This is a genomic window from Gracilibacillus timonensis, from assembly GCF_900086715.1.
Lineage (GTDB): Bacteria > Bacillota > Bacilli > Bacillales > Amphibacillaceae > Gracilibacillus > Gracilibacillus timonensis.
In genome coordinates this window covers 1-57671 of sequence record NZ_FLKH01000008.1, presented here as the reverse complement: position 1 = coordinate 57671, position 57671 = coordinate 1, and the positions used below count along the sequence as shown (strand labels likewise).

Sequence of the window (57671 nt, the reverse complement as noted above, 5' to 3'; positions counted from 1 at the left end):
GTGGTTGCTGCTCTACTTGAAAATTGGATAAGTTGCTTTCTTCAATAGAAATATCGCCTTTAGAAGAGCCTTCGCCAGCGCTTGCAAACACACTATCTCCTAAAAATGGAGTTAATGCTATAGAAGTAGCAAGTGCACTTGAAAGTACATATTTTTTCACTCTAAGATTGGGTGTTGCCATAAGTGTTCCTCCTTTTAATGTTAGAAATTCTAGTTATTTTGTAGTTAAGTTTGAAATTCTATGTAATAGATTTTTCGCTCTTAAATAGATTTTAGCATGTGCATATCACAATAGAAATCATAAAAAAATTACATAAAGATTACAAAATGTGATCATATGTTACAGTATTGTATAAAGATTATAACAATAATCGACAGTATTTTATTTTTATGAAGCCTCTTTCGTGTACCTCGTAAAGTTCTAAAAAATTGATAGAAGAAGGAAACGTTTTGAAAACAACTGTCTTTAGCTTGACGATTGAATTGCCTATCTCATGATTGTTTTCTCAACAAAACGATTTGCTTCTCTCTATTAAGGTATAGGCTAAAAATGTCGCCTATTTCCAAATTGAGAAATTTAATAAATTCTTTTGGTACTCTAAATGAGCCTCTTTCATTTAATATCATTATATTTTCTATTGAATTTCCACTAAATTTTTGCACTATTAATTCATTAGATTTATGTTTTGAACTAATTATCACCTCATCTCCAGGGCTTAAGTTTAAAATATCTCTAATGGGTTTTGGAATAGTAACAGAATAACTACTGGTTATCATACAATGTAATCCAGTTGGATTTATTTGGGGATTTTTTTCATTTATAGGACATGAATCGTACATAAATTTAACACTCCATTTGAATATATTTTTTTAATAGTAATGGGAAGTTATGCAGATTCTTTGCAGAATAAAAAATTATAGAAATAATTTTCTTGTCAAATATCAAATCCTTTTATCGTATTCAATAAAAGAAGACAAAAAATTACAGAAGATATCTTTTATAGAAGATTTCTTCTGTAATTTGCTTATAACCCTTCAAAAGGAGGGGACATCTTCCTTCTCTTGAATATATTTTTAAATGGGATTGTATTGTTTACAAAAAGGTGAGTTAGAAATTATATGCTAGTTAATTCTAATTTCATTCTACTGAGGATAATTCACTTTCTGTTACCCATTTGTGGTTTGTGACTTCTTCTCCATTTGTAGTTAAAACAAAATCTACCATATATACCGTGGTTTCTTCTGCTGAATCAATTTCAGCTGTTGCCCCATTCATGCCTTCCATATGATCAGCATTTATAATAGCTTCATCACCAGATTCTAACGGTGTTTCACTAGGGTCTTCTAATTCTTCATGAATGACCCACTTATGATTGGTTATTTTCTCACCACCTGTTGTGGGTATATAAGAAACTGTATAAACTGTGGTATCGTAGGCTCCTACTATTGTTGCCTCAGCACCTTTCATACCTTCCATGTGATCCGATTCAATTATAGCTTGACTGCCAACTTCATAAGTTGGATTGTTTGCTTCCTTTAAACCTTCGGGTACATCTCCAGAGCCAGACATATGCATTTCGGAATGGTCCATGCCTTCCATATCGTCCTGTGTACTTTCCTCGGAGTTTTGTTCCGTGTTATTTTCATTATTTGTATCTTCCGTTTCCGTTTCTCCCGCACATGCGGATAGTACGGAGATTGTAAATAAAGATACTAACCCTATTATAATTTTTTTAATTGCCATTTAATGTTGCTCCTTTCATTATTTTGAATTCATTGTTACAGTACCCTATTATTTTGCAGTTTATGTGCAGATTGTCTAAAGTTCTAAAGATTATTTAATATTTATCTGATATAAAGTAAAGATTCAGCTTTGTAAAACAGGGGAATTCATTTTTCTTGGCAGGCCTGCATATTTTCTTGATAAATAAAAGCTATAATAAATGATAATAGACCAAATGAGAAGGTGATGTAAATTGCATATGATGAATGGGTATGGATCATTTTGGACAGTGATTCTAATGATTATTTTCTGGATAGGATTAATTAGTTTTGGTATTTTTTTAATAGCAAGTTTTATTAAAGGAGATAAAAAGAGAACACCATTACAAATAATTAAAGAACGCTTAGCTAAAGGTGAAATTAACGAGTTGGAATATGAACGACTAAAATCAATAATAAAGGAAAAAAAGAGTAATGATTTGAAAGTGAACAGTAGTATAAGTGAAGGTGATGTAGATAGTTAGCTTTACCATCCTAACAAATATACTTTTTCTTAAACATGTCTTTGCAACGGTATATTATCAAGATAGCCTCATTCTCATTTTTTCGGAGCGACACATATATCAAGAAGTTAAAGAAAAAATCATTTAATTATTACCAAGGTCAAGTGATAAAATTATTATATAGTGAGTTGAATATATATGTTTGAACTATTTAACCAGATAAGTAACACATTAATGGAACCAATAATAGATCTCGCTAATGGTTTAGAACATTTACCATTATTATTTGCCTTTTTTCTTGGGGTGATTGGAGCTCTTGCACCTTGTCAGCTTACAAGTAACCTCAGTGCAATTACGATTTATGGTAATAAATCATTAGTTGATAAAGTTCCATGGTTGCATGTATTGTTATTTGTCTTAGGGAAGGTCGTAGTTTATTCTATACTAGGGATTATTGTTTGGTTGTTAGGTAGAGAGGTATATAGCACGCTTTCACAAATTCTACCCATTATACGTAAAGCAATAGGTCCAATGCTAATTATAGTAGGGTTATTTATGATTGGGATATTTCAATGGAAGAAAACATGGCGTATTTTTCATTTTCCCACAAAGGTACTTAAAGATAGTTATTTAGGCAGCTTTTTAATGGGAGTAAGTTTTACATTAGCTTTTTGCCCAACCATGTTTGTGCTCTTTCTTTTAACATTAATGCCAATTGTATTGATAACTTCGTATGGTGCAGTCCTTCCAGCTGTGTTTGGAATTGGCACTTCTCTTCCGCTATTGATTGTTATATTTTTAATTTGGTATTTTGGTGCAAGTGGTGCCATATTAAAAAGAAGTAGAAAAATAGGAGCTGTCACCCAAAAGATTGCTGGTTTGTTACTTTTAATTCTTGGTGTGTTGGATACACTTACTTATTGGTTATAGAGGTGTAGTATGTTTAATAAATTATCTTTTAAAATTGGATTACTGTTTTTTGTATTTATTCTGGTTATTGAATCTTTTTTGTTTTTTATTTTATATACGAACCTAGTAAATGATCGTATTGATGAAGTTATGAATAGTCTGCTGGCACGCGGGAACACACATCGTGACGTTTTAGAAGATCATTTCGATCAACCTACATTAGAACATGTCGGTATTATGGAATCAGCGTCTGAATTTATCGTTATCATTACAAATGAGAAAGGTGAGATTATTATTTCATCTGACCCTGTAAAACAAGAAATGATTAATGTGGTAGAACATACTAATGATGAAGAAATACCTACAGAAGGTAAAATAGTTGAAGATAGGTGGAGTGAAGGAAATTATATCGTGACAGATAGTCCGATTACAATAAGCGGGGAACATAAGGGGCATGTGTTTATGTTTGCCGATACAAGTTATGTAAAAAGAACAGTTGATCAGCTTAGCAATCAGTTTTTGATAATTAGCTTTATCACTGTGTTGTTAACAATTATGACTATATTTATTTTGTCTCGATTTATTACACAACCGTTAATTAAAATGAAAGAAGAGACAGAACAATTAAGTAAGGGAAGACACAATATAGCACTACATACAAAAAGGAAAGATGAATTAGGTGAATTAGCTAATTCCATCACCAAGCTATCACAGGAGTTGAAAGAACTAAAACAGGCTAGAAATGAGTTCCTGGCCAGTGTGTCACATGAGCTGCGGACGCCATTAACATATATCAAAGGATATGCAGATATCATTAATCGTCAAGGTACGTCTGAAGAACAAGTTAAAGAATATGTTGAAATAATTCGAGAAGAAACAGAGCAATTAACGGTATTAATTAAGAACTTATTTGAATTAGCTAAAATAGATCAAAATAATTTTCGGATTAGACGCGAACGAGTGAATTTATGTGAGCTTATTCAAAGAATAATTGAACGTATTCGACCAGCGTTAGCTGAGAAAAAAATATTACTTCATGTGAATTGCCTTGATGAAATAAAAGCTTATATTGATCCAGAACGTTTTCAACAAGTGTTAATAAATATCCTAGATAATGCGAAAAAGCATTCTAAGGAAGGTTCAAAAATCTTAATAGAGGTAAAGCAGACTGATCAGTATATCATTATTACAACTACAGATGATGGAGAAGGAATTCCTGCACAAGATCTTCCATATATATTTGACCGGTTATACCGTGTGGAAAAATCACGTTCAAGACAAAGTGGAGGAACTGGGCTAGGTCTAGCTATTTCAAAAGAAATTATTGAATCCCATGGTGGTAGTATTGAAGCAAAAAGCGAAATAGGACTGGGCACAAGTATCATTATCAAGTTGGCAAGGGGGAAAAGAAATGAATAAAGTTCTTATCGTTGATGATGAGAAGCGAATGTTAGATTTAATTGCGTTGTATTTACAACCTCATAAATATGTTTGTAAAGAAGCATTAGGTGCTACTGAAGCATTGTCCTATATAAATCAAGAAACATTTGACATTGTTTTACTAGATATTATGATGCCTGAGATGGATGGATGGGAATTATGCCAAGAAATTAGAGGCATTTCTGATGTACCAATTATAATGTTAACTGCCCATGACCAACATGAGGATATTGTAAAAGGATTGCGGTTAGGTGCAGACGATTATATCACAAAGCCATTTAACGAAGAAGAATTATTGGCTAGGATGTCAGCTATATTACGTAGAAGAGAACCAAAGAGTTATATTGAGGTGAATGGTTTAATTTGGAATAGGGATCAGTTTGAATTATCCTATAAAACTAACCCAATCAAGGTAACGCCTAAAGAATTTATTATGATTGGACACTTTATGAAGAATCCGAATCAAGTATTTGCTAGGGAACATTTGATTGATTTGATTTGGGGGTTTGATTCTGAAACAGGGGGAAGAACAGTTGATTCACACGTGCGGAATATGAGAGAGAAAATCCGTCAAACAGGATTTCCAATAGATGACTATTTTAAAACTGTGTGGGGTGTAGGATATAAGTGGGTTAATAACCCTTGACAGGGGAATTTGTATGATGTCTTAGTAATAAGAAAATTACCTATTGCACACTATATAGAAAATGATCTTAACATAATTATTCACTAGGAGGATTGATAGCATGGCAAATCACGATAGTAAGAAGAATAACCAAAGCCATAGTGAACACGATGGGCACAAGCACCATAATCACGAACATCATAACCACGAGCATCATGATCATGAACACCATAGCCATGATCACCGTGAGCATCATAATCATAATGGTCATGACCATTCGGGACACGGACATGGAGGAGGACATGCCGGTCATCATGAGCATATGATAGATGATTTTAAAAAGCGTTTCTGGGTATCTTTAGTGTTAGCGATACCGATTACTTATCTGTCACCGATGATCCAAATGTTATTCAACTATGAAGTAAACTTTACGGGTAACACGATAGTACTTTTCTTACTTTCTACCATAGTGTTTTTCTATGGTGGAAAACCGTTTTTACTTGGTGCATGGGATGAAATAAAAACAAAAACACCAGGGATGATGTTGTTAATTTCACTTGCCATTGTAACAGCCTATATTTATAGCACCTTAACAGCCTTCTTGATTGATGGCAGTGACTTTTATTTTGAGGTAGCTACGTTAATTGTCATTATGTTGTTAGGTCACTGGGTAGAAATGAGGTCCATAATGGGTGCTTCAAAAGCACTCGAAGAATTAATTAAACTAATGCCAAAAGAGGCACATAAAATTGACGCGTCCGGAAATATTGTAGAAGTGTCTGTTGAAGAATTACACCCTGGAGATGAGATTCTAGTTAAATCAGGAGAAAAAATACCCATTGATGGGGAAATTTTTGAAGGAGAATCTACCGTCGACGAATCTATGTTAACAGGTGAATCCGTTCCTGTGGAAAAAGGACCTGGAATGAAAGCAATAGGTGGGGCCGTTAATGGTGAAGGTGTATTAAAAATTAAGGTAAATAAAATTGGAAATGACACGTATTTATCTCAAGTTATTCAATTAGTAAGCGAGGCGGAAAATACCAAATCAAAAGCACAGGGGTTTGCTAATATTGCAGCAAAATGGCTATTTTATGTGGCGGTGGTTGCTGGAATCATCACGATTGCTTACTGGAGTACGACAGGGGATTTTGAATTTGCGCTAGAAAGAATGGTTACCGTTCTGATTATAGCTTGCCCGCATGCACTTGGTCTGGCTATGCCTTTAGTTACTTCAAGATCAACGTCTATTGCTGCTAAGAATGGTTTGTTGATTCGTAATCGTACCCCATTTGAAAATGCTCGAAAGCTAGATCGGGTTGTATTCGATAAGACAGGCACCCTTACTGAGGGAAACTTCGGGGTTACTGATATTCATCCAAGTAACAATGTAAGTAAAGATGAATTAGTGAAGTTAGCTTATTCAGTTGAGACCCAATCCGATCATCCAATTGCAAAAGGAATTGTGAAGGAAGGAAAAAATCGTAATTTAGAGCTATATGAGGTAACGAATTATAGAAATTTAACTGGTAAAGGATTAACTGCTGATGTGAAAGGAACTGAAATCGCAGTCATTAGCCCTGGAGCGATGAAAGCGAATAATATAGATTTCGATGAAGAAACGTATGAAAAGCTAGCCCAACAAGGGAAAACAGTTGTTTTTGTATTAAGAGACAATGTATTGCAAGGAATGATTGCTTTAGCGGATATCATTCGTGAATCCTCTTATGAAGTTATCAAGCAATTAAAAGATAGTGGCATTGAAACAGTTATGATGACAGGTGATAATAATCGTGTTGCAAATTATGTAGGTGAAAAACTTGGACTATCAAAAGTTATTTCAGAGGTTCTACCACATGATAAATCGGATAATGTGAAAAAACTGAAGGAAGGTGGCAAAAAGGTTGCCATGATTGGTGACGGAATCAATGATGCGCCTGCCTTAGCTGAAGCTGATTTGGGTATTGCGATTGGTGCTGGTACAGACGTTGCAATTGAGACAGCGGATGTTGTTTTAGTAAATAGTGATCCTGTTGATATCTTAAATATTTTGAAGTTATCGAAAGCTAGTTATAGAAAAATGATACAAAACTTAGGATGGGCAGCAGGTTACAACGTGATAGCCATCCCACTAGCAGCAGGTGTATTATATAATGTCGGTATCGTTATTACACCAGCTATTGGTGCTGCTGTCATGTCATTAAGTACAATTATTTGTGCAATTAATGCCCAATTGTTGAAGATTGATTAAAATTTAGTATGAAAATGAAATATAGGTTAAGTGTTAATAGTATAATGCTATTATTATACTCGGAAAAAGCTCAATCTGTAAAGAAAAACTTTAGATGTAAAGGTTCAAAAGTTTCATTGTAAAATTTGAAAGAAGTTGTTTAAGATTAAGGTTATGAATTTAGTGTCTAAATATAAAAATGAAAAAGCTGGTTTTCCGTTAGGTGAAAATCAGTTTTTTCTAGTTGAAAGATTAAAGTAATGTGAGAAAAAGCTGACTTGGGTAAAGGTGACCGCTGCAATAGCTGATTTCGTTTTAATGGATAATGTAAATGAGTAAAATACAATCGACGAATCACTTCTGATCCACAAAGTATATTAACGCCTTTATGGAAAAAGGTTGATTGTTAATAACTTTTAACGTTCTAGTTGATTTCCGGAATAGATAAAGAAATGTACATCTATGTTTTGCATAATATTTGTAGTCCCCATATATGATTAAAGATTTATCATTAAGGTGAAGGGTTTAAAACTGTAAATGATTCTCCATTTAGATATTTTATGATTATATTTAATTATGTAATTCATCAAACATTAACTTTTTCTTGATAAATTCTCGATAGTTTTAAAATATAGTTACGTCATAAGGATAATGAATCATTAACATAAATTGGTATCAAGTATCTAATGAAAGGAGAAAAGTTAACATCTATAATCGTAATTTAAGTGATGAAACAATAATCAAATATAATTCTTGAATCAAGTAAATTGGCTAATAGTCAAGTGTTATTGAATGTTAGCCTTTAAAGATGGATTAATATGTAAAATTTTCTTAATGGGAGTTATGGTATATGAAAAGAAAATCATTATTAATAAGTTTAATTTTTTTATTGACAATACTTGTCTTATCGGCTTGTGCAGGGAATGTTGAATCACCACCTGAAGAAAACTCAGATATGGAACAAGAGTCTGATTCCATGGAAGAAGGAATGGATCATTCATCTATGGATGATGATGCAATTGAGAATGGTCATATGAGTCATGATGAGGTGGTAAGTTTAAATGGTTCAACAGGGGAAAATGAATTGAAAATACCTCCTTTGCTTGAAAGCGATAATGAAGAAGAAGTTGTATACACTGTTCGAGCACAAGAAGGAGAGACTGAAATATTCGATGGTACTAATACGAAAACATATGGATACAATGGGTCATTTTTAGGACCAGTGCTTCAATTTGAAGAAGGCGATACGGTGAAAATTAGAACGATAAATGAGTTAGATGAGGAGACAACTTTTCATTGGCACGGGCTGGAAGTATCAGGTGAAGAAGACGGTGGGCCACATAATTCATTAAAGCCAGGAGAAGAAGAGCTGATCGAATTTGAAGTGACACAAGAAGCCTCGACGTTATGGTTCCATCCCCATCCAGAAGGGAAAACCTCTGAACAGGTTTACAATGGACTTGCAGGATTGATTTATATAGAAGATGACAACTCTAAGAGTCTTGGATTGCCAAATGAGTATGGAAAGAATGATATTCCCTTGATTTTCCAAGATAAAACATTTGATGATCAGAAACAATTGAATTACAGTGCTGCTATGAATGATGATGGAACAATCGGTGATACGTCATTGGTAAACGGGACGTTAAATCCGAAGTTGACCGTAGGGAAAGAAAAGGTTCGTCTTCGTCTCTTAAATGGGTCCAATGCGAGGAATTACACTTTTAAATTGAATACAGGGGATTCCTTTGTGCAAGTTGCAACGGATGGAGGTTTCCTGAATAAACCAGTGACACTAGATGAAATTACACTGACCCCATCAGAACGGGCGGAAATAATTATTGATTTTTCGCAGCTTAACTCTGAAGATGGGTTGGCGTTAATAAATGAGGAGGATGGTTCGATCCTTTTACCATTTGAAGTTTCTGGTCAAAGTGGAGAGGATAGCAGTATTCCAGAAGAGATGAATGATATTTCAATTACAGAAGAAGAGATGAACTTACCAGTAACAAAAAACGTGGAACTCTTTGGAATGATGGATATGGTAACGATAAATGGAAAGAAATTTGATCCGGAAAGAATTGATTTCACACAAGATCAAGGGGTCACTGAAGTGTGGGAAATTTACAATAAACCTGACATGATGGGCGGAATGATTCATCCATTTCACATTCACGGAGCTCAATTTAAAATACTTTCTCGAAATGGAGAAGAACCACCAGAAAATGAGCGGGGATGGAAAGACAGTATTTCTATTGAACCAGATGAAACAGTTAAAATAGCTATACAATTCAAGCAAAAAGGCGTGTATATGTTCCATTGTCATATTCTTGAACATGAAGACAACGGCATGATGGGACAGGTGAAGGTAGAATAGAGTATGGTCCATAATATAGCGTTAGACATGTAAAAAAGAATTATTAAGCTGCCAGTGTGATTAGTTCATACTGGCAATTTTAAAATTCATTAATCGATGAAAAAGGGGTATTTTACTTTTTTCCATGTTACATGATATCTATCAAGTCTGATGTTCAATTTATGCCCAACTTTTTACTCGCTCCATTGTAAAAAAGACGTGATATTTATAAAATATTTGAGTAATTTTCCCCATTTGGATTTTGATTTAAACGGATGTTCCTTATAAAGGACTTACTTAATCAAACAGTTAATTGTATACTGAATTTATCAAAAATTACATATATTATTTTTATAAATGTACTTAAACTAATTGGTAGGATACTTTAAAAAAAATTTAATAATATACTTGACTGTGTATCTAGATACACGGTTTATTATTTTTATAGGAGGTGAAATATGTGAGTTATCGTATTAGTGCATTTGCAGAAAAATGTGGAGTGAATAAAGAGACAATTAGATATTACGAACAAAAATCATTATTAAAGGAACCTTCTCGAACAAATGCTGGTTATCGGGTATACTCAGATAATGATGTTAGGCGAGTAGGTTTTATTAAACATATTCAAGAGCTTGGTTTCTCTTTAAATGAAATTTATAAATTACTTGGGATTGTAGATAAAGATGAAGTTCGCTGTGAAAATATGTTTGAATTTGTTTCCAAAAAAGAAAAGGAAGTACAAAAAAAAATAGAAGATTTAAAGCGAATTGAAGTCATGCTAAAAGATTTAAAACAACGGTGCCCAGATGAAAAACAACTACATGAATGTCCAATAATTGAAACACTGATTGGGGAACAATAAAAGGAATAAGAAAAAATATAGAACAGGATGATGAGTAAATGAATAAATTTAAGATAAACATTCACGGAATGACTTGTACAGGTTGTGAAGAGCATGTAGCATTAGCACTTCAAAATATAGGAGCTAATAATGTTGAAGCTAGTTTTCGTCGTGGTGAAGCAGTATTTGAGTTACCTGAGAATATTGGAGTTAAAACTGCAAACAAGGCGATTAAAGAAGCAAAATATCAACCTGGAGAAATAGAAGAAGTACCATCACAAGAAAATATGGTGCTAGGTAATGAAGGGGATTATGACTTACTTATCATTGGTTCTGGTGGTGCAGCTTTTTCGGCTGCGATTAAAGCAATTGAATATGGGGCGAAAGTAGTCATGATTGAACGTGAAACCATTGGAGGAACATGCGTGAATACAGGTTGTGTTCCATCAAAGACACTTCTTAGAGCTGGGAAAATCAATCATTTGGCTAAGGTGAATCCATTTAAAGGATTGCAAATTTCCGCGGGAGATGTAGAATTAGCACCTTTAATCAGGCAAAAAAATGAATTGGTTAATAGGCTTAGGCACCAAAAATACATTGATTTAATTAATGAATATGGCTTTGATTTAATTAAGGGTGAAGCTAAATTTATTGATAAAAATACAATTGAAGTCAACGGAGAGAAACTTTCTGCAAAGCACTTTTTAATTGCAACAGGTGCTTCTCCTTCTTTACCGGAAATTTCAGGACTTAAAGAAGTGGATTATCTAACAAGTACAACACTACTTGAATTAAAAAAGGTGCCTGAACGCTTAACGGTTATTGGTTCAGGATATATCGGAATGGAGCTTGGGCAACTATTTCATAATTTAGGTTCAGAAGTAACGCTTATGCAAAGAAGTGAACGTCTTTTAAAAGAATATGACCCAGAGATTTCAGAAGCTGTAGAAAAGGCTTTAGTTGAACAGGGTATAAATCTTGTGAAAGGGGCAACCTTTGAGTGGGTAGAACAAGTTGGAGGAAACAAAAAGATTTACGTAACGGTAAATGGTAAGAAAAAAGTTGTGGAATCAGAGCAGTTACTTGTGGCAACAGGGAGAAAACCAAATACGGATTCTTTAAATTTAAGTGCAGCAGGTATTGAAGTTGGAAAACGAAAAGAAATCGTGATAAATGATTATGCTAGGACAAGTAATGAGAAGGTTTATGCAGCAGGAGATGTAACATTGGGACCTCAATTTGTTTATGTAGCAGCCTATGAAGGTGGAATTGTTGCTGACAATGCGATTCGTGGGTTAAATAAAAAATTAAATTTGTCTGTTGTTCCTGGCATAACGTTTATAAATCCGGCAATTGCAACAGTTGGTTTAACAGAAAAACAAGCAAAAGAAAAGGGATATGAAGTCAAAACATCTGTGTTGCCTTTAGACACCATTCCAAGAGCGTTAGTAAATCATGAAACAACAGGGGTTTTTAAGCTTGTTGCTGATTCAAAAACATTGAAAGTGCTTGGAGTTCATATTGTATCTGAAAATGCAGGAGATGTGATTTATGCAGCTACATTAGTCGTTAAGTTTGGATTAACCGTAGAGGATTTAAAAGAAAGTCTTGCACCGTATTTAACAATGGCAGAGGGTTTAAAATTAGCTGCTCTTACATTTGATAAAGATGTATCAAAATTATCATGCTGTGCCGGGTAAAAACTCCTTATTGATAATAGCTTCAATTAATTGAATAAGTATAACTTCACTATTTTATGCTTTACTCGAACTATAGAATCCATTTTGATTAATCTTTTTCCAAAATGGATTCTTTTATTTAACGTAAAACACGAGTTTACATGGTATTTTTAATCAAACCTTATTTAAAAGCCACAAAGGGTGAGGTAGAAGCTATAAACGCAGTGCTTAAACATTATGAACCTTATATAAATAAACTATCGTTACGGTTAGTACAAGATGATTTTGGTGCTTCTCAAATGGTAGTAGATGATTATACACGTAGACGCTTAGAAACAAAATTAATTACAGCTATATTAAGATTTGAATTGACTTAGGGTTTTTATTCTTAAGCATTTTAATCCTCGTTCTTCCTAGTTGATATTTGATAAAGAAAGCTTTGAGAAAATTCAATGTTGTATCAGGAACAAATCAGAAATGTTTTAAATAAGAAAAGAGACAATTTGGAGGATTACAAGACAAATGATTATTATTAGCTAAAACTATCACCACTTTGTAAAGGTGATTAAAGGAAGTGGTGATAGTTTTGCAGGCCATGATGATTATAAGTTAATATTTAGCTTTTTCATTGTAACAAGTTTGCTAGGTTTATTGAGATCGTGGGCTCCTTTGCTGACTCTCTAAACATAAGTAAGATTTCATTTTTAGAATTAATTTGTTCTTCTAAACTATTTAGAAGATGATCATTTGTCATTAGTTGATTATACCTTTCTTTATTCACATTTATTGCTAAAAAGATTCCTTTTTTGTAGTTGTATCTATTAATGAATTGATCAATTTTCTTAATATCATTTAGCATATCTGTTGTAGAAAGTTTAGGGTTAGCTTTGACTTCAATAATTAAGTCTTGATTTTCATATGTACCCGGTTCATGTATTAAAAAGTCAGGGTAATATACTCCGTCTGTACTATTTACTCCAAATAATTGTGTGATTTCATCACTTACTTGAGCCTTGCGAAGTTCAGCTTGTAAAATCACTTTTTCATTCAACCTATTTTCTTCCATAATTTTACGCAATTGATGATAAAGCTCATAACAGAAAACTCGCTCATTATGCATACTCAAATATGGCATTAGCTTTTCACGCTTTTTATCCTGAGATTTAATATTATGAACATTTAACATAGAATCAATCCAATTTTGGTTTCCAAAATACACTTCTTCCACATTATTGATTGCTCTGCGAAGAAATTTAATGTATTCATGAATGTTCAAGTTTTATTCCTCCAATCCTACTTATTCTTTCCTTTAAATACATAATATCATAAACACGTTATAGCCAATTAGTATTAAATTCTTAATCGTAACAGCTTAACAAATGTAGAACATTTACCAAACACATGCAAGTTCAATTCATGATTTCTTTTTTTGGTTTTTACTCGTTTTTGGCAAAATGGTTCTTTCTATTTGTAGTAATAGCAAAGGAAGGAGAGAAAGGAAAGTCAGCATTTCTTATTTTAAAAAATAGATGTGTGGCATATGGAACTTTCCTTTTTCTTTTAGCAGTCACTTAAAGTGGGAGAATGATTTTTAACGTTCTTTGATAAAGAAAGCATGATTAATCTCATGCATTATAAATTGGAAAATCAGATACGTTCTGCTGATGAAGAGCTACTTGATTCTTGCGCCATGACTTTCTGCTGAAACGAGCGATAAACAAAGAATCTAATGTAATCGTGGTGGATTACTGGCGATGACTCATTAGCAGGATAATGATACTCCCCTACCGTCATGGTTCGAGCGTTTGGAGCGTCGCAAGCTATGAGTAGGGCTGGAAGAAATACTTGCAGGGGTGAAATTCCCGTGGAGCTGTACCAACAGCCGTCTGATTTTTTATTTTGAAATTCTTTGAGGAGGTAGGTTTTTATGAAAAAGAATTTGATTAAATACAGTATGCAAATTTCTATGTTAAAACAATTACTGACTTATAAGTTAATTTCAGAGGAAGAATATAAAATGGCAAAAAGTAAATTAATGAAAGATTATCATATTATCTCTGATATTACAGGCTGACTTTTATTTTAAATCGCCGTAGAATATTGGTAATAAAATCCAAGGAGGGATTTGTAATGTCAGAGGTTGAAATTATAAAAGGAAACAATTCCCGTTTTAGCCATCGGCGAGGCAAAGCTATTGAACAGCGTCGAGTAGCTGCATATTGTCGGGTTAGTACAGATGATGAGGATCAATTAAGTAGTTATAAGTCACAAGTTACCTATTATAAGGATTTAATTAATAACAATCCGGAATGGGTATTTGCTGGTATTTATGCTGATGAAGCGATTACAGGAACACAAACGGTTAAGCGGGAAGATTTTCAAAGAATGATAAATGACTGTATGAATGGAGATATTGATATGGTTATTACCAAATCAATATCTCGTTTTGCAAGAAATACTTTAGACACGCTTAAATACGTTCGAATGTTTAAAGAAAAAGATATTGCAGTCTTCTTTGAAGATGAAAAAATTAATACGCTTACGATGGATGGAGAATTGTTACTTGTAGTATTGAGTTCGGTTGCTCAACAGGAAGTTGAAAATATCTCTGCTAATGTAAAAAAAGGCTTAAAAATGAAAATGAGCAGAGGGGAGCTGATAGGTTTTCAAGGTTGCATTGGTTATGATTATAACCCGGAAGATAAAACGCTTACTATAAATGAAAAAGAAGCAGAAATAGTACGATATATATTTGAAAGATATGTGCAGGGTGCAGGAGGAAAGATGATAGCAAAAGAGTTGGAAGCTTTAGGCCATAAAACAAAAAAAGGCAATACAAAATGGCAAGACGCAACTATACTTCGTATTATTAAGAATGAGAAATATAAAGGTGATCTTTTAATGGGGAAAACCTTTACAGTTGATCCTATTACAAAACGTAGATTAAGTAATTTTGGAGAAGAAGATCAATACTATATAAAAAATAACCATGAACCAATTGTCAGTGCTGAAATTTTTGAAAAAGCAGAAGAGATTAGAACACGCAGGAATCGGAACAAACTTAGAGTAGACAGAAATGGTGGCAAGAGGGAAAAGTATAGTCGTAAGTACGCTTTTAGCAGTTTGCTTGAATGTCCTTATTGTGGAAGCATATTGTCGAGACGAAGTTGGCATGGTGGCAGTTCATATCATAAAATAATATGGCATTGTATGACTAGTACAAAAAAAGGAAAACAATATTGCCCAGAGAGTAAAGGGATACAGGAAGAAATAATTGAAAAAGCATTTTTAGAAAGTTATCGTCTTATGTGTAATAATAATCAAGATGTCTTAGAAGAATTTTTGGAAAGAATGGAAGAGAGTTTAAGTGTAAATATAGCATATGAGAAGGTTTCTAAAATTGAGATAGAAATTGAAGCTTTAGAGAAAAAGAAAAATAAGTTGATTGATATGCATATAGAGGGTAGGCTAGATAAAGAAACATATGAAGATAAATATAATAAGACAATCAAAAAACTCGATGACAAGAAACGAAGAAAAGCCTATTTACAATCAAGTCTTGATGATGAAAAAGATATTAAAGAACGATTGTTAGAATTTAGAAAATTACTAGAAAAAGAAAATGGTCTAAATACTTTTGATCGATATGTTTTTGAAAGTATAATAGAGAAAGTAATAGTTGGTGGTGTGGATAATGAAGGAAATGACAATCCATATAAGTTAACATTTATTTACAAAATTGGAACAGTCGATTCATTAGATGGAAATAGTTTTAAACCTCCGAGAAAAAATAAAAAAAAGGAATCTTTTAATGAATTGTATTCCAATACTGAAAACGAGGAAAACGAATTGCGTTCCAATAGCAATTACCACACATTGTGAAGTAGTCGTTTCGGTAGAACGGAAAATAATGTAGAAATCTTTAGTTTCAAGATGTTATCAATGTTTACTACATGGTGAAAATGGACGTAAAAAAGTGATAAAAAGCAGATTAATGTTTCAGTATGAGTCAATCTGGTATGAGGGAACATAATAAAATTAAAAGATCAATCTTGAGTTGGTAGGTGTAAAATGACTAAAGAGAAGTTCGAAGTGCCACTTAGATGTAAAGGGATTGCAGTGGTTTTGTTGAAAAAAATTGAACATGAGTATAAAGTGCTTCTATTAAAACGAGCAACTCCTGTTTTGCAAGATATGTGGTGTTATATTGGAGGGGGCATTGAAGAAGAAGAAAAGGCTTGGCAATCTGCATTAAGGGAAGTTGAAGAGGAAACTGCAATCACGAAGATTTCATTATACACTTCAAATAAATTCGATCAATTTTACTCACCTAATGAGAACTATATCTATATTGCACCAGTATTTGTAGGATATGTGTCTGACGAACAGGATGTAATATTAAACCATGAACATAGTGAATATAAATGGTTGAGTGTTAATGAGGCGATTGAACATGTCACCTTGCCTGGAAACGATGAAGTCCTTACTTTTATAGAAAAGCATTTTATAAAAAGTATTCCGATAGAATCGTTGCGTGTTGGGAGATAGAATAAAAATTTATTTATAAAGTAAAAGAATAATCATTATTACGGCGATGAGTCAGAACCATTATGACAATACGTGTGTCGAATTGTAATCAAAGAGAAATTATTTTTTTATAAACGTAAAAACCGTATTTCCGTGAAAAAGCTAGAGGATGAAGAAGAGCCAGAAAAGAATTTAATAAAGGTTTATGAGTAATTTGATTTTCTTCCTATGTCTAGAAATATACATGTTAGGATTATACAAAACATAAATATATAAATAAAAAAAGTAGTTAAATCTGTAGCGATTCCAACAGAGATAACAAGTATTATTTGGATTAACATGTGTAAAGGCAACTTCCCTTTAGGCTTTTCCATCATTTTAATTGATACATTATTAGCATCTCTCATTTTACCTGCTGTATTGTATTTTTTTGTGGGTGAAACAATATCAATTGATACCTTTTCAATCGTTATTGATTTACTGTGGATGATTGTTTTGCCATCCATACTAGCCATATTTATTGCTTAACGAATTCAAAAAAGGAAATATACAAACGTTCAGCAAAAAGCTTGCTCCATTTTCTAAGTTAAGCTTGTTCGCGGTTGTAATTATCAATAGTAGTGCAGTTGCCCTTTATTTGAAAGAATTTACTTGGGAACTGCTTGCTATTATTGCAGCTATGGTGTGGCTCTGTTTCTACCTTATATTCATCTGGTGTCCAATTAGCTTGATGTGATTCATTTCCTCAACTTGATATATGTAGTTACTCGCCTACTGTTGTTCCATTTTCAATATCATCTTCGTAAATTTTAAAAAATCATTGATATGTTTTTCTAAAATGGATTGTAGAATATCGAGTTCTAATGCCTGATAATCATGAACGGCAATATTCCTAAATCCGACCATATTCATTAATGTTGTAGCTAAGCTGCTATCAATTATGCCTTCCTCTTGCAAAATTTTAAATGCCGCGCGACTTGTTTTTGGAATACCGAGTTTACGTTCACTAATTAGATGCATCGCAAGGTCAATACTTGTCTCACAGGCACGTTGAATGTTTAATATAATACTATCTTGCTTGGTGAAATCGGACAAGTTTTCCGGATTATCTTCATACACTTCTTCTATACGAATTACGCATCGTTCAATCGTTGTAATTTTATTTAAAATGATATCATTCATGGCCAAACACACTCCCTCTCTCCTTAATCGCCTCAATAATCGGTGCACGTTGCTCATTTAAATTTGCATACATACTATATGCGCACATCTTCTGTCGAATATATTCATTTTCGTCTGTTATAAAAATCGGGTTACCTTGTGAAAAAATTTGCATCGTAAATACTGTATCAATTTGTTTAATATCTATTAAATCTACTTCACAGTTAGCAATTAAAGCAAGTTCATTCGTCAATATAAATCGTTCATATGAAGATAACTTTTTATCACTGAAATAAGCTAAGTCGATATCGCTTTTTTCATGATTTGTTCCTTTTGCAAACGAACCGAAAAGAAGAATAAAAGCTGGATTTAATTCCTGTTCGAGTTTCTCAATAAGTTGTTCTTTCACTGCATTTGACAGCATACATAGATCACCTACCCCTAGTCATTGAACTAACTGCTATCTTCTAATCATTTTAAAATAATAGATGTCTTACAAAAAATGGTCAAAACGTTTTTCATTCATTTGATGTCAAAGCCACCTGTTTGAACCATTATTATATAGACTTTTTAATAGTAGTATATACGAATATTATACTACTTTAAAACCTTTAAATCGATTTATTTATATATTCTAATGACTTTGTTTATGCATCTGAATGAATATGCATAAACAAAAAATTACGGGAATATATAAATGATTATACAATTTAAATGGAGGATAATAGAGGTGACACAAGAATAAGATTTTGCAAGTATAGTCTCGTCTTAATTACCGGTGCTGCCACAGGAATTGGACAAGTAATTGCTCTAAAATATGCTGAATGTAGGGCGAAAATCGCGATTGGTGACATTAATGAGGATAGTGATAAAGTTGTTCAGCAGATTAAAAATAATGAGTTTTTTGCTAGGTATGGCGCTATCACTCTTGACCATGATTAGTGTTGTTTCCGTCGTTTCTCTGTTATTCGTTTTGACCAAACATACCAGTGCTTCTTTAGGGATTATCCTTGTCTTAATGTTTGTTGCTCCAACTGTCGTGTATATGATGACCAACTTTGATCATGCATTTTTACATCTGTGGCCAGTACATTGGGATATGATATCAACCGGAATGGAATATATACTTTATCACTGGATAGGTAGGAATTTTCAACTAAATAGCCATAAAATGTTCCTAGCTTAGAATAGTACAAAGGGTATATCATATGTCAACAATTATACCGTTCTACTATTCATTTTGTAATCAGATAAGCCTTTGCGCATAAAAGGTTAGTGTACAGTAATAAAAAAGGATGTAAAATAGATGGTCACAAAAATACATCCAATAAATTTGAAGCCTCCTGCATATTCAGTCACAGATTGCAAAAGGTAACATTAGAATTTTCTTTTAGTTATTTTAGCTCGGTCCTAAAAACTTTACAGAATCTTCATGTTTTATTTAATCATGGTTAATATTCAAAATCTATAGTTAAGTTTGAATGCAAATTTAATTATGGAGGGGGAAGAGCATGGAGAGAACTTTTGCACTAATCATGGTCATTATGCTTTTATTTACGACATTCTTGCATGGAGTGGTACCCATTTCTGCAGCAACGATGAAAATGTCAGATGTAAAAGCAGGCGAACAGGATACCGAACCAGAGAAAGAACAAAAGGATTTACCCATTCAGCATGAACAGCCAAAACAGTTGACACTAAATAAGAGTTTCCAAGTAGAAGTTAGCATGCAAGAGGCAGAGGAAATTGTTTTGTTGTATAAGCAAGACGTGGATTCTGAAGAAATAGAACTGCCAATGGAACCTTCAGAGAATACAGACCGATATACAGCAGTCATTCCAGGAGAGGCTATCTCAGGTTCTAACTTAGAATATTGGTTTGAGGTCACAAATGAGGAAGAAAGTATTACTTCTTTACCGTATATTGTTGATGTAATAGAGGAAAAGCAGGAAACACAAAAAGAAGAAGATCAAGATGCTAAGTCTGTTAAAGAGTTGGCGATAGAGCACGAAGCGGTAACAAATATGGATGGCGAGGCGAATGTCACACTCAAAGCGAAGGTTAAAAATGCAGAGAATGTGATATTACAATTTGAAACAGGAGAACAGATGGCTGTGCAGGAGCTGTCGTTCACAAAAGATGAAGGAACGAATAACTATACGGTGGCAGTTCCAACAGAGTATATTTGGTCCGATCAATTTCAGTATAACATTATTGCTCAAGGTGAAGATGGGCAAGAACTGACATACCCTGAAGAAGGCTACATAGAAGCAACCGTACAAACAGAAGAACCAGAAACACAGGGACTCCCCCCTGTACTTATTACAGAAATTGCATCACAACCTGATGGTTACGGGTTTATCGAAATTTACAATAATAGTGATCATTCAATAAATGTTAAGGATTATCAACTGTCTTATCAAGAGGCAAACAACGAAACAGATCAGGTGATGGACCTGACGGAGGACAAAGTTATCCCATCCAAAGAAACATTTATCATCTGGACCCAAGATAAAGCAAGAACAATAGATGAGTTTAATACAAATTTTGATGCTGCATTAACAGAAGACCGTTTGACAATAATCGAAAGCAGCCTGGCAAATAATCATGAACAAACCATAGCGATTCGTAATGATGCAGGTGAAGAAATCGTGAGTGCTGCTTATCATAAACAGGATCAAGATAACCAGACAAGTGTTTTTCAATATCCATCTGAACAACATCATATGCGGTATGTTGGGCTTGGGGAGACAGCTACACCATTAGCGCTTATCCATGGACAAGTGCCAAGTAAACCAGTTGAGATAGAGACAGCCGATAATGAAGAAGAACAGACCACAAACACAGAAGTAGATAAGGAAATAAATACGGAAACAGACAGGGAAACAAATGCACCGTCGAACATAGAAACGGATAAGAAAGCGAATGCAGAGCTTCCTATTATGGGTGAACCTTCCATCTCTTTAACAGATGAAGTAGTTACGGTAGAAATGGAAGTAACCTCTGACGATGAATTGAAGGAAGTGCTCGTTCATGTTAGCCAAAGTAGTGCCCTTACAGAACAAGTTTTACCCATGGAATTAGCAGAAGATTCTATTTATAAACTTACCATTCCGCGCAGTCAGATTTGGAATGAGCAGATTCAGTATCATTTTACTGCGTCTATTGACAGTGATACGGTGACAACAAAAACCTATGAAGCCGTAATTCCACAACCGTCAGTTGACCCGCAAACCATGCCAAAGTTACTGGTTACGGAATTAGTACCAGATACAGTAAATAGGAATGGTGCAGACGCCTATGAGTTTATCGAGGTTTATAACAATACAGATCAGCCTATCAATATGAAGGATTACCAGATTATCTACCGCTATCCGACGGAAACGGCTGATCAGACTTGGGATATTACCGATGATAAGATGATTGCCTCACAGGAAAGTTTTATCATTTGGATTCATAATGATGGCAATCAACAGGCGACACTTGATGACTTTAATCAACAGTATGGGCTTGAGTTGACCGAGGATCAAGTGGCCATTGTTTCAAACAGCGGAATGGCCAATGGAAGTGAGCGAACATTGATTGTTGCAGATGAATTTGGCAATGAAATTGTCCAAGCTTCCTATAATGATGGCACGAATGATGTATTTACCGATCAGGGTATTATGTATAAATATCCGGAAAAAGGAGTTGATATGCAAAAGGTTGGTGTTGCAGAAAGTGTTTCTCCACTGACCGTTTTCCCAGAGCAAGTACCTCAAGATCCTGTGAAGGTGCAAACGGAGGCAGAGTTACCAGAGATTGGCGAACCTGACATAGACGTGACAGATGAAGAAATAACGATGCAGCTTGAAGTGACTTCCGAGCAAGCTTTACAAGGGGTTAATCTTTATGTAAGCCAAGCAGAATCCATGGGTTTTGATTCCGTTATGATGGAAGAGACAGAAACTGCTGGCATCTATATGGCGAGTATCCCTCGTACAGAAATATGGAGTAATAAGTTGCACTACTATATTGTAGCATCGAACCAAGCAGGCAAAGCAACGTCAGAACATGCCGAGTTCGATCTTCCACAAGCGCAAATAGACTATCAATCCGTCCCATCCCTATTTATAACAGAAGTGGTGCCGGATTCAACCAATGCAAATGGTTCGGATGCCTATGAGTTTATAGAAGTATATAATAATACAACAGAGGCGATTAATTATCAGGATTATACCGTGCGCTATCGATATCCTAATACCGGACCAGCAGGAGATGTACTTTGGAACACACCTTCGGATCAGAAGGATATTATGATTCCGTCTGGGGAAACAGTTGTTTTTTGGATTATTAATTCGGGGAATCCTGATTTGACAAGCGTGGATTTTAACAACCATTACGGCACAAACCTGACAGAAGGTGCGAATTTAATAAAAATATATAATAGCGGTATGTCCAATAGTGCAGAGCGTTCCCTTGTGATGGCAACAAAAAGTGGAGATGAACTTTCTAATGTAACTTATATGGATGAGGTCGGAGTAGATGACACGATTGCTAATAAAGGTGTTTTATTCCGCTATCCTAGTGATGGTAGTCAATCGTTAAGAAAGATCAGTGCAGGTGCTTTGGACGCCACACCTGGAGAAGTGATGCCAGAGCAAATACCGGAAGAAAAAGTACAATTGGCTGAGGACACTGTGCAACCGAACATTGAAGATACAACAGGAAAAGAAACGATAACGTCAGAGGAAGCTGCTCAAATTACAGCAACTATCACAGACGATATCCGAGTGAAATCTGTTAGTCTTTTTTACCGTACAATGGCTGGCGAGAGCTTTAGACAAGTAAACTTGGAACGACAAACAGATAATACGTATGAACATACTATTTACGAACCAGAACTAATTGGACAGCAGGAACTTGAATATTATTTTGAGGCATCGGATGGACGTAATCAAAGCTCTACTGAAATAAAAACCATTCCCATTGAACATGAGAATGTAGAAACAGGACTTCGTTTAAATGTAGAGGAAGATGAATTACTTGCTGGTGAAAAAGTCATCAAAGCGACAGAAGATGCGTATACTGAGAATCTGCAATTGTTCCTTGATAACGAACTAGTGACAGATACGTTTATGGCAATGGAAAAAGAAGCTTATTTTGCCTTTGATGTAAGTGAAACAAACATTTATTTCAAAAATGGGGTGACAATGGGCGATGAAATTTTAGAAATTTTTGATGATACGTATACGGATTTTGTTACTCTAACGGTTCCTATTCCTCCAGATATGTTGGCACCGGGGGAGAATACTATCACGATCCGTGCTGGAAATAAGGTAAGTCCATTTGATGAAACATCCGCGGAAAATCGGGATGATTTTACCATCAAAAACGTTCGCTTGGTATTGGAAGATGGCACTGTCATTTATGATCCAGACTACTCGAATCCAGAAACGAATTATGCTATCGGTGACAGCACTGGAAAAGATCCGGTTTACGATTTCCATTTTACGCTGGACCAAGATAAATTTGCTTCCCTTGCCTATTTATTTGACACAACCACCGTTGCAGATGGGACACATGAAATAAAGGCAGCATTAGGTGATGACGACACAACAGCAAATGTGATAGTGGATAATACGGCACCAGTCATCAAGCCAAGTATAGAAGAAGGAAAAGAGTTTAAGGGTGACTTTACCATCCATGCAGGAACGGAAGACGCCAGTGATGTGGAAGTAATGACGGCAACATTAGATGGAGGCAATATCACACTCCCTTATGAAACATCGTCTGCACAGCTTTCACCAGGTGAACATGAAGTCATCTATACGGCGACAGATGCAGCAGGAAATACCGGAACAGAGACCGTAACATTCCTTGTCGCAGAGGAACATCCTTGGCTTCCAGATTGGATGGAGAGCCAGCCGGATGCAGTAGAAGCAGATTTATCAGTGAAGGTAAATGATCCAACTGGTGACAAGATGAAAGTTGATTTTTATCAATCGTATCAGTACACGTCAGAGGACACAGAAAATCTCACCATTTCGCAAAATAGTGTGAGTACAGAGCCACCGGGAGAATTTTCACCAGAAGGAGAAACACATTTTACAGAAGGGGAACGGACACATCTCACCGATTTGAACGGCAAAGAAGTGGTAACGGAATCAACAACGGAGTTTCCCTATCATCGCTTTGACGTGACCGTTGATGAAAATGTTCAGCCTGATGATGAAATCGAGATGGTATGGAATGGCTCATCATTAGAAGGTCGAAAGGTAACGATGTATGCTTGGAACCATACTACCAATGGCTGGGATGAGCTTACATCGGTCATTGCTGGTGAAAAGGCCTTTGAACTGATTGGTTCGGTGACGGGTGAGGCATACTTACAAGATGGTAAGGTAAGTGTCATTGTTCAAGACCAAATAGCGAATCCTGGAGAAGATTTCACTTTTGTATGGATGTCGGATACCCAGTACTACGCGGAGAGCTATCCAAATATTTATCAAGAACAAGTGGATTGGATAGCAGCCAATCAAGAAGAACTGAATCTTGAGTATGTCATCCATACCGGAGATATCGTTAATATTTGGGATGATTTTGATCAATGGGAAGTTGGAGATAAGTCAATGAAAGTTCTTGATGATGCCAACATACCATATGGTGTTCTAGCTGGAAATCATGACGTCGATCAAAAGGATAATAATTATACAAATTATTATACGTACTTTGGCGATCATCGGTTTGCAGATCGACCTTATTTTGCCGGGTCTTATGAGAATAATCGGGGACACTATGATCTTATTTCGGTGAATGGGAATGACTTTATTATTGCTTATATGGGATGGGGAGTCGATCAGGCTGGTATTGATTGGCTGAATAATGTATTAGAAGAGCATCCAAACCATAAAGCGATTCTGGGCTTTCATGAATATTTGCTAGCCAGTGGTACAAGAGGTCCGATCGGAGATGAGCTTTTTGAGAAAGTGGTGGTACCAAACGAGAATGTGCAAGCTGTTCTCTCTGGCCATTATCATAATAGCCAGAAATTAATCGATGAAATAGATGATGATGGCGATGGTGTTGCGGAGCGCACGGTTTATCAATTGCTCGCTGACTATCAAGGTGGTCCAGAAGGCGGCCAAGGATATATGCGGCTGTTAAACTTCAACATGGAGACCAATCAAATGGAGGTTCAGACCTATTCTCCTTATATGGATGAATACAATTACTATGATCCAGAAGAACATCCAGAGAAAGATGCGTTTAATCTGGACTGGGATTTAGAACCTCAGTTGAAAAAAGTCGCCACAGACTATGTCGAGGTAAATGTGTATACTGATCATTTGATTGATTCCGTTGAGCAAGTCGACAGCGGGGCAACAGCCACAGCCGTCTGGGAAAACTTAGCCCCAAATAGTGAATATTTCTGGTATGTTATCGTAACAGATGACTTCGGTGGTAAGGTTCGTTCAGATATTTGGAGCTTCCAAACCATTGATGGAGAAATCATTGAACCGCCAGAACCAGAAGTACCAGAGGTTCCTAATCCAGAAGAGCCAGGTGAAAACCCTGATGATGAAAATGGAGAAGACACTGGTGGTGTAAATGACGGTGATTCTGGTGCTGATGAAAATAACAAGAACCCTGATGAAGATCCGAATGAGGCACTGCCTAACAATAAAAAGCAAACCATTTTACCTGAAGTACAAAATAACCAAGCTATACTTGATGATAATGTATTCCATGAAATAATCAGTGATGGTAATATCATCGTTGATCTGAATGCCTATGCAGACCTAACCATCGTTGAACTGAAATTAATGGAGGAACAAGTTGATCTAATAAAAGAAAAGAATATCATGCTAACGATTCAAAAAGGTGATCTATCACTGGATATCCCAGCGTCTGCATTTAATGAGTCAGGCGATGTTATCATTAAGGTGGAACGCTTGAAACAAATCGAAGATGCGTTGAGTAACGTATATGACATTACCGTGACGCAAGATGATACACAGATTAATCAATTTGCAGAACCAATTACTTTCACGTTAGACGTCTTCACTGACAAGGTTACCATCCCTGAACATCTTCATTTATATTATTCCAATGAGGATGTGAAAGAATGGGAACTAGTTAACGGAAGTGAATTCGCCAATAATCAAGTAACTGCTCCCGTACACCATCTGAGTATATTCGCAGCATTTGAGGAGATAGATGAACACGAGGAATCTACTCCAGTGATGGGTGATCAATCTGATACAGACAAAACATCTGATAGTGAAGGTAAAGGATCAAATGCTGATTCTAAATGGTTTATGCCGAACACAGCTACGAATATGTTTAATTATTTATCGATTGGTTTATTACTTATCATAATCGGTGTGTGTATTTGGTTTATAAGGTTTTATAGAAGACAACGATCGTTGGATGGATAAGATACGTGAAAGAGCTTCAGTTATGGCTGGAGCTCTTTTTATCTGAATAAGCTCAATTTTTTTTTGAAAATATGCATAAAGAAAATAGGCTTGTTGAAAATAAATAAGGAAACAGTCAGTCAAATAATCATTGATAAAGGAAAGGATAGGGTGAAAATGAAAGATAAACCAAAAAAAGATCAATATGAAGATTTTAAGAATGTGCAATCACAGAAAGAGGATTTGACTTCGGAGGAGCTTCCAGAAGGACCTTATGGATCAGCACTGGAAGGTTCTTTAGGGAAGAGTGATAATTGGGAAGAAGGTCAGCATGTAACGAGCGCTTTCACCTATGAAAACCGAGAATTACATGCAGGAGATAAACGGAAATATCCAGGAGCACATCCCACTCATTCGAAAGGTAAAGGGAAAGAGGCGGATTAATCCAAGGGATACCAGAAAGCTACAGGAGAGATTGTTACTGCAGTGGCAGGTCATGTATCTGCTACACTGTGACCAATAGTCTCTTCTACCTTTATGTTATCTTCAAGCGCCGCACGTCTTCTTTTGGCGGGAATCCAAACATACGGACATATTCCCGACTAAACTGAGTGGGGCTCTCGTAACCTACTCGAAAGGCAACATCTGCCGCATCCCCAGACTCAGATAATAATAAATTTCGAGCTTCTTGTAGCCGAAGTTGTTTTTGATATTGAATAGGACTCATAGCAGTTATTGCTTTAAATGTACGATGAAAAGAAGACACACTCATATTGGCCATTTCTGCAAGTTCTTCGATTTTAAAAGCATCGGTATAATGTTGCATAATATGTTTGATGACATGGTTAATTTGGTGAGTGGAGCTTCCTTCAATGGCAATTTGCTTCAGAGCTTCTCCATGTTCTCCTCGCAACACTCGATAGATAATTTCTTTTGTAATTAATGGTGCAAGAATTGGGATATCTTCTGGAGTATTTAACAAGTGAACCAGCCGATTGATAGCATCTAATAATGGTGCTTCTATTCTGTTGACATACATCCCTCGCCTTGCTTTTTGTTTTCTAGCAGGGTTCATTTGATATTCACGTAATACTTCTAAAATATCCTTTGGTGTAAATATTAGTTTGATAGCTAAGTAAGGCTGATCTGGTGAAGCCTTGGTGACGCTGACGCTGGCCGGTAAATCAACAGAAGAAATTAGATAATCGCTCGGGCCATAGGTATAGTGTTCTTTGGCTAGAAATACTTCTTTCATACCTTGAGCGATAAAGCATAAAGAGGTACTATAAGTTCCATAATTTGGGCCGATTGTGGTAGGAGTGCGAGAGAAGAATAGATTGGGTACTGCTGTTGTATGTGTTCCATCTTGTGTGGAATGACGTTCAATGAGTTGGGCGATTTCTTTCTGCTGTCCACTGATTTGTTCAGACATTAGAAAATTCCTCCTTGCGTTATTGGTTATGGTTATTCCTACAATATAACCCATATAAGAGTATTAGGCAATCATTTAGCGGAAATAGGCTACCATTTCCTTTCTTTTTTGTTGCATAATAAAAAGAGAAAATAGATGTATGTAGGGGAGTGGAAGTATTGCTAAGCCGATTCAAAGAGTTATTTCAAATTAAACATTTTGGCCTTTTTATTATCTGTATGTTATTAGTAGGCACAAGCGTTTCGATTACGATGCCGTATCTTTCCTTATATGGTACAGGTGTCATCGGTATGAGCACGGGGACATTTGGGATATTTATGGCGATCAGTTCTCTATCTGGAGTAATTGCTAATACGATGATTGCCAATTATTCCGATAATGGGATGGATCGCAAGTGGCTTATTTTGGCGGCAATGCTTTCTTCTGCTTGCGGTTATGCGTCCTATTTGGTGTTTGAATCGTTTTTAGGATTGCTACTTTCCGTTAGTTTCTTTAATGGACTGGGTGCTGCAGCGATGCCGCAAATGTTTGCTTATGCCCACGAATCCGCCAGTGAAAGTAACTCAGATGATAAGACGTTCGCCAAATCCACCTTGCGTTCCTTATTCTCATTAGGATTTTTAATTGGACCATTGTTTGGAACTTTGTTGTTGGCAGCCTTTGATTATAAAGGCCTTTTTCTGGGTACATCCACTATTTTTGTCCTCCTTGCTTTACTCGTTTTTATTTTTTTGCCAAAACGTAAAATGACAATGATACGAAAACCCGAGACTAAACGGCCAACTTTATTTTCAACAGAAACGAAGCGATTATTTCTACCATTCTTAGCTTTTATCTTGCTTTTTTCCGTAAATGCGGTTAATGGAATGAATACACCATTATTTGTGATACATGAATTAAATGGAAGTCATGCCGATGTAGGTCTGATGGTTGGTTTATGTGCGGGACTGGAAATTCCTATTATGTTAACCTTTGGAGCATTAGGCAAAAAAATAGCTAATCATCATATTGTACTTATCGGTTGTGTAGTTTCGATGCTTTATTTCTCTGTCTTGGGAATGGCGACAGCTTCCTGGCAGTTGATTGCCGCCCAAGTTCTCCAAGCCACGTTTGTTGCCGTTGTGATGGGAAATGGGTTAAGTTATTTTGCCGATTTCCTTCCTGATTCTCCTGGAGTTGCGGCAACACTCTATGCCAATGCCAGTACGCTTGGGAGATTAGGCGGTAATCTGTTGGGTGGATTTGGAGCAGAAGTGGCAGGGTTTCGTTACTTGAACTGGGTATGTGTGAGTGTTGTCCTTCTCTCCTGTTTCCTTCTTTTGGTGAAGCGGCCGAGGCAAATGACGGAAAGAGAAGGACCGTAACGGTAATTCAGCTCAAAACTTGGAGGAAGAAACGTGTTCATCAACCAATCAGGCAGCTATTAGTTACTGAATTTGCCGCTTAAAAACATTGCTTTGTACATACTAATTGGTCACAGGATAGCTGGCTGTGAGATTCTAAGGAGATCAAACAGCCAGTACAACCCGATTGATTCAACTAATTGTATCTTTATATTGAGAAATAAGACTGTTATAATGATCGACTTTATTATCCAGTTTGATCAAGGTAGCGTCTATTTCTTTTTTTTCGATCGCGTAGTTTATCTCGTTCATCCATTAAAAGCTGTTGTCTTTCTTGTAATGTAGCATCTTCTTGAACATAAGAGGATTAGGCAATCATATAACATGAATAGGCTACCGTTTAGCTTCTCCTATGGTTCATAATAAATATGAAGCTATTGGAAGACCTACACTATGTTATCGAAAAGGATGGCTGAATATACAAAGGAGGAATTTATCATGAGAAATGTAACATTGAATAACGGAGTGGAAATGCCAATATTAGGATTTGGTGTATTCCAGATTCAAGATGAAGAAGAGTGCGAACAAGTGGTATATGATGCAATTAATACCGGCTATCGACTTATTGATACGGCAGCGTCCTATTTGAATGAAGCAGCAGTTGGTAGAGGGATTAAGCGAAGTGGTGTGCCGAGAGAAGAATTATTTATCACAACGAAACTTTGGGTGCAGGATACGGGTTATGAAGCTACCAAGAAGGCTTTTGACAATTCATTAAAAAGACTACAATTAGATTATTTAGATTTGTATTTGATTCACCAGCCTTATGGTGATGTACACGGTGCTTGGCGTGCGATGGAAGAACTGTATCATGAAGGAAAGGTAAGAGCAATCGGAGTGAGTAATTTTCAGGAAGATCGTCTCATGGATATCATCGTTCAAAATGAAGTAACTCCTGCCGTCAACCAAGTGGAAACACACCCATTCCATCAACAGATAGAAAATGCAGCCTTTATGAAAGAAAACAATGTGCAAATAGAAGCATGGGGACCATTTGCAGAAGGTAAAAATAATATGTTCCATAACGAGACATTGGCAGAAATAGCTGAGGAACACCACAAATCTGTCGCACAAGTCGTGTTGCGTTGGTTAACGCAACGAGACGTTATTGCTATTCCGAAATCCGTGCGTAAAGAAAGAATGGTAGAGAATTTCAATATCTTTGACTTTGAATTAAGTGAGAAAGATATGGGCAAGATTGCAACGTTAAATGAAAAAGAAAGCTTGTTCTTTTCCCACCGTGATCCGGAGATGGTTAAAGCGCTTAGTACGCGGAAACTAGATATTTAAACGATTATAACAGGTCAACTAATCATACTTTCTGCTAAGCGGAAAGTATGATTTAACTTGTTAGCGAATCAGAACAGAAAGGTGGAAAAATGATGAAAGTATTAATTCTAGGAGCTGCCGGACAAGTGGCAGGCCAGTTACGTGATAATTTGTTACAGGATACCAATAATTCTCTAGTACTTTATGCAAGAAACGCTCATCAACGTTTAACGATAAAAGATGAAACAGTGATTAGGGGTATTGACAGAATAATAATAAAAATACAGTATGAAAGAAAAGAAGATACAACAACAAATTGCACGAAGCAAATATTAAATGAAAAAGCCACTTTTGCAACAGCGACCTTTGGATTAATACGATGCAAATAGAAGAGATCAATATATTCCGCATCTAAATGTTGAAGTGCTTCATTCATCGCTTCGGTTATTTATTTTCTATATTTCCAAACAATTATTTTAAATAAAAAAACTCCATTACTATTTAGAGTAAAGAAGTTTCTGATTTCGATTGTCTGCTTTATCCGTAAAGATAGCTATTTCTTTCCATTGAATTCTGCTAACGTTACCCGTAACTGCTCATCTAAAATTTCTTTTCATTTCTTATACTTTTCATCCTGCTAAATGAATAATAATAAATCTCCATACCTAAAGAGTCTTTCTTTTCATCCAAAAATAATGTGTTAAAATTTAGAGAATACGTATAAAAATAGTAGCCAGGTGAAAGCGGTATTAAGATGTACTGCAAATTATTCTGAAACGAAGCAAGAAGACCATGTTATCCATTATAAGGACCTGAAGGTGGACATCCATAATTATTCCGTTGATAAAAATGGTAAGGAAAGGTGCTCAAAAAATCTGTTAAAACAACAATCATCACCTCTGTTATCATTGCCATTTGTTTCGGTATAAGTAACGAAGAGCTGCCAGACCTATCCATCCGTTCTTTCCTTGTCAGGTCATCGATATTTATCGTCATTGGTGCTGCTGCCACGTATTTATCGATAAGAAATATGGAACATAAGGATGTATTTTAATGATAATAGGAAGAGGGGTGAGGAAAAATGTTTAAGTTAATGCGTTTGGAAATGAAAAAATTAAATGTTGCGCGGTATGTAAGGAACGCTTTAGCAGCATGCTTGGCTATTAGCGGATTTTTATTCTTCATGTTATATGTCGACAGGGAGTTGTATACTGCTAGCAGTACAGATTTCTTCTTCTTAGTTGATAGTATTACAAGAATGGTGTTCATTGTATTCTCAGGTGTATTAATTTCAAGATTAGTTATTGAAGAATATAATGACAAAACCATCACTTTGATGTTTACGTATCCAGTTAGCCGAAAAAAATTAATGTGCTCCAAGTTATTGATGATCATATGCTTTACTTTTTTCTCGATACTCCTATCACGAATTTTTGCAACTGTTGTTTTAACGATGTTAGATAACAACTTGCATTTTATCGAGGGGAACATCACGATTCAAATGGTGATAGAGCATTTTAGAAATACAACCCTATATGATTTTTCTGCCAGCGGTATCAGCTTAGTTCCCCTATTTTTGGGATTGCTTAAAAAGTCGGTTAGAACGACGATTATTACATCCATTATCATTGCAGCTTTTTTCGGTGCAAGTAATGAAGACCTATCGATAGGTTCCATTATTGGTGTACCTGTGACATTTACCATCATTGGTGTGGTTGCTTCGTATGTATCGATAAGAAATATAGAGCATAAGGATGTACTTGAATGACGATCAAATCATCAATAGGAGGTAAAAGTGATGAGACAAGAACACATTTATCTGCTATTTACCAACACGGGTACATTACTGACCAAGGCTATTGGATTGTACACGAAAGCAGAATATAATCATGTTTCCGTGGCCTTGGATGTAAATTTAAATGAAACATACAGCTTTGGCAGAAAGCATCACCGTAACCCTTTTTGGGGCGGGTTCGTGAAAGAAAATATACAAGAGAGGTTCTTTCTAGAAGCAGACTGCTCGATTTATGCTTATCCTATTAATGCCAAGCAAATTAAAAAACTGCAAGGAACATTAAACTTTTTTAGGAGCAGGGAAAACACTTATCACTATAACCTATGGGAGCTATTTGGCTTAATGTTTAATAAGCCAATCCAACGCTCCAATGCATACTTCTGTTCTCAGTTTGTAGCTTATCTGTTGATAGAAGCTGGTATTGTTTCCTTTGATAAGCCGCCAGAGCTTATCACACCACAGGATATTCAACAGTTACCAGGCTTGATTGCCATTTATCAAGGGAAATTACAAGGGGCGGTGTAAATTAATGGTAGAAAAAACCCTTGTGCATGTTAGTAGAATTCGCATGCACAGGGGTTTTTCAATGAAATCTGGTCATCTATCATTTGGTTAGAAACTTATCTGACATACACTTCATCTCCTGGATAAATTAAATCTGGATTTGGAAATTGGTTGATCTCCTGTAGGGTTGTCCATAAATAATTATAGGTGAGTCCAATTTCAAATAAGGTATCTCCAGGTTGTACTATATATGTCGTTCCTTCTGACTGCTTTTGGCTGATGTCTCCGTGAAAGTGGGCGCCAATAGCCTTTGCTATGATTTTTGGTAAATCGGTATTATCATGGAATCCAGTGAATTGATCAGCTCCAGGACCATATGCGTAGAGGGGTAAATCCACTCCAGTGTGATTGGTGCTTGTCCATCCGACATTAGCCTTTGAGCTGATGACGGCATTGATGGCCATTTTAGGATCCTCTGCTTCTTGGATCGATTGAACCTCTTCTTCTGATAACTCCATACCTGAATACTGATTCACAACCTCACTCGCATTGGAGCGATCTTCATTTAATTCGGCTGCTATATTCTCACCAGTTGCGGTTACACTTTGAAGCAGTTCTGGATTGGCTGTTCCAGAACCATTGGCACCTGCCGTCATTCCACCTGTTTCATGATCTCCTCCAACAACTACCAGCGTATTCCCGTCTTTTTCAGCAAAATCGATCGCTGCTTGAACAGCGGCTTCAAATGCTGCTACATCCGTCATCGCCCATGCAGCATCGTTATCGTGGCCAGCCCAGTCAATTTGGCTACCTTCTACCATAAGAAAAAAACCATCTTCATCTTTTTTTAGTGTATCAATGGAGATTTGCGTCATTTCTGCAAGACTAGGTTCTTCTTCGGTGTCACGATGCAGCTCAGGGGACAAGGCTTCATCAGCGAATAAACCTAGCATTCTTTCATTGTTTACATCGATGTCTGCTTCCATCAATTGATTACGATTTTCTACCAGCTGATATCCTTGTTCCTCCGCTTGCTGGAGCACATGGGCTTCTTCCTGATTTCCACCTTCTGATTCTGGTAGGAAATTGTTTTTGCCGCCGCCAAGTAACACATCAATCTCATTATCTATTAACTGCCTGGCAATTTCCGTTTCATTGTTTCGATCATCTACATGCGCACCAAAGGCAGCCGGGGTTGCATGGGTAATAGTAGACGTGGCAACAAGGCCTGTTGACATGCCTTGATCTTTTGAGGCTTCTAAAATAGTCTGCTGTGTATTGCCTTCTGGATCTATTCCAATGGTACCGTTATTCGTTTTCACTCCCGTTGACATGGCTGTTCCTGCTGCTGCGGAGTCTGTAATGTTGGAATCAGCGGAGTGTGTAGAAAACATGCCTTGTAAATGTGGATCCCACACGGCCTCTTCACCCTTGAAATAACGATAATTGGTTGCGTAATCAGCGTTAAAGCCGTCTGGGATCATGTAAATGATATTTTCTGCTTTACCATTTTCCTCCCTATTGTTCATCTGGCTGTTTCCATCTGCGTTAACGGACGTAATATTAATGCTAGAGAAGATTAGTCCTGCACTTAACGCAGCAAATCCAAGCTTTCGTATCATTCCTTCATCCTCCTTCTAAATGGAACCTAGTCTCATTGTAGGGGAAGAATTTTAACGAAATATGAATGGAATGTAAATAGTATGTAATTTATATATAAGTTGAACTTATAAATGTAACAAAAACATGTGACAAGCAAGTCTTTGCTTGCCACACGTTTTTTAATGTAATGATGATAGAAAGCAAATTTATCGATGATTTTCATGAAACTTTCACATAAACAGGTTATTATTAGGTGTAGTTATGAAAGGAGACAGATAAATGCTTACATATTATATGACTGAGTATGGGTTTCAAGTGGATACCGAATATAGAGATCTCCCGGTTTCTGGACAAGGAGAACTTGGTTATCGACCTTATGAGCTGATGATATCATCTATTGTAGGTTGCAGTGGTCTGACGCTTAGAAAAATATTAGAGAAGATGAGGTTTACATTTATCGATATTCATGTGTCAGCCGATATCGTGCGAAACCCATCCGTTGCTAATCGTATTCAAGAACTACATCTAATCTATACAGTTATCTCAAGCAACGCAACGGAAGAAAAGTTAAAGAAAGCGCTGGAATTAATGAATAAAAATTGTGGTATGATTCAATCAGTAAAAGATAGTATGACCATCACAGAATCTATTATAAAAGCATGATATTTTAAAAGGTTAATATTCAAAATAGCGATTTTTGAGAGGTGAATCGGATGCTCAAGCTACTTTCCTGGACACTTATCATGGTAGGAGTTGTTACCTTAGCTTTTGGAGGCTATCAATGGTGGAGTTCCGCTTATAAGGAACAAGAAAGACTCTCTGAAGCGCAAACACTGTTTTCAACAGAGAACCAGAAACGTAAAGATACATCGATAGAAGACGTGTTAGATAGGGGGTACGAAAAAGGGGAAACGATTGGATTGCTGTATATACCTAAATTAGATCGTGAGATTCCCATAGTGGAGGGTACGGATGAAGAAGAACTCGCACAAGGTGTTGGCCATTATCATGATACAGGCTTGCCTGGTCAGAATAAACAAATTCTCCTCTCGGGACATAGGGATACGGTTTTCAGAAATTTTGATCAATTAGCACATGGGGATGAATTCCATGTGAAAATGGAGTATGGAACGTATAGATATAAAATCAGAGATCATGAAATTGTAGCAGCAGACAATACAACAGTGATTGACCCTTCTCGGGAAGATGAATATTTAACTGTCTCAACCTGTTACCCCTTTTCAATGATCGGAAATGCCCCTGATCGTTACGTATTATATGCTTATCCTCAATAACGTCCACGTAGGATTGGAATACAAGTATCAGCTTCAAAATATATTAGATAAACAGTAAGATGACAGGGACAAGTACAGAAACCACTACCGCGCTAATCGTCATGGACAATACACTGATGGCACCTTCCAGTTTGCCGAATTCTAATGATTTGGCAGCTCCCATAGCATGGGAAGATGTGCCGAAGCTCAATCCAATGGCTACGGGGTGTTGTATATGACAGAGTTTCAAAATAAAGGGTCCAAACATGCCACCACTGATTCCGGCAATCATAACAAAAATAGCGATTAATGAAGTGTTTCCGCCAGCGGCTTCGGTAATACTGATAGCAATTGGTGCAGTAACTGATTTTGCAGCAACCGTTTGAATCAGCCAATTATCAAAACCTAATAATTTAGCACCGATAACTCCAGTGACAACCCCAGTCAAACCACCCGCAAATATGCCGGTGCCAATCGCATTAGCATATTTTTTTATCAATGCGAGCTCCTTGTATAGTGGAATGGCAAAGGAAACAACAATGGGACCAAGGAAAAAATCAATCCATTGTCCTCCCATCATATAGGTATTATAAGAGATCCCCGTTAAAGATAAAATTATTACAATGGTAACCATCGATAAGAAAATAGGCAATGTGAATGGACTTGGGATTTCACCATATATTTTTTTCGAAATTCGGTAAAGCAGAAATGTCATCACGATCATAAAGATTCCAATTAGAACATTAGTCATTTGTTATCACCTTGTTTTTTAACATCTGATTCGTCACTATCCCACTAACACCAATGACCAGGCAGGTACTCACCACAATCAACAGGATGATCAGACTCCCTTTCCCAAGGAAGAAATTCAAATATTCCATTACACCAACGGTCACAGGAATAAAGAAAAAGGGAATATCTTTGAGCAAATAATCAACCCCGGTCTGGATTTTGGTTAATGGAATAACCTTCATGACCAATAGTCCAAATAATAAAAGCATACCTATGAGGCTGCCGGGAATAACAAGGGAAAAGAAATCCTGAATGGCTAGTCCTATATAATTAAAAAGAAACAACACACTGATTTGTAACATTATAACGAGATATTTCATCATTAGACTCCATTGTAAAGTGATGATTTGCTAGATATATCATGAGAAATAAAAAAAGTTCATCGCTTTTTTTAGCGTCTTGAACTTTTGATTGATTCGAATCCATTCCATGCCTATATAGTTAGAATGCCTGAGACTAGTACAATTAAAGTAAATGCTGCATATACATTAGGAGTTCCCAATAGATTATCATTTGACTGTTACTTAACGGTGATGCCATAATTATATGTAAAAACTATAAATAATGTGGTGATACAATGAAATTTTCCAAAGGTACCAACTATGCTCTGCACACCATGATTTATCTTGCATCCCAAAATGAAAAGGATACGATAAGCTTACAAGAGCTTGCGGAACAACGAAATGTGCCACCTTCCTATCTATCTAAGATGCTTACCAAACTTGCCAAAAAGGGTCTTGTTGCTTCCTATTCGGGAGCCTACGGTGGTTTTCGACTTGGTAAAAGCGCCAAAGAAATTAGTTTCTTAGATATCACCAAAGCAATTGAAGGTGATTTACCACTTTTTCAAGGATGTGATAAAGATAATGGGGTAGAATGTCTTGTTGAGAACATCATGAAAAACGCTGAAAACGAAATGGATACGTATTTAGCAAATACATCGTTACAAGACGTTTTAAACAAAGTAGAAAAGCATGATCTTGTAGACTCTATATAATAAAGAAGTCAGAAAGATTCGTTTGGTTACGCCATTACGAATCTTTTGTTACGGATATTACTTCTTCTCCAATACATTGATATTCATAATCCTTTATGCAGTCACAATCGTAGAACTTTTTCAGTGCTTCTTTTTCAGAGCTTGCATGAATCTCACGGATATTTTCGCATTCTTTTGTATATATGATTTTGTAGACTGGCATTTACTCCACTCCTTTATTGATTTAATTAATCAACACCTCGAAATGTCTCTGATTAATCTAATATAACATTCTATTTTACGTTTTCATAATATGTTGCTCAGACTTATTTGGATGTCATTTTATTTACCTAAGGTGATATTGAAATTCACCAGTGTTATGACCATTAAGCTGTCATTGTCGAAAATTATTCAGATGGTAGTTTTAATTGTGTCTAGACTTTCCTGCCCCCATCTGATAAAATACTCCCAATTTATCCGTTATGTTGTGAGGAGAGAGGATCATGTTCGTATATAAAATAGATGAAGACTTGTCGTTAAAATTAGTTGAATTAAGAGACAGTACACGGATTTTTTCGTTAACCGATCGTTCCAGAAATTATTTAAGAGAATGGCTTTCATGGGTAGATACGACAAACAAAGAGGAAGATACGATTGCGTTCATTAAAATCTGTTTACAAGGCTTTGCAGAAAACAAAAGCTTAAACGCAGCTATTTTATTTAAAGGGGAGATTGTGGGCGTGGCGGGATTTAATCACCTTGATTGGTCCAATCGCATCGCCTATATTGGTTACTGGCTGGCAGAGGATTACCAAGGGAATGGTATAATGACCAAAGTAGCAAAGGCCTTAACTGATTATGCTTTTAGGGAATTAAAACTGAATAAAGTGGAAATTCGTGCCGCTGCGGAGAATGATAAAAGCAGAAGTATACCAGAAAGACTTGGTTTTACCTACGAGGGGCATATCAGGCAAGCAGAATGGCTATATGATCATTATGTGGATCATGTTATTTACGGAGTGTTGAGAGAGGAATGGGGAAAGTAGCAGATGGAAGTATCATGAAGCGATAAAAACGAGAGAAGGTGTAGGGTGGAGGAGATTGCAGGATACCATTCATTCGTAACGATGGAGCCGATTGATAAGGGCTGGTCCAGTGATAAAAAGTATTACATAGAGACGAAAGATGGGCAGACATTACTTTTGCGTATAGCCGATATTTCCCAATACGATAAAAAAAAGAATGAATACGAATGGATGCAAGAGGTCGCCGCTTTAGGTGTACCCATGTCTAGGCCTGTGCATTTCGGAACTTGCGATAACGATAAGAAGGTCTATTCTCTGTTTACTTGGTGTGAAGGGGAAGATGCTGAAACGGTTTTACCACTTTTACCGGAGACGGAACAATATCAGTTGGGAATCAAGTCAGGGGAGATACTGCGAATGATTCATTCCATTCCGGCTCCTGAAGGACAGGCAGAGTGGAGTGAACGGTTTAATCGTAAGGCAGATGATAAAATAAAAAAATATCAGGCTTGTGGTATCCGTTTTGACGGAGATGATCAAGTAATCGATTATGTGGAGAAACATCGTTATTTATTATCCAATCGACCACAGTGTTTTCAGCATGGTGACTATCATGTTGGTAATATGGTTATTTCAGCTGACCAAACGTTGTCTATTATTGACTTCAATCGTTTGGATATTGGCGATCCTTGGGAAGAATTCAATCGAATCGTTTGGAGTGCAGGAGTTAGCCCTTATTTCGCAACGGGTCAGCTTAATGGCTATTTTGCTGGAAAACCACCTATCGAATTCTTTGAACGGTTAGCTTTTTATATTGCCACAAATGCGCTGGCTTCCGTTCCCTGGGCAATTCCATTCGGTGAGAAACAAATCATGACGTTGAAACAGCAAACAAAGGATATCCTGTCATGGTATAACGATATGAATCAAGTGGTGCCTACGTGGTATTTAGCGGATTTTTATGTGCAATATGTAGACGGTATTTCTTATCAATTGAAGGAACCTTTTGACATGTCTTTTATTCAACAATACGGTAAGGTATTTAAAGTGTTTGATAATCAAGATTCTGGGAATATCTGCTTTGGAGTAGAAAAACATAGGAAGAAATATTTCGTGAAATTTGCCGGGGCGCCAACCGCGAGATATGCGGGTACAACAGATGACGCTATCGAACGATTGAGGTCGATTGTACCAATATATCAAGATCTAGCTCATTCCCATTTAATTAAATATGTTCAGGCAGAGCATATTGGCGGTGGCTTTGCTGTAGTATTTGATTGGGTAGATGGAGAGTGTATGGGCAAACAATATCCGCTGACAAGACGACGATTTATGCAAATGCCGTTAAAGATAAAGTTAAATATATTTGATGATATCCTATCTTTTCATTATCATGTTATTAAAAAAGGTTATGTGGCGATTGATTTCTATGACGGTAGTATTATGTATGATGTTATGGCAGAGAAAACAATAATATGCGATATTGATTTTTATGCAAAAATGCCGTATATCAACAAGGTCGGAAGAATGTGGGGAAGTTCTCGTTTCATGTCGCCAGAAGAATGGCAACAAGGGGCAGCTATTGATGAGATAACTAATGTCTACTTGATGGGAGCAACCGCCTTTGCTTTATTTGCTAATGATAGTAGAGAATGGGAACGCTGGCAGCTTAACAAGGCGTTATATAAGGTGGCTTTAAAAGCTATTCATCACGAGCGCGACCAGCGACAACCATCGATACAGCAATTTATCGAGGAATGGAATAAAGAAAAGACATCATTTTAAGAAAGAAAAAGCAAACTCGTTGTCAGCTTAGGACATACAAGCTTGCTTTTCCTTATCCCCATTTATGATATAGGCGATAGAGTTTGGCTGTTGTATACATGATCCATTTCGGTACTTTTTTTGGAAAGAAGGGACGACAGTAAAGGCGCATATAGCCACGTTTTAAATCATCCCACTGCGTGCAGACTTTCGATTGGGAGAAGCGCGCCACATCAATAATACGTACCTCCCCATCTTTGTTCACGATCAGATTATGCAAATGGATGTCAGAAGGGTTAAGCCCGGCCTCTTTTGCAGTCTGTAAGCCCTGGTCAACCTCTTTCATATAGTGAGGTTTCAAGGGAATTCCTGTTGCGAGGCATTCAAAGAATGTTTTTCCTTCAATATATTCCATCACTAAATAATTGCTGCCTGATTCGTAGACAACTGGGTAATAATGATTACCTTGTAATTTTTCATAGTTTTGTTTTTCCTGCTCTGCCGCATGCTCAAAGGTTGGATGGAAAACTTTGATTATTTTATTCTCATTGTTTATCTTAAAGATCGCAGCACTTCGTCCCAGTCCATAAAGCTGTAAATCAGGGTGATGTTTACGTACTTTTATACGTCTATTACTTTTCGTAAATGACACAGTTGCTGTATAGCGCTCGTACTTAGTTGGTTCCATTACTTTTTGAGTGTACCTTTTCGTTTTGCTAGTTCTTTTTTGATTAAAGGTACGGCGTGTTTACGTGCTTGTCTGATGCCCTCTCTTACCGTTCTCGACTTTAGAAGTTTACTTAGTTTTGACATGTTGTAGCCTCCTTGAAGTTGTGGTGGGCAAAAGTGTACAAAAAGAGACCTTTGCCCACAGTATTGGACAAAGGTCTCGCAAGCAACGGAATCAGTTTGTTGCCAGCAGTGCCGAGGATTTCTCCCGTAATGACGACAGCTGCTATTATGCTACTCCCCTTTGGGATTCATTTCAATCAATCATTTCGTTTATTATATCGGCTTGGCTCCAAGTGTGCAAGTATTACGCAAATGAATGTTATATCAAAGTGGACATTTAATAGCCAGTAATGCTAGGTGCTTCAACGGACTTTGGCTTCTAACGGTTCGTTTATGTTAACAAGCATCATTGTGAGTAAGGTAATGTAAACCAAAAAGTATGCAGATTTCCTTCAGAATAGACACCAATGTTTCCATGATGTCGCTCGATGATTTCCTTAGAAATGGCAAGTCCCAGCCCTGAGCCTCCTAATTCCCTCGATCGAGAAGGCTCTGTTCGATAAAACCTTTCAAAGATGCGCTCCCTGTCTGATTCGGGAATGGTTCGTCCCGGTCCTGTGAGCGACAATTTATATTTGTCAGGGAGCTTTTCTCCTATTATCGTGACTGGCCCAGCACCTTCATAATAACGGATCGCATTATCCAATAAGTTGCTAATAACCTGTGAGATACTGGTGCGATGGACGGTAACGACACCTGATTGTAGGTGGACATCCAATTCCATATTCTCTTCTTGCAGGGACCAATAAAATAGGCCAATGACTTCTTCGATAAAGGCTTTCAGGTCAGTAGGCTCTTTTTCCGTAAATGTTTGGGAGGCTATATCGTCCCATTCTTTTAACTGTTCCATCTGCTCCACTAATGCGGTTAGTTTGGTTGATTCGGCATAGAGCGACTGGTATAGCTTCTCATCGCCCTCGATTACCCCATTTTGTAGGGCGCGTAAATATCCATTCAAATTCGTTAGTGGTGTCCGAAACTCATGTGATAAATCTGATACAAGTTTTTTTCTTTGCTGTTCATTGGTATGTAACTGTTGAACCAGCTCGTTCATGTTATTGGATAACGTTGCAATTTCTCCATTGGTTTTGACGTCAATTGGAGGCGGATACTGACCTTGCTTCATTTTCTGTGTGGATTGAATTAATTCTTTCAATGGCTGAGTCACTTTATTTGTTAGGTAAAAATGTATAAGGCTGCCAAAAAGGATTGTAGAGATACTAAATATGCATAAATATTGAAAAAGCGTCGTCCGAAACTGGTGTTGTCTTTGGTCCGTCATGGCAAGAAGACCATCAGCAAGCGTACAGGCTGTATGATAAATAGCCCAACTGCTAAACGTAACAAATGCAACAATAACGATAATATTGATGAACGTTAGTCGAAATAAAAATGAACTTGGAAAGATATTGCGTTTCCAACTATTCCGTAACAAATTTATACCCCATTCCTCGAACGGTAATAATCCGCTCTGGAGAAGCGGGGTTATGTTCGATTTTTTTTCGTAATTTCTTGATGTGCGCGTCAATGGTACGATCGGATACTAATTTATCGGCGTAGGGATATAATTGGTCAATCAGGCTGTCGCGAGAAATAATGGCATTGGGGTTCTCCATAAAATAATATAACAAATTAAATTCATGCTTGGTGAGCTTGAGTTCTTGATCAAACAGCAAAACTTCCCCTTTTCGCGGTTTAATACATAAACCGTCATAAGCAATTTTTTGACAATATTGACCAGTACGACGTAAAACCGCCTCTACATGCGCTATAAGCTCTTCTGGATGGAAAGGTTTGATCAGATAATCATCTGCGCCTAGTTTTAAACCATGAATTTTATCCTCTGTTCGTGCCTTCGCTGATAACATAATGATGGACACCTCATTCCGCTCTTGCTCACGTATCCATGTACAGAATGCTTCTCCAGACATTTTTGGCAGCATTAAATCAAGGATTACCATGCAGGGGTGACTGGTCATAAATACAGTTTTTGCGGCTTCTCCATCTGCAGCCTCTACGACATCATATCCGGATTTTATTAGATACATCCGGATCAATTCTCGAATCATTTTATCATCTTCTACCACTAATATGGTCTGTTCCATTCTGTTCACCTCTTGCCATTCATCATACCATAGCGGATCAATCCATACCTTCCATCTCTGCTACCATTTGGTTATACGTCAAGGGACCGAAAGTTTTGAATTGAATAATCCCTTCTGAATCAATCATAAAGGAAGTGGGGATTGGCTGTATGGCATAGGTATTTGCTACTTCGATTACCTCATCCAGCAAAATCGGAAACGATAAGCCGTATTCATTGACAAATTGCTGAACTTGCTCCGTATTAGGCTCTGTTTCTGTTAAATTCACCGCCAAAATTTCTATTTCCGTATCCTGATGAAATTTTTCCATATCAGGCATTTCTACACGACAGGGGGGACACCAGGTTGCCCAAAAATTGAGCATCACCTTACTGCCACGATAATCCGATAAAGCTACCGTTTCCCCACTTAATGTTGCCAACTGAAAATCAGGCGCAAGGTTTCCCACCTCTAGCCCTACTGTTGGTTCTGATGCGGTTGTTTCTTTTTGTTCTTCATTTTCTGACTGGTCTGCTGAATCATTGTCCAAGTTCACTCCAGATTCAACTGTTTCTTCTTCGACTGCTTGCCCTGTTGATGCCTCATCCGATGGGAAAACAAACTCATACACGGCCCAGCCTATCATTCCTAACATAATAACAAGCATGATTGTTTTTTTCATTGCTATACACCTCGTATCATAAGTTTGTTACTCCATTCTTTCCAACTGTTGCAGCATTTGATCATGATTCATGGCACCGAGAGAGATGAATTGCGTTCTTCCATTCGAATCAATCATATAGGTGGTCGGGTAGGCTACGACCTGATAAGTATCCAAGACGTCGCCCTCTGGATCCATTAACACAGGAAAGGTCATGTCGAATTCATCGACAAAGTCAGCGACAACCTGCTGCCCACTTTCTGACGCAGTCATATTGACGGCCAGAATTTCCACATCCTTTTCGTCATAGAGTTTTTGCATATCGGGAATTTCTGCTCGGCAAGGTGGACACCAGGTGGCCCAAAAATTAAGAAAAACACGTTCCCCGCGATAATCTGACAATTGAGCCGTATCTCCTTCTAATGTTTTCACCTCAAAATCAGGTGCGATCTGTCCTTGTTCCAGTCCAACTTCATCCGATTCCGTCACTTCCTCAGATCCTTGCTGTAGGGGAGTAGTGATACGATTTCCTTGCAGGTTCTCTTCTTCTGCCTCCTGTTGATTCGAGTTGTTGACAAATGCAAAGATGGCCCAGCCAAACATGCCCAGCATTATTACGATAAAAATAGTTTTCTTCATTATATATTCCTCCTTATCAACCTAGGCGTGATAACCATGTATCCTGTATTAAATCAAGGAAAAAAGTAGAAATCTGTGGCATCCATCCGAAAAATAATACCAGTCCCATGGCAATCATTAGTGCGCCGCCAATTTTGATAATCACTCCACTGTGACGTGCAATCCATTTCGTTGAACCAAGGAAAAAAGTTAACACAATAAACGGCAACGCAAAGCCAATCACATACATGATCGTATAGAATATTCCTTGTCCTGGGTTGGAGGCTGCCAGTAGCAGGATGGAGCCAAAGATCGGTCCAATACAAGGAGTCCAGCCTGCTGCAAAACCTAGACCGACAAAGAAGGTGCCAGCAAATCCAGCTGGCTTTTTGGTGTAATGGAAACGTCTTTCTTTCATTAAAGCTGGTATCGTAATCCAACCAGCCACAAAAAACCCCATAAAGACAATGAAAATACCCGCAATACGTTGGATCAACAGTCCGGAATTCCCGATTAATAATTGCTGCATCCATTGTCCGAAGAAAGAAGCGCTGGCACCCAAACTGATAAAAATTAAGGAGACGCCGAGTAGAAAGAAAAAGGAATGACTTAATAGTTGTCTGCAAATGTTGACATCGTGGTCTCCTTGTAACTCTTTGACACTTATTCCAGTAATATACGACATATATGCTGGGAAAATCGGTAGCACACATGGAGACAGGAAGGACAAAGCTCCTGCTCCCATTGCTAAGAACATACCGATAAGCAGCATCGTATCTGTTTCAATAATTCCCATTAGTAACGCTCCTTTTTTGATAAATAAAAAAACAAACTAACATCGTTATGTAGAATAAACCAATAAACCAGATGTCCATCGTATAACCAAAGCTAGTAATAACTGGCTGTAACAAATTCAAGATAATCATGCCAAACGACCACCCATGTAACAGTAACAATAGCAGTGTTGGAACAGACCATCGCTCCTGTAGGAAAAAATACAAAATAATTAAGCAGGTAAGAAGTGCAAGTTGTGCAACTGCGTTCCCATTATGATGTAACGTAATCTCGATAAATTCGTAGCAAAAGGAAGCGGTCAGGAAAATAGGTGCAAAGGAATTTAAAAAATATAGTAAAGAAAGCTTTTTTTGTTTTTGTTTATACAGGAGTAACAGGGCAATAGAGAACACAGCAAGATAAAGAGCGATGGCATCACTAGGGTAAGCCAGCACCGCTAATGGATCAGAAAGAAAAAGGGAAAAATGCAAGATAATTTTCCAGCCCCATATAAATAGCACCACATTAATTAATTGGGAAATCACTTCACTGATATATTTCTTTTTATGCGCTGCAGATGTGTTTCCCATGATATAAAACAAAAGACACCCTATTAAGAAACTGGCGACCACGCTTCCTACCGCAACGAGCTTACTTGTTATTACCATCAAATGGTTCCTCCATTTCCAAACATCTTCCTATCTATCTTACCCCGCCAATGTGAAAGTTTGATGAAAAAAAGAATGGGAATTAATGTTAGTTGAAGTTGTTTCTCTTCTGAGTGATACATATTCTGAAAACAAATGTAGTCAGTTTAATTTTGGTAGATTGCGTAGGGTGAAAAATATTTAGATATTTATCGTATTCGTGTTTTCAATAGCGACAAGCGCAATATGATAGAGGGAAAATAGGTATATGATGACAAGTTTAGTAGTTTTTGAGTTAGAAAATCAAAAAAAATGGAGATGTAATCGACGTGTTTTTACGCTATAATGGACAGTGATAGATAATAAACACAGCAGGCTAGGAGGTGAAGAAATGAGTAACGAAAACCATCAAGTGATCGACAACGAAGCACTTATGTTAGCAATCAGAGAGCTGTCTAAAGACATTACAGGATTGAACAATAAGATAGACGCGGTAGAAGAAAGATTGAATACGAAGATAGACTCGTTGGATGTAAAGATAGATGCGGTAGAAGAAAGACTAAATAAAAAGATAGATACCGTAGAAAAAACATTGAGCACGAAAATAGATGCGGTCGAGGAAAGATTGGGAGAGAAGATCGATATATTAGATGATAAATTTTCGATATTATCAGATGATGTTGTATCAACCAGAACCGATGTAAAGAGGTTGAAAAAGGCAAGATACACCAGCTGAGATTAATTAGTCACACCGACTGATCAAAAAAACATTATTACATCATTGCAATGAAGAAAACTTGGCTGATGGCAGTCTATCTAAAGTACCAAAAATCACAGAATATAGTGGAACTTGAAATGAAAAAGCTCATAACCAAGTAAACGAAATAAATAGGTTGCTAAATTCCTTATATTGTCTCTACGGATCCCCGCAATAACTTGATCAACAAGGTAATGGCCCAATTCATGAATCTAAACATATAAGAGAAAGAGAAAATATTCAAAGATAATCAAAAATACTACCTGCATGGATTTACTGATCTTTCATTAAAGCAAGATGATCCCATGTTCCGTACCTGTAAAATGGTTTTAGAAAGTTGGGCCTGGTTTTACTTTCGTATCGTTGTTAAAAGACAGATAATACACAGAAGGAAGTGTTCTATTGCTTACCGTACCAATTATCCAAGAAGAAAAAGCAGACTACATGAAGCATGATCGACTGACAAAAAAGTTGATACAAGAGTTTTTTGAAGAGTTCATCGCAGAATTTTTCCCCAACCTTCACCCCTACATTGATTTCTCCGATGTCACATTCCTTGAGCAGGAAGTTTACATGGATTACCTAAAAGGTGACAAGAGGGAAATCGATGTTCTCGCCGAAGTAAAATTACATCATGAAGACAAAATCCTACATATTCACACCGAAGCACAATCCACTCATGAAGCGGATTTCCCCGAAAGGATGTTTCTCTACTTCAGTTATCTATACGCCAAGCACCGCAAACCAATTCAACCCATCGCCGTTTTGAGTTATAATAGAAAAGAAGAAGTACCGACACAATTCAAAATCGATACACCGACTCAGGAAGTACTTCAATTTAGTTATCTAAAATTACAATTAAAACACAAAAACTGGAAAGAATATATCGAATCAAACAACCCGGCTGCAGCAGCATTAATCAGTCAGATGGGTTATGAAGAACATGAGCGTGTCCAGGTGAAACTGGAATTTTTACGCATGATTACTCGGATGAAAATCAATCCGGCGCAACTGGAATTCTTGTATGGATATTTCGAGACGTATTTAAATTTGAGCGAAGAGGAGGAAAAACAAATGATGGAGAAAATGGAAAAGCTTCCAGAAGAGGAGAAAGAAGTGGTCATGCAGCTGCCGAATTCTTATTTTGAGAGAGGGAAAGAAGAGGGCATAGAAAAAGGCATAGAAAAGGGAATAGAAAAGGGGATAGAAAAAGGAAGAAAAGAAATCGCAGCAGAATTACTGGCGAAAGGCATGTCCACCCGTCAGGTAGTAGAAATCACGAAATTAACGGAAGAAGACGTAAAAAAACTTGCAGATAAATGATTGTATCGGAAAAGTGCTATTGTATCAGTAAATGTGAAAAGGGGGCGGTTATGAAACCAGCTCCCTTTTGTCGAAAGAGGAAGAAGATGCGCTTATGTAGCTTTCGAATGAAAGAAAGAAAGGAAAACATTTTGAAATTAATTGCAAAAGGCACTTCATCTATAAAGTTTTTCATTCTTCTTTTGTGTTTTCCATCTTGCCATAACCTAGCAACTATGATAAATTTCATAGAGTAAAATGAAATCATATAATCCTAGTAATAAGGTCTAGGAGTTTCTACGAAGCAACCGATAATTGCTTTACTATGGACGGTGGATACATTGGGAGAGACACAAGTCATTTTTTGTTTCTCATGTTATCTATACAATAGCTTTTGTTATTATCGTCTATCTTAAAAGTAGGCGATTTTTGTATTTATTTTGGTATCATCGCTTTTTGTCCTGTGTATCGAAATTGGTAAATACTCCTATCCATCAAAGAGTATCGTAGAAACGAAAGATAAGGAGAGAAAAGATGGACATATTAAAAGATTTGCTTGCCGCGTTAAGCGGTGTGTTAAACGGACTTCCACAGGGACTATTAGCATTAGCATTTGGTTTTGCTTCTGTTCCGACTGCGATGGCTTTTATTGTTGGTGCATTGGGCAATAGTGTGACAGGTTCCGTTGCGGTGATATCTTTTCAAGCGGAAACAATCACCGTTGCCGGGTCCATGGGGAAAAACATTCGTGAAAGACTTTCAATGATTTTCTTTGGGGCACTAGTCATGTTTCTTATTGGTGCCTTTGGTCTGCTGGAAAAGATTATGAGCTGGATTGGGCCGGTAATCACAAACGGTATGATGGCAGGTGTGGGCATCATGTTAACCAAAGTGGCTTGGGATATGGCCAAGGATAACAAAATTCCTGGAACGGTATCCTTTGCAACAGGATTAATCACCTACATGGCAACCCAAGATCTCGTTTATACGATTACGGTTTCGGTCGTGTTATCGAGTGTTGTTGCCTATTTCACGAGTAAAGAGGAAGAAAAGAAGGTCAACAAGCCATTTGTAAATGATAAGTTTCAACGGCTTCGTTTTGTGATTAATCCGATGGTTATTCGTGGGGCTTTGGCAATGGTCTGCTTAAATATTGGTGCCAATATTGCGTTCGGGAATATTAATAGTTCGATTGCTGCACGGGATGTCAATATCGATGTGCTGGCTATGATCAGTAGCTTGGCAGATATGGCTTCTTCCTTCTTCGGTGGAGGACCGGTAGAAGTCGTCATCTCGGCAACAGCAAGTGCTCCTCATCCGGTATGGGCAGGTGTACTAATGATGGCCATCATGGCGATGATCCTGTTATTTAAATTTCTTCCGAAAATAGGTAAGTATATTCCGACGGCATCGATTGCTGGCTTCCTTTTTGTTTTGGGAGCCATTGTAACACTGCCTGGAAATGCAGAAGCTGCACTACTAGAAGCGGAGGGTTCACAAACCATTGTAGGAGCAATGACGATGGTGATTACCGCAATCACAGATCCCTTTATCGGCATGTTATCAGGGGTTATTATTGAATTTTTGATCCGTTTATTTGGATTTTAGAAAGGGGAGTTTAGATTGGATACCTATACCTTACATATTCAAGGTCTGAATCGAGAATTACCGGTTATACCAGTCAGTGATGATTTACGTATTGCCAGCTTTGTTATCTTGGGTGATACCGAATTGGTTTGTCATGTGGCGCCACTACTTGCGAATAAACTGCCGGAGGTGGATTATATTCTAACCGCTGAGGCAAAAGGAATTCCTTTGATCCATGAAATTACCAGAGTATTAGCGATGGATCAATACATTATCGCAAGAAAAAGTGTTAAGGCTTATATGAAAGATCCGCTTGTCCATCAGGTTAATTCCATCACCACGACTAATGAACAGGTGCTATGCTTAGATGGACTGGACGCTTCCAAGCTACAAGGAAAACGGGTTGCTATTATTGATGACGTGATCAGCACAGGAGAATCACTGCGTGCGCTGGAAGAATTGGCTATGCAAGCAGGAGCAGAGGTCGTAGCAAAGGCTGCGATTCTAGCAGAAGGAGACGCAGCTGATCGGGAGGATATTATCTTTTTAGAGAAACTGCCGGTATTTCCCGGGTAATGGCGGAAGTAAGTTAGTGCAAAATGACGATCTTATCATGTAGAGATCGTCATTTTGTCGTTTGGAATAAATGAAAATTCTTGGTGATTTCTGCTATGCAACGTATAATAGATGATAAGTTAAATTGGTGGTGGATACGGAGGGACATCTTATGAGGGAAGCTATTCTATTACTTGTTGATATCATCAACTATATTCATGATGCAATTGCTGATATGGTTGGCGTAAATATGACAGATAAAGAGTTGCACTTTTGGATATTTGGTATCTTAGGAATGATCACATTCTTTTTTGTTTATGTGGTCTTTAAAATTATTTCGAAAATGAAATGGAGTATTGTGACGCTTTCCTTTTTCTATACCTTTACAGTGATGGTGGTGCTCGCTTTTGCTATCGAAATCCAACAGGCCTATACGCAGCGTGGAAATATGGAGTTTGCGGACGCTGTAATGGGACTGTGGGGGTTTGTTGTCTTCTTTGCCGTGTATGCGGTGATTGCTTTGGTTATCTATGGGGTTATCAAGCTATTAAAAAAAGATCGTAGTGAAAATCGCGGGAGACATGCGCGATAACAGATATGATTTGAAAACAGCGGCTGAATGGCTGCTGTTTTTTGTATTTCTTCTCCATGATAGTAATAACAAATCTAATACCGTTTTATAAGAGAGCATTTATCTTTTCTCACGTATCCGATAATCTGCGTGTGCTTGTTGTCCATTCAACTGTTTTTACAGCTGTTTCACTTTGAAATAAGTACCACTCACTTTAGCACAAGTACCGTTCATGCCTTCTTTTCTTTTATTCACTCGATAAATAATGTGATGATGATCATTCCGCCTTATACTAAAGGCAGAAAATAAAGGAGGCGTTTTATATGGAATGCGTGCAAGCTTTTGAAACAACTGTCGAATTTTCATCCATTTTCATAAGAAGGAACCCATCAGTATGAAAAAATGGATACAAATCGTTGTGTCACTTATTATGTTACTGCTGGCGATTATTCCGTTTTTGGTCATTTATGATGGGTTATCTCAAGCTTTACCAATACTTCCAATTTATAAGGTGCCAGGTTGGATGATTCCCGGTGGTTTTCTTTGTATAGCTGTTATCATCGTGTTTTCTTTCTTTATAAAAGGAAGAGAAAAGTAAGACGATACTTTTTCTTATTGTTTTATTCCCTGTTTTTGCGCTATGATGAAAGAAATAAGCATTGCAAAAAGGAGCATATCTATGGTTTTCTCTTTTAACCAGCTAATAAAAGTGGAGCAAAACACCGTACTTTTGCCAGAATTGAGCTTGTCCGTGCCCAATGGTGAGATTATTGCTGTTCAGACAGAAAATGAATATATCCAGCACGCTTTTGACTTGTTCAATCATCCACAACAGATCAAAAAAGACATGATTACCTTACCGGAAGCTGGTTTTCAATCAATCTATCTGTATCAGCAAACGGATGGTTTATACAAACGTTTAACCGTCCAGCAAATGTTGCGTTTTTGGAGCAAATTGTACGGACAACAAGCAGATATAGAGCAAATTTTGAATCTGTGTGAGCTACAATCGTGTGTGTCCAAGAAAACGAAACAGCTGACACTGTCGGAACAGCGCCGGCTGCAGTTAGCGCTGGCGCTTATTCAACCAGCTGAAGTCTACATTTTTGAGGATCCTTCGCTGATGTTAGATTTACAATCGAAGCATGTCCTTCATCATTTGCTGGTATACTTAGCAAAACAGGGTAGAGCTGTTCTTCTTTTTACCACAACGTTAGAAGAAGCGATTCGACTGGGAAGTAAGGTTTATCGTTATTCGGCTCGAGGTGTACATAAAGTGGAAGAGGACACAGGAGAGGTGGGAGAAGAAATACAGGAGGAAGAGACGGCAAGCACACAGGTGCAGTTGGAGAAAATAAGTGCCAAAGTGGAAGATAAACTGCTTCTTTTTCATCCTTTGGAGATCGATTACATCGAGGCGCGTGAAGGACACACCTTTTTGTTTGTTAATAATGAGGAATTCGCCTCCTCTAATACGATTAAGACGTTAGAGGAAAGGTTGTCACCATTGGGTTTTTTTCGCTGTCATCGTTCTTATTTGGTTAATTTACAGCGGGTGCGCGAGATTATTATTTGGAGTAAAAACAGTTACAGTTTGAGCTTGGATAATCCATCAAAAAGTACGATACCTTTATCCAAAGCGAATTACAGTAAGCTGAAAGAACAAATTCAATTATGACAGAGAGGGAGAGACTAATGGCTGTAAAACAATGGAAGGCTTTAATCTATAAAGATATGTGTGATTTGCGCTGGAATGGACAGATTCTTTTTAATATGATGTCTTCGATCGCTTTTGTAACCGTGTTTTCATTTATTCCGGGACAGCAGCTGCAACTATCGTTTCTCATCGCCTTTATCCTCTTGATGTTAACCATGTATATGCAGGGAAATATGGTAGTGGAGGAATATGAACAAAAGACACGCCGCCGACTGTCGCAAGCAAATGTCTCATTCAAGATAATGTTTCTAGCTAAGATGGCTATCACTTTTATGATCACTTCCATCGTGTTAATTGCCTTTTTCTTCTTTCATAGTGACCGTTTATTAGCCTGTATCAGCATCTATTTGTTGACACTGCCTTTGATCATATTAATACAGCTTGTAGGATTGATGTTAGGAATAAAAACGAAAAATACGATCGAACTCAGTATGTATGGTATGCCTATTATGCTACTCTATTTCTTTGTCGAAGGACTACTGATGAATAGTAATCAACCAGATGAGTGGAAATGGCTCGCCGTCCTTCCCAACTATCATCTCCATCATGGGATCGAACAGATTCAATTACAGCAGCCTTTCATGTCTTCACTGATTGTACCTCTTATTTGGATGGCAGCCGCTATTTTATTATTTGTCTGGTGGTTTCGTAAGCAACGTCATCGCTTGATAAGCTGATAGTGAGGGGATGAATGCAAGCAACCCTTGTGACGTACTAATGAAAAGGGATATAATGGTGAAAGAATGAGTGCAGTTATGACATTGTAGAAGGTGTGAAAGTTGGGGTAAAATGTATTATCTATTACTAATGATCTTCGGCATGCTGGGTGCTACCTCCAGATATGGCTTGGAATTGTTTATCAATGCTGGGAGTTTTCCATTAGCTACTTTGATGATTAATATATGTGGCTGTTTTTTGCTCGCCTTTGTCACTCGTTTTGTAGTGGAATTGCCATTTATGTCACCGAAAGTCACTTCTGCCATTGGAACAGGCTTTATCGGTTCGTTTACTACTTTTTCTACGTTTGCATTGGAATCGGCAGAGCTGATGCAAGCTGGTGCCTATCTTAGTGCGGCGGGTTATATCTTAGCGAGTTTGTTTGGTGGTTTGGCAGCAACTTTATTAGGTTATCAGATCAGTCAAGTGCTACTAACATGGAAAGAGGGGTGGCGTAATGGTGCTTAATGTTATGTTGGTTGCGATTGGTGGGGCGTTTGGTGCATTAGCTCGAGCGCTAATGACAACCTGGCTCAAACGAAAAGCAAGTTCGTCTTTTCCTACGCCTACTTTTCTGATTAATATGCTCGGATCTTTTTTATTAGGTATACTCACTAGCTTAAGCCTTGGTTCAGCGATGGCTCTTTTGCTAGGCATGGGGTTTATGGGTTCGTTCACTACTTTTTCTACTTTTAATGTTGAAAATATGGAATTGTTGCGTGAAGAAAAGTATAAAGTCTTTTTTAGCTACATAGGTGCCTCTTATCTGGTGGGAATTGTTGCCTTGTTTGCAGGGTTAGCTATTGGTATCGTGTTAAAATAGTTTTTAATGTAATGGAGGTAATAGGATGAAAGTATTATTGATTGGAGCTACCGGTACGATAGGCTCTATTGTAGAAAAAGAAATGAAAAATGAGGCCGAGATTATTACGGCAGGGATTGATCAATCAGACATCACCGTAGATTTGACGTCTACAGAAAGCATTCAACAGATGTATGAGCAAGTGGGCGAGGTCGATGCGGTGGTGAATACAGCAGGAATAGAACATTATGGATCATTGCAAGAAATGACACCCGAACAAAATCAAGTCGCTGTACAGAGTAAACTGTCTGGACAAGTGAATTTAGTTTTGCTTGGCATGGACGCTGTAACCGATCGGGGCAGTTTCACTTTAACAACCGGTATTCTGATGGATGATCCGATTGTAAAAGGAGCCTCAGCCGCAATGGCGAACGGTGGTGTACGTGCTTTTGTTCAGTCCGCTGCGATTGAAATGCCTCGCGGGATCAGAATTAATCATGTCAGCCCGACGATCCTGGAAGATTCAGTCGAGAAAAATGGTCATCTGTTCCAAGGCTTTGAATCGGTCTCGTCAAAGCGAGTTGGCTTGGCTTATCGTAAAAGTATACTAGGGGCACAGACGGGTCAAGGGATTTATGTGTATTAAATTAATACAAAATAGAATTAGTTATTGTATATTCGTTGCAGCGAAATTCATGCCGATTAGGTATTTCGCTGCAACTTTTTGTTGGTAAATTATAAATGATTTTATTGTGAAACTTATGATGAAAATGAGATTTTAGCGCAGGAAAATATAAATGTCTTCGCTTGAAATCTTGTTTTGAAGCGCTGAAAGCCCAATCTATCCTTTAGCTATTTGTGTATTGATTAAAAAAGAGAACGTATATTCCTGGTGAAATATAAATAGTTCTAGTATAATGTCAATTAACAAAAAGTTGGAGGGAATAAATTTAAGGAGGAGAGCAAGATGGGTATTTATATTTTTATGGATGTGTTGCCAAATGAGATCAAACAGGAGGATTGGGAAGCGGTCTATGAAGAATCGTTGGAATTGATTCGTGCCTATCCGTTTTTGAGTAGGGAAGTCGACAGACATACTTATCAGGAAAATTGGGCATATGCCTTGCACACGAAAGAAAAGGAATTGAATCAGTATCAAAAAGGGTGGCATCTGATTGGCGATTATCCAACGATGCAAGGTGCGGAATCTTTTATTCTTTACCGTAATATAGAGAACTACCGATATAGTCATCCAATGAAGAAGGCTTGTCCTGATATTTTAGCGAAATTGATTAATAGAGAAGTGTTTTACCAGGAGAATGAGAGGCAAATTCCTGTAGATAGTGTCAACGTGTTTGATGGAAAAACGCAAGGGTACCCCCATCACAACAACCTGCTGGCCATCGCTTGTCTGTTTGAATGCAGATTTCCAGAACACGTCGTGGTGAGAGGGGATATCACCATCGGTCAAATGAATAAAGCGGTGAAATGGGCCAATACCGTACTAAAGCAGCCGATTCAAATAACAGAGCGGGCAGATAACGAGAAGTTAGTGAAACGAATAAACCGGATAGTGGAAGATGAGCAGAGCACGTTGCAGGCATTTATGTCGTTAAATTTGCAAGCAGAGGATTTTCGGCTGGGAGAGATGATAAGAAGGCAATTTAATGATGAGGTCATCACCAGCTATTTTACCGAAAGATTTAAACAATTAGATGTAAACACGATGGGATTTCGTAGTTCTTTAAGCCATTTTTTAAATTTAGGTTTTCCTATCGAACAGGCCTGTGAAATCTGCGTACTTGATGAAAAAGGCTGTCAGTATGATGCAAAAGACTTTGCGGAAACCGTCTTATCCCTGGAGTGGAATGATGGAAAAGACCGACTTGATGATGAGATGATAGCCTACAACCAACCAGGAAAGGAATCTCCTGAGACTGTTTATTCACAATTTGGTAAGATGATGATGCAGATGACAGGGGTTACAGAGCGTATGAAGTCTAACCTATCATCTGAAGAAGTGACAGTTATTTTAGATCATAAACTAGGTGAACAAGTGGATGTGAAAGCGATTTCGAATGCGGAACAGAATAAATCAACTGATACCGCTGGCAATGCTTTACTTGAACTGTTATCCGATAATTTAGTAGAAATAGAAGAAGAATTAGAAGATAGATTTGATATTAGTGATATCGATTATTTGATTTTGTGGAAAGAAGGGGATAGACTGCATCCAAAAATCGAGAAGCGGTTAAACAACCTAAAAGATTTCATTATGGAAATGCAAAAGAATGAGAAAGAGACGTTCGACAGGTTTAATGGATCGTCGGACCAAGACAAAATAAACTGTCTGATCCAATCGAATCGTTACTTTCTGATACGAAAAGAATGCTGGGATTATTATATAGAAAATATCAACCAGACGCATTTGATGAATGTCGTATTTAGTATTTTGGCGATAAAAGCAGACGAGATAAAAGTGAATAGTTTGTGTAAGGCCATATTGAATAATCGAGGTTTACTTGAAAAATACTTTTAGAGTTTGCTCAAAGGTCTGCTGCGAACCTTTTGGAAGTTCTCCATAAGGTTCGCTGTTATTACAATCATTAAAGGAGGATCTAGATGGGTGTTTATATTTATATGAATGTACTGCCAAATGAGATCAAACAGGAGGATTGGGAGGCGGTTTATGAAGAATCGTTGGAATTGGTAAGGGCTTACCCTTTTTTGGATGATAACGTGGACTGGGATTCTTATGAGGAACCTTGGCAATACGGGATTTACTCGGATGAAGTAATATTGGATAAAAATCAACTAGGGTGGCATATATTTGGCGATTATCCAACAATGATGAGTGCAGAATCGTTTGCTATTTACCGGGATATAAAAAATTACCGAAAGATAACGCAATATAATTACGGAAATAAAGATCAGGAGAATGTCAAATGTCGGGATATTCTAGCTGTTCCCCTTAATAAGTATGTGCTTTCTAACGAGCTTGAAATACCTATAGATAATGTCTATGTTTTTGATGGCAAGACGCAGAGATTCCCTCATCATAAATACGTATTAGCAATCGCTTGTTTATTTGAATGCAGGTTCCCTGAATATGTCTATGTGGATGGGGATATATCGACCGAAGAAAAAAATAATGCAATAAATTGGGCCAATACTATATTAAATAAATCGATTCAACTAACCGAACCGCTTAGCAATGAAACATTGCTGAGGAGAATAAGAAGCATTGTTAAGGATGAATCTGCCGTATTAGACGCGTTCATGACTTTGCCTGTTCGAAGAGAAAGTTATAGTGTAAGCGATCAATACTCAAGTGTATAGAAAAATCCCCAACCCTGCGATAAACTGTTCTAGAAAGAGGAACAGAAGGGTTGGGGAGATTTATCCTTATTTCTTGTTTCGTGGCTTTGGCAGCGTTCTTTCCTGGCAACGTTCTTTGACGTGGGAACGCCATGGCAAATAAGCCTTCCAATCTTCCTCATTGGTTAAGGTGGGAAGGTTAGGAAGTTCTTCGAGTAAATAAGTGATATATTTTTCGGGAACGAGGTTATTTTGTTTCGCTGTTTCGATGATACTCATGATAATCGCAGCGGCTGTCGCTCCTTCATAGGTGGCGCTGAATAACCAGTTTTTTCTTCCCATCACGAAGGGTTTGATGGCGCGTTCGGCTCGGTTGTTATCAAGCGCTAGTTTCGCATCTTTCAAGACCGTGCGAAACGTGGACTCGTATGTCAAAGCATACTGTATCGCTTCGCCTAACTTGCTGCCGGATAAAGGATCTTGTTCCCGTAACCAATCAAAAAAGGCATCCATTTTGGGTTTCAAGATGGTTTGGCGTTTC

At 37.3% G+C, this 57671-nt stretch carries 61 protein-coding genes and 1 riboswitch (1 of these 62 running past the window's edge); of the genes, 40 read left to right on the top strand and 21 right to left on the bottom strand.

Annotated elements, in window-relative coordinates; genetic code table 11:
* From BN6556_RS01390 to BN6556_RS01380, 3 genes are all read right to left on the bottom strand, one after another.
* Positions 1 to 181 carry the 5' end (the start) of a C40 family peptidase gene (locus BN6556_RS01390; protein WP_042533134.1) on the bottom strand. Its footprint begins 731 nt before the window's first position, so 181 of the gene's 912 nt are visible here — the first part of the coding sequence; its start codon is at positions 179 to 181; the stop codon falls past the left edge of the window.
* A 311-nt stretch (positions 182 to 492) separates the two neighbouring features.
* Positions 493 to 840 (bottom strand): AbrB/MazE/SpoVT family DNA-binding domain-containing protein, encoded by a 348-nt coding sequence (locus BN6556_RS01385; RefSeq protein WP_042533136.1) that lies wholly within the window; start codon positions 838 to 840, stop codon positions 493 to 495.
* Between the two features lie 298 nt (positions 841 to 1138).
* A complete protein-coding gene (locus BN6556_RS01380) occupies positions 1139 to 1744 on the bottom strand; it encodes a YdhK family protein (RefSeq protein ID WP_042533140.1) in 606 nt (201 codons plus the stop codon).
* A gap of 232 nt (positions 1745 to 1976) precedes the next feature.
* On the opposite strand from BN6556_RS01380, the gene BN6556_RS01375 reads away from it, so the two are divergent.
* The 9 genes from BN6556_RS01375 to BN6556_RS01335 all read left to right on the top strand — a co-directional run bounded on the left by BN6556_RS01375 (position 1977) and on the right by BN6556_RS01335 (position 12682).
* Entirely contained in the window at positions 1977 to 2246 is a 270-nt protein-coding gene (locus BN6556_RS01375; protein WP_052485020.1) for an SHOCT domain-containing protein, read from the top strand.
* A gap of 177 nt (positions 2247 to 2423) precedes the next feature.
* Positions 2424 to 3155 carry a cytochrome c biogenesis CcdA family protein gene (locus BN6556_RS01370; protein ID WP_042533142.1) on the top strand — a complete coding sequence of 244 codons (732 nt, stop codon included), beginning with the start codon at positions 2424 to 2426 and terminating at the stop codon, positions 3153 to 3155.
* A 9-nt stretch (positions 3156 to 3164) separates the two neighbouring features.
* Positions 3165 to 4553, top strand: coding sequence for a sensor histidine kinase (locus BN6556_RS01365; protein WP_042533144.1), 1389 nt, complete (start codon positions 3165 to 3167; stop codon positions 4551 to 4553).
* The gene (locus BN6556_RS01360) at positions 4546 to 5220 is read left to right on the top strand and encodes a response regulator transcription factor (RefSeq protein ID WP_066186214.1); all 675 of its coding nucleotides are present in this window, start codon (positions 4546 to 4548) and stop codon (positions 5218 to 5220) included. The genes BN6556_RS01365 and BN6556_RS01360 overlap by 8 nt, the downstream gene beginning before the upstream one ends.
* Before the next feature lie 100 nt (positions 5221 to 5320).
* Positions 5321 to 7450, top strand: coding sequence for a copper-translocating P-type ATPase (locus tag BN6556_RS01355; RefSeq protein ID WP_042533148.1), 2130 nt, complete (start codon positions 5321 to 5323; stop codon positions 7448 to 7450).
* Positions 7451 to 8279: 829 nt separating this feature from the next.
* Complete coding sequence (locus BN6556_RS01350) at positions 8280 to 9806, top strand: multicopper oxidase family protein (protein ID WP_042533150.1); 1527 nt, start codon at positions 8280 to 8282, stop codon at positions 9804 to 9806.
* A gap of 439 nt (positions 9807 to 10245) precedes the next feature.
* Entirely contained in the window at positions 10246 to 10647 is a 402-nt protein-coding gene (merR, locus tag BN6556_RS01345) for an Hg(II)-responsive transcriptional regulator (RefSeq protein ID WP_042533153.1), read from the top strand.
* Positions 10648 to 10685: 38 nt separating this feature from the next.
* Positions 10686 to 12326: a mercury(II) reductase gene (gene merA / locus BN6556_RS01340; protein WP_042533157.1), complete on the top strand. Its 1641-nt coding sequence runs from the start codon at positions 10686 to 10688 to the stop codon at positions 12324 to 12326.
* A gap of 140 nt (positions 12327 to 12466) precedes the next feature.
* Positions 12467 to 12682 carry a helix-turn-helix domain-containing protein gene (locus BN6556_RS01335; RefSeq protein WP_066186211.1) on the top strand — a complete coding sequence of 72 codons (216 nt, stop codon included), beginning with the start codon at positions 12467 to 12469 and terminating at the stop codon, positions 12680 to 12682.
* A gap of 248 nt (positions 12683 to 12930) precedes the next feature.
* On the opposite strand, the gene BN6556_RS01330 is transcribed toward BN6556_RS01335, so the two are convergent.
* A complete protein-coding gene (locus tag BN6556_RS01330) occupies positions 12931 to 13581 on the bottom strand; it encodes a hypothetical protein (RefSeq protein WP_042533181.1) in 651 nt (216 codons plus the stop codon).
* Between the two features lie 651 nt (positions 13582 to 14232).
* Here BN6556_RS01330 and BN6556_RS01325 point away from each other — a divergent pair.
* The 4 genes from BN6556_RS01325 (at position 14233) to BN6556_RS22435 (ending at position 17360) form a co-directional block, all read left to right on the top strand.
* Entirely contained in the window at positions 14233 to 14379 is a 147-nt protein-coding gene (locus BN6556_RS01325) for an SHOCT domain-containing protein (protein ID WP_042533183.1), read from the top strand.
* A 56-nt stretch (positions 14380 to 14435) separates the two neighbouring features.
* Positions 14436 to 16187 carry a recombinase family protein gene (locus BN6556_RS01320; RefSeq protein WP_066186208.1) on the top strand — a complete coding sequence of 584 codons (1752 nt, stop codon included), beginning with the start codon at positions 14436 to 14438 and terminating at the stop codon, positions 16185 to 16187.
* Between the two features lie 189 nt (positions 16188 to 16376).
* On the top strand, positions 16377 to 16853 hold the full coding sequence (locus BN6556_RS01315) for an NUDIX hydrolase (protein WP_066186205.1): 477 nt from the start codon (positions 16377 to 16379) through the stop codon (positions 16851 to 16853).
* A 318-nt stretch (positions 16854 to 17171) separates the two neighbouring features.
* Positions 17172 to 17360, top strand: a complete 189-nt coding sequence (locus BN6556_RS22435) for a hypothetical protein (protein WP_235817427.1) — start codon at positions 17172 to 17174, stop codon at positions 17358 to 17360.
* A gap of 243 nt (positions 17361 to 17603) precedes the next feature.
* On the opposite strand, the gene hepT is transcribed toward BN6556_RS22435, so the two are convergent.
* The gene (gene hepT / locus BN6556_RS01305; protein ID WP_066186200.1) at positions 17604 to 18014 is read right to left on the bottom strand and encodes a type VII toxin-antitoxin system HepT family RNase toxin; all 411 of its coding nucleotides are present in this window, start codon (positions 18012 to 18014) and stop codon (positions 17604 to 17606) included.
* Positions 18007 to 18417: a type VII toxin-antitoxin system MntA family adenylyltransferase antitoxin gene (mntA, locus tag BN6556_RS01300; RefSeq protein ID WP_066186198.1), complete on the bottom strand. Its 411-nt coding sequence runs from the start codon at positions 18415 to 18417 to the stop codon at positions 18007 to 18009. Before mntA ends, hepT begins: the two co-directional genes overlap by 8 nt.
* A gap of 290 nt (positions 18418 to 18707) precedes the next feature.
* Between mntA and BN6556_RS22790 the strand changes: the two genes are divergently transcribed.
* The 4 genes from BN6556_RS22790 to BN6556_RS01285 all read left to right on the top strand — a co-directional run bounded on the left by BN6556_RS22790 (position 18708) and on the right by BN6556_RS01285 (position 26836).
* Positions 18708 to 18935 carry an SDR family NAD(P)-dependent oxidoreductase gene (locus BN6556_RS22790; protein WP_066186195.1) on the top strand — a complete coding sequence of 76 codons (228 nt, stop codon included), beginning with the start codon at positions 18708 to 18710 and terminating at the stop codon, positions 18933 to 18935.
* The gene (locus BN6556_RS22245; RefSeq protein ID WP_162493119.1) at positions 18889 to 19179 is read left to right on the top strand and encodes a hypothetical protein; all 291 of its coding nucleotides are present in this window, start codon (positions 18889 to 18891) and stop codon (positions 19177 to 19179) included. Before BN6556_RS22790 ends, BN6556_RS22245 begins: the two co-directional genes overlap by 47 nt.
* Positions 19180 to 19504: 325 nt before the next feature.
* On the top strand, positions 19505 to 26413 hold the full coding sequence (locus BN6556_RS01290; protein ID WP_066186188.1) for a lamin tail domain-containing protein: 6909 nt from the start codon (positions 19505 to 19507) through the stop codon (positions 26411 to 26413).
* A gap of 156 nt (positions 26414 to 26569) precedes the next feature.
* Positions 26570 to 26836, top strand: coding sequence for a hypothetical protein (locus BN6556_RS01285; RefSeq protein WP_066186184.1), 267 nt, complete (start codon positions 26570 to 26572; stop codon positions 26834 to 26836).
* Between the two features lie 91 nt (positions 26837 to 26927).
* On the opposite strand, the gene BN6556_RS01280 is transcribed toward BN6556_RS01285, so the two are convergent.
* Positions 26928 to 27824, bottom strand: a complete 897-nt coding sequence (locus tag BN6556_RS01280) for an AraC family transcriptional regulator (protein WP_066186181.1) — start codon at positions 27822 to 27824, stop codon at positions 26928 to 26930.
* Positions 27825 to 27982: 158 nt separating this feature from the next.
* Between BN6556_RS01280 and BN6556_RS01275 the strand changes: the two genes are divergently transcribed.
* From BN6556_RS01275 to BN6556_RS01265, 3 genes are all read left to right on the top strand, one after another.
* A complete protein-coding gene (locus tag BN6556_RS01275; protein ID WP_066186179.1) occupies positions 27983 to 29188 on the top strand; it encodes a sugar efflux transporter in 1206 nt (401 codons plus the stop codon).
* A gap of 477 nt (positions 29189 to 29665) precedes the next feature.
* A complete protein-coding gene (locus BN6556_RS01270; protein ID WP_066186174.1) occupies positions 29666 to 30517 on the top strand; it encodes an aldo/keto reductase in 852 nt (283 codons plus the stop codon).
* Between the two features lie 89 nt (positions 30518 to 30606).
* Entirely contained in the window at positions 30607 to 30885 is a 279-nt protein-coding gene (locus BN6556_RS01265) for a Rossmann-fold NAD(P)-binding domain-containing protein (RefSeq protein ID WP_130860291.1), read from the top strand.
* A gap of 406 nt (positions 30886 to 31291) precedes the next feature.
* Here the strand turns inward: BN6556_RS01265 and BN6556_RS21830 are convergent, their stop codons facing one another.
* Positions 31292 to 31492 (bottom strand): hypothetical protein, encoded by a 201-nt coding sequence (locus BN6556_RS21830; RefSeq protein ID WP_130860290.1) that lies wholly within the window; start codon positions 31490 to 31492, stop codon positions 31292 to 31294.
* Between the two features lie 85 nt (positions 31493 to 31577).
* On the opposite strand from BN6556_RS21830, the gene BN6556_RS01260 reads away from it, so the two are divergent.
* Together BN6556_RS01260 and BN6556_RS01255 are read left to right on the top strand one after the other, a co-directional pair.
* Positions 31578 to 32264, top strand: coding sequence for an ABC transporter permease (locus tag BN6556_RS01260; protein ID WP_066186168.1), 687 nt, complete (start codon positions 31578 to 31580; stop codon positions 32262 to 32264).
* Positions 32265 to 32294: 30 nt separating this feature from the next.
* Positions 32295 to 32816, top strand: coding sequence for a hypothetical protein (locus BN6556_RS01255; RefSeq protein ID WP_066186166.1), 522 nt, complete (start codon positions 32295 to 32297; stop codon positions 32814 to 32816).
* A gap of 95 nt (positions 32817 to 32911) precedes the next feature.
* On the opposite strand, the gene BN6556_RS01250 is transcribed toward BN6556_RS01255, so the two are convergent.
* On the bottom strand, positions 32912 to 34417 hold the full coding sequence (locus BN6556_RS01250; RefSeq protein WP_066186160.1) for an alkaline phosphatase: 1506 nt from the start codon (positions 34415 to 34417) through the stop codon (positions 32912 to 32914).
* A gap of 259 nt (positions 34418 to 34676) precedes the next feature.
* On the opposite strand from BN6556_RS01250, the gene BN6556_RS01245 reads away from it, so the two are divergent.
* Positions 34677 to 35060, top strand: coding sequence for an OsmC family protein (locus BN6556_RS01245; RefSeq protein WP_078059878.1), 384 nt, complete (start codon positions 34677 to 34679; stop codon positions 35058 to 35060).
* A gap of 50 nt (positions 35061 to 35110) precedes the next feature.
* Entirely contained in the window at positions 35111 to 35692 is a 582-nt protein-coding gene (locus BN6556_RS01240; protein WP_066186158.1) for a class D sortase, read from the top strand.
* 43 nt (positions 35693 to 35735) lie between these two features.
* On the opposite strand, the gene BN6556_RS01235 is transcribed toward BN6556_RS01240, so the two are convergent.
* Together BN6556_RS01235 and BN6556_RS01230 are read right to left on the bottom strand one after the other, a co-directional pair.
* Positions 35736 to 36422: an LrgB family protein gene (locus BN6556_RS01235; protein ID WP_066186154.1), complete on the bottom strand. Its 687-nt coding sequence runs from the start codon at positions 36420 to 36422 to the stop codon at positions 35736 to 35738.
* Positions 36415 to 36786, bottom strand: coding sequence for a CidA/LrgA family protein (locus BN6556_RS01230; protein ID WP_235817426.1), 372 nt, complete (start codon positions 36784 to 36786; stop codon positions 36415 to 36417). Before BN6556_RS01230 ends, BN6556_RS01235 begins: the two co-directional genes overlap by 8 nt.
* A gap of 254 nt (positions 36787 to 37040) precedes the next feature.
* Here BN6556_RS01230 and BN6556_RS01225 point away from each other — a divergent pair, with 254 nt between their 5' ends.
* Positions 37041 to 37460: an RrF2 family transcriptional regulator gene (locus BN6556_RS01225; protein WP_066186150.1), complete on the top strand. Its 420-nt coding sequence runs from the start codon at positions 37041 to 37043 to the stop codon at positions 37458 to 37460.
* Positions 37461 to 37494: 34 nt separating this feature from the next.
* On the opposite strand, the gene BN6556_RS22020 is transcribed toward BN6556_RS01225, so the two are convergent.
* On the bottom strand, positions 37495 to 37662 hold the full coding sequence (locus BN6556_RS22020; RefSeq protein ID WP_161485664.1) for a hypothetical protein: 168 nt from the start codon (positions 37660 to 37662) through the stop codon (positions 37495 to 37497).
* A 280-nt stretch (positions 37663 to 37942) separates the two neighbouring features.
* Here BN6556_RS22020 and BN6556_RS01220 point away from each other — a divergent pair, with 280 nt between their 5' ends.
* Both BN6556_RS01220 and BN6556_RS22705 read left to right on the top strand, forming a co-directional pair.
* Positions 37943 to 38485: a GNAT family N-acetyltransferase gene (locus BN6556_RS01220; RefSeq protein ID WP_066186146.1), complete on the top strand. Its 543-nt coding sequence runs from the start codon at positions 37943 to 37945 to the stop codon at positions 38483 to 38485.
* A 45-nt stretch (positions 38486 to 38530) separates the two neighbouring features.
* Positions 38531 to 40249, top strand: a complete 1719-nt coding sequence (locus BN6556_RS22705) for a phosphotransferase (RefSeq protein ID WP_066186143.1) — start codon at positions 38531 to 38533, stop codon at positions 40247 to 40249.
* A gap of 52 nt (positions 40250 to 40301) precedes the next feature.
* Here the strand turns inward: BN6556_RS22705 and BN6556_RS01210 are convergent, their stop codons facing one another.
* The 8 genes from BN6556_RS01210 to BN6556_RS22355 form a co-directional block, all read right to left on the bottom strand.
* Complete coding sequence (locus BN6556_RS01210) at positions 40302 to 40916, bottom strand: RIO1 family regulatory kinase/ATPase domain-containing protein (RefSeq protein ID WP_066186137.1); 615 nt, start codon at positions 40914 to 40916, stop codon at positions 40302 to 40304.
* On the bottom strand, positions 40916 to 41041 hold the full coding sequence (locus BN6556_RS22590; protein ID WP_262361269.1) for a hypothetical protein: 126 nt from the start codon (positions 41039 to 41041) through the stop codon (positions 40916 to 40918). Before BN6556_RS22590 ends, BN6556_RS01210 begins: the two co-directional genes overlap by 1 nt.
* Positions 41042 to 41366: 325 nt before the next feature.
* On the bottom strand, positions 41367 to 42455 hold the full coding sequence (locus BN6556_RS01205) for a HAMP domain-containing sensor histidine kinase (protein WP_066186134.1): 1089 nt from the start codon (positions 42453 to 42455) through the stop codon (positions 41367 to 41369).
* Positions 42442 to 43125: a response regulator transcription factor gene (locus BN6556_RS01200; RefSeq protein ID WP_066186131.1), complete on the bottom strand. Its 684-nt coding sequence runs from the start codon at positions 43123 to 43125 to the stop codon at positions 42442 to 42444. Before BN6556_RS01200 ends, BN6556_RS01205 begins: the two co-directional genes overlap by 14 nt.
* 37 nt (positions 43126 to 43162) lie before the next feature.
* Positions 43163 to 43786 carry a redoxin domain-containing protein gene (locus tag BN6556_RS01195; RefSeq protein ID WP_066186128.1) on the bottom strand — a complete coding sequence of 208 codons (624 nt, stop codon included), beginning with the start codon at positions 43784 to 43786 and terminating at the stop codon, positions 43163 to 43165.
* A 27-nt stretch (positions 43787 to 43813) separates the two neighbouring features.
* Complete coding sequence (locus BN6556_RS01190; protein WP_066186125.1) at positions 43814 to 44404, bottom strand: redoxin domain-containing protein; 591 nt, start codon at positions 44402 to 44404, stop codon at positions 43814 to 43816.
* A gap of 16 nt (positions 44405 to 44420) precedes the next feature.
* On the bottom strand, positions 44421 to 45179 hold the full coding sequence (locus BN6556_RS01185; RefSeq protein ID WP_066186122.1) for a cytochrome c biogenesis CcdA family protein: 759 nt from the start codon (positions 45177 to 45179) through the stop codon (positions 44421 to 44423).
* Entirely contained in the window at positions 45166 to 45825 is a 660-nt protein-coding gene (locus tag BN6556_RS22355; RefSeq protein ID WP_066186117.1) for a hypothetical protein, read from the bottom strand. The genes BN6556_RS01185 and BN6556_RS22355 overlap by 14 nt, the downstream gene beginning before the upstream one ends.
* Positions 45826 to 46195: 370 nt before the next feature.
* On the opposite strand from BN6556_RS22355, the gene BN6556_RS01175 reads away from it, so the two are divergent.
* From BN6556_RS01175 to BN6556_RS01110, 13 genes are all read left to right on the top strand, one after another.
* Positions 46196 to 46540 (top strand): hypothetical protein, encoded by a 345-nt coding sequence (locus tag BN6556_RS01175; protein WP_066186114.1) that lies wholly within the window; start codon positions 46196 to 46198, stop codon positions 46538 to 46540.
* 423 nt (positions 46541 to 46963) lie between these two features.
* Positions 46964 to 47884: an Rpn family recombination-promoting nuclease/putative transposase gene (locus BN6556_RS01170; RefSeq protein WP_205410306.1), complete on the top strand. Its 921-nt coding sequence runs from the start codon at positions 46964 to 46966 to the stop codon at positions 47882 to 47884.
* A 223-nt stretch (positions 47885 to 48107) separates the two neighbouring features.
* Positions 48108 to 48209: riboswitch (purine riboswitch) on the top strand.
* A gap of 188 nt (positions 48210 to 48397) precedes the next feature.
* Positions 48398 to 49471, top strand: coding sequence for a SulP family inorganic anion transporter (locus BN6556_RS01160; RefSeq protein ID WP_066186109.1), 1074 nt, complete (start codon positions 48398 to 48400; stop codon positions 49469 to 49471).
* A gap of 15 nt (positions 49472 to 49486) precedes the next feature.
* Positions 49487 to 50026 (top strand): phosphoribosyltransferase family protein, encoded by a 540-nt coding sequence (locus BN6556_RS01155; protein ID WP_066186106.1) that lies wholly within the window; start codon positions 49487 to 49489, stop codon positions 50024 to 50026.
* 151 nt (positions 50027 to 50177) lie between these two features.
* Positions 50178 to 50597 carry a hypothetical protein gene (locus tag BN6556_RS01150; protein WP_066186104.1) on the top strand — a complete coding sequence of 140 codons (420 nt, stop codon included), beginning with the start codon at positions 50178 to 50180 and terminating at the stop codon, positions 50595 to 50597.
* A gap of 373 nt (positions 50598 to 50970) precedes the next feature.
* Positions 50971 to 51174: a hypothetical protein gene (locus BN6556_RS01145; protein WP_066186101.1), complete on the top strand. Its 204-nt coding sequence runs from the start codon at positions 50971 to 50973 to the stop codon at positions 51172 to 51174.
* Positions 51175 to 51255: 81 nt separating this feature from the next.
* Complete coding sequence (locus BN6556_RS01140; protein ID WP_161485663.1) at positions 51256 to 52254, top strand: LytTR family transcriptional regulator DNA-binding domain-containing protein; 999 nt, start codon at positions 51256 to 51258, stop codon at positions 52252 to 52254.
* Between the two features lie 17 nt (positions 52255 to 52271).
* The gene (locus BN6556_RS01135) at positions 52272 to 52970 is read left to right on the top strand and encodes an ABC transporter permease (RefSeq protein ID WP_066186099.1); all 699 of its coding nucleotides are present in this window, start codon (positions 52272 to 52274) and stop codon (positions 52968 to 52970) included.
* A 112-nt stretch (positions 52971 to 53082) separates the two neighbouring features.
* On the top strand, positions 53083 to 53478 hold the full coding sequence (gene crcB / locus BN6556_RS01130) for a fluoride efflux transporter CrcB (RefSeq protein WP_066186096.1): 396 nt from the start codon (positions 53083 to 53085) through the stop codon (positions 53476 to 53478).
* Positions 53468 to 53833, top strand: coding sequence for a fluoride efflux transporter FluC (locus BN6556_RS01125; RefSeq protein ID WP_066186095.1), 366 nt, complete (start codon positions 53468 to 53470; stop codon positions 53831 to 53833). The genes crcB and BN6556_RS01125 overlap by 11 nt, the downstream gene beginning before the upstream one ends.
* 25 nt (positions 53834 to 53858) lie before the next feature.
* A complete protein-coding gene (locus tag BN6556_RS01120) occupies positions 53859 to 54458 on the top strand; it encodes a short chain dehydrogenase (RefSeq protein ID WP_066186094.1) in 600 nt (199 codons plus the stop codon).
* A 321-nt stretch (positions 54459 to 54779) separates the two neighbouring features.
* The gene (locus tag BN6556_RS01115) at positions 54780 to 56351 is read left to right on the top strand and encodes a hypothetical protein (RefSeq protein WP_066186091.1); all 1572 of its coding nucleotides are present in this window, start codon (positions 54780 to 54782) and stop codon (positions 56349 to 56351) included.
* Positions 56352 to 56434: 83 nt separating this feature from the next.
* Positions 56435 to 57151, top strand: coding sequence for a hypothetical protein (locus BN6556_RS01110; RefSeq protein ID WP_066186089.1), 717 nt, complete (start codon positions 56435 to 56437; stop codon positions 57149 to 57151).
* A 66-nt stretch (positions 57152 to 57217) separates the two neighbouring features.
* Here the strand turns inward: BN6556_RS01110 and BN6556_RS01105 are convergent.
* Positions 57218 to 57671 (bottom strand): IS66 family transposase (locus BN6556_RS01105; protein ID WP_148436635.1); only part of this gene is annotated, 454 nt, incomplete at its 5' end.

Bases quoted from the DNA above. Each gene is read 5' to 3' on its own strand.
- BN6556_RS01265 (WP_130860291.1), top strand. From the start codon at position 30,607: ATGATGAAAGTATTAATTCTAGGAGCTGCCGGACAAGTGGCAGGCCAG.
- BN6556_RS22790 (WP_066186195.1), top strand. From the start codon at position 18,708: ATGGAGGATAATAGAGGTGACACAAGAATAAGATTTTGCAAGTATAGT.
- BN6556_RS01235 (WP_066186154.1), bottom strand. From the start codon at position 36,422: ATGACTAATGTTCTAATTGGAATCTTTATGATCGTGATGACATTTCTG.
- crcB (WP_066186096.1), top strand. From the start codon at position 53,083: ATGTATTATCTATTACTAATGATCTTCGGCATGCTGGGTGCTACCTCC.
- BN6556_RS01230 (WP_235817426.1), bottom strand. From the start codon at position 36,786: ATGATGAAATATCTCGTTATAATGTTACAAATCAGTGTGTTGTTTCTT.
- BN6556_RS01175 (WP_066186114.1), top strand. From the start codon at position 46,196: ATGAGTAACGAAAACCATCAAGTGATCGACAACGAAGCACTTATGTTA.
- BN6556_RS01250 (WP_066186160.1), bottom strand. From the start codon at position 34,417: ATGATACGAAAGCTTGGATTTGCTGCGTTAAGTGCAGGACTAATCTTC.
- BN6556_RS01255 (WP_066186166.1), top strand. From the start codon at position 32,295: ATGAGACAAGAACACATTTATCTGCTATTTACCAACACGGGTACATTA.
- BN6556_RS22435 (WP_235817427.1), top strand. From the start codon at position 17,172: ATGTGTAAAGGCAACTTCCCTTTAGGCTTTTCCATCATTTTAATTGAT.
- BN6556_RS01160 (WP_066186109.1), top strand. From the start codon at position 48,398: ATGGACATATTAAAAGATTTGCTTGCCGCGTTAAGCGGTGTGTTAAAC.
- BN6556_RS01380 (WP_042533140.1), bottom strand. From the start codon at position 1,744: ATGGCAATTAAAAAAATTATAATAGGGTTAGTATCTTTATTTACAATC.
- BN6556_RS01320 (WP_066186208.1), top strand. From the start codon at position 14,436: ATGTCAGAGGTTGAAATTATAAAAGGAAACAATTCCCGTTTTAGCCAT.
- BN6556_RS01385 (WP_042533136.1), bottom strand. From the start codon at position 840: ATGTACGATTCATGTCCTATAAATGAAAAAAATCCCCAAATAAATCCA.
- BN6556_RS01325 (WP_042533183.1), top strand. From the start codon at position 14,233: ATGAAAAAGAATTTGATTAAATACAGTATGCAAATTTCTATGTTAAAA.
- BN6556_RS21830 (WP_130860290.1), bottom strand. From the start codon at position 31,492: ATGACGATAAATATCGATGACCTGACAAGGAAAGAACGGATGGATAGG.
- BN6556_RS01240 (WP_066186158.1), top strand. From the start codon at position 35,111: ATGCTCAAGCTACTTTCCTGGACACTTATCATGGTAGGAGTTGTTACC.
- BN6556_RS01150 (WP_066186104.1), top strand. From the start codon at position 50,178: ATGAGGGAAGCTATTCTATTACTTGTTGATATCATCAACTATATTCAT.
- BN6556_RS01225 (WP_066186150.1), top strand. From the start codon at position 37,041: ATGAAATTTTCCAAAGGTACCAACTATGCTCTGCACACCATGATTTAT.
- BN6556_RS01365 (WP_042533144.1), top strand. From the start codon at position 3,165: ATGTTTAATAAATTATCTTTTAAAATTGGATTACTGTTTTTTGTATTT.
- BN6556_RS01270 (WP_066186174.1), top strand. From the start codon at position 29,666: ATGAGAAATGTAACATTGAATAACGGAGTGGAAATGCCAATATTAGGA.
- BN6556_RS01195 (WP_066186128.1), bottom strand. From the start codon at position 43,786: ATGAAAAAAACAATCATGCTTGTTATTATGTTAGGAATGATAGGCTGG.
- BN6556_RS01120 (WP_066186094.1), top strand. From the start codon at position 53,859: ATGAAAGTATTATTGATTGGAGCTACCGGTACGATAGGCTCTATTGTA.
- mntA (WP_066186198.1), bottom strand. From the start codon at position 18,417: ATGCTGTCAAATGCAGTGAAAGAACAACTTATTGAGAAACTCGAACAG.
- hepT (WP_066186200.1), bottom strand. From the start codon at position 18,014: ATGAATGATATCATTTTAAATAAAATTACAACGATTGAACGATGCGTA.
- BN6556_RS22355 (WP_066186117.1), bottom strand. From the start codon at position 45,825: ATGGTAATAACAAGTAAGCTCGTTGCGGTAGGAAGCGTGGTCGCCAGT.
- BN6556_RS01335 (WP_066186211.1), top strand. From the start codon at position 12,467: ATGGTATTTTTAATCAAACCTTATTTAAAAGCCACAAAGGGTGAGGTA.
- BN6556_RS01360 (WP_066186214.1), top strand. From the start codon at position 4,546: ATGAATAAAGTTCTTATCGTTGATGATGAGAAGCGAATGTTAGATTTA.
- BN6556_RS01110 (WP_066186089.1), top strand. From the start codon at position 56,435: ATGGGTGTTTATATTTATATGAATGTACTGCCAAATGAGATCAAACAG.
- BN6556_RS01315 (WP_066186205.1), top strand. From the start codon at position 16,377: ATGACTAAAGAGAAGTTCGAAGTGCCACTTAGATGTAAAGGGATTGCA.
- BN6556_RS01125 (WP_066186095.1), top strand. From the start codon at position 53,468: ATGGTGCTTAATGTTATGTTGGTTGCGATTGGTGGGGCGTTTGGTGCA.
- BN6556_RS01260 (WP_066186168.1), top strand. From the start codon at position 31,578: ATGTTTAAGTTAATGCGTTTGGAAATGAAAAAATTAAATGTTGCGCGG.
- BN6556_RS01210 (WP_066186137.1), bottom strand. From the start codon at position 40,916: ATGGAACCAACTAAGTACGAGCGCTATACAGCAACTGTGTCATTTACG.
- BN6556_RS01245 (WP_078059878.1), top strand. From the start codon at position 34,677: ATGCTTACATATTATATGACTGAGTATGGGTTTCAAGTGGATACCGAA.
- BN6556_RS01145 (WP_066186101.1), top strand. From the start codon at position 50,971: ATGAAAAAATGGATACAAATCGTTGTGTCACTTATTATGTTACTGCTG.
- BN6556_RS22020 (WP_161485664.1), bottom strand. From the start codon at position 37,662: ATGCCAGTCTACAAAATCATATATACAAAAGAATGCGAAAATATCCGT.
- BN6556_RS22245 (WP_162493119.1), top strand. From the start codon at position 18,889: ATGAGTTTTTTGCTAGGTATGGCGCTATCACTCTTGACCATGATTAGT.
- BN6556_RS01135 (WP_066186099.1), top strand. From the start codon at position 52,272: ATGGCTGTAAAACAATGGAAGGCTTTAATCTATAAAGATATGTGTGAT.
- BN6556_RS01190 (WP_066186125.1), bottom strand. From the start codon at position 44,404: ATGAAGAAAACTATTTTTATCGTAATAATGCTGGGCATGTTTGGCTGG.
- BN6556_RS01140 (WP_161485663.1), top strand. From the start codon at position 51,256: ATGGTTTTCTCTTTTAACCAGCTAATAAAAGTGGAGCAAAACACCGTA.
- BN6556_RS01285 (WP_066186184.1), top strand. From the start codon at position 26,570: ATGAAAGATAAACCAAAAAAAGATCAATATGAAGATTTTAAGAATGTG.
- BN6556_RS01115 (WP_066186091.1), top strand. From the start codon at position 54,780: ATGGGTATTTATATTTTTATGGATGTGTTGCCAAATGAGATCAAACAG.
- BN6556_RS22590 (WP_262361269.1), bottom strand. From the start codon at position 41,041: ATGTCAAAACTAAGTAAACTTCTAAAGTCGAGAACGGTAAGAGAGGGC.
- BN6556_RS01355 (WP_042533148.1), top strand. From the start codon at position 5,321: ATGGCAAATCACGATAGTAAGAAGAATAACCAAAGCCATAGTGAACAC.
- BN6556_RS01290 (WP_066186188.1), top strand. From the start codon at position 19,505: ATGGAGAGAACTTTTGCACTAATCATGGTCATTATGCTTTTATTTACG.
- BN6556_RS01370 (WP_042533142.1), top strand. From the start codon at position 2,424: ATGTTTGAACTATTTAACCAGATAAGTAACACATTAATGGAACCAATA.
- BN6556_RS01280 (WP_066186181.1), bottom strand. From the start codon at position 27,824: ATGTCTGAACAAATCAGTGGACAGCAGAAAGAAATCGCCCAACTCATT.
- BN6556_RS01350 (WP_042533150.1), top strand. From the start codon at position 8,280: ATGAAAAGAAAATCATTATTAATAAGTTTAATTTTTTTATTGACAATA.
- BN6556_RS01185 (WP_066186122.1), bottom strand. From the start codon at position 45,179: ATGGGAATTATTGAAACAGATACGATGCTGCTTATCGGTATGTTCTTA.
- merA (WP_042533157.1), top strand. From the start codon at position 10,686: ATGAATAAATTTAAGATAAACATTCACGGAATGACTTGTACAGGTTGT.
- BN6556_RS01200 (WP_066186131.1), bottom strand. From the start codon at position 43,125: ATGGAACAGACCATATTAGTGGTAGAAGATGATAAAATGATTCGAGAA.
- BN6556_RS01220 (WP_066186146.1), top strand. From the start codon at position 37,943: ATGTTCGTATATAAAATAGATGAAGACTTGTCGTTAAAATTAGTTGAA.